We start from the raw sequence: 54864 nt of genomic DNA, 5'->3' as shown, positions 1-54864 counted from the left end.
TCTCGGCGTCAAGAGGCCCGATTGCCCATGTCCCGTAACGACCGTAAAGACCAGATCATCGGCGCGGCCCTGGAGTTGTTCCGCAGCAAGGGGTTCGCCGATGTCTCCACTCGCGACCTGGCCGAACATGCCGGGTTGTCCCGCAGTCATGTCTATCACTACTTCAGCGATTGGAAGGAGCTGCGCCGCGAGGCCTTCATACGTTTTGCCAATGAGCAACTGGAGGCGGTGGGCGAACCGCTGCAAGGCGTCGCGCCCTTGGAGGCGCTGCAGGGTTTTCTTCGCGATTGCCTGCCCGATTCCGCCGAGGACGGCTGGGCGCTATGGCTCGATGCCTGGGACGAGGCCATGTATGACCAGGAGCTGGCCGAGGCCTACCTGAAGATCAACGGTCAGTGGCAGCAGATGTTGGCGCAGATCGTCCACCGTGGGGTCCAGGCCGGAGTGTTCCGCTGCTCCAGCCCCGAACGCGTGGCACGACAGTTGTTCGCGCAAACCATGGGCTACGCCGATGACCTGCTGCTGCGGGCCTCGCCCGAGGCTGCCGCGGCTGCCTTGGCAGAAGTCCTGGAAGTGGCGGGCTTGCTGTTGGGGTTCGAGGACTGAGGGCCTCAGTGCAAATGATGGGATCTTGTGGTGGTTAGCGCGATTTATTGGCTTGCTGAAACGATTCTTCAGCGCTATAAAAATCGTACAACTCCAATAAAGGCGATCCCTCGATGAAGTCCCTCAAACTGCTTGTCTCCCTCGCTGCGCTGAGCGCCGCTTCCCATGCCATGGCCTGGGACTATGTATTGCTCGACAGCGACAAGGCCGCCGACAACCTGCACCTCACCAGCCAGCAACTGGGGGTAAAGACCGAGCGGCCCTTTTCCGTGACCTTGCGCACTTTGCATGGCGGTCGCCAGGAAGGGGTGAGCATCATCGACATCGACAATGGCGTGATGAAGCTCTCGGTGGTGCCGACCCGGGGCATGAATGTGTTGCAGGCCTCGGTGGGCGATGTGCGCCTGGGCTGGGATTCACCGGTCAAGGAAGTGGTCAATCCGGCGTTCATCGAACTCAATGGCCGTGGTGGCCTGGGCTGGCTGGAAGGCTTCAATGAGCTGGTGACGCGCTGCGGCTACGAGTGGGTCGGGCACCCTGGCCTGGACAATGGCGAGTTGCTGACCCTGCATGGCCGCGCGGCAAACATTCCCGCCAGCAAGGTCACCCTGCATATCGACGAGAAACCGCCTTACGCCATTCACTTGCGGGGCGAGCTCAAGGAGCAGGCGTTCAAGAAGGTCGATTTCAGTGTCGCCACCGAACTGGTTACCGAGCCCGGCAGCACCAGTTTCACCCTCAATGACCGGTTGACCAACAACGGTGATTATCCGAAGGAATACCAGGCGCTGTACCACAGCAACTTCAGCACACCGTTCCTTGAGCAGGGGGCCAAGTTTGCGGCACCGGTGAAACAGGTCTCGCCCTTCAACGACAAAGCCAAGGCCGATCTGGCGGACTGGCAGACCTATCGCGGACCGACCCGCGACTATGACGAGACCGTCTACAACGTCGTGCCTTATGCCGACGCCAAGGGCGAGACCCTGGCGGTGCTGCATAACAAGGCGGGCAGTCTCGGCGTATCGCTGGGCTTCAATACCCAGCAGTTGCCGGTGTTCTCGCTATGGAAGAACACCGACACCCAGGGCCAGGGTTATGTGACGGGACTGGAGCCGGGCACCAGTTTCTCTTACAACCGCCGCTATCAGCGTCCGCTGAATCTGGTGCCGACCATCGGCGCCAAGGAGCAACGGCAATTCCAGATCCGCTACAACCTGCTGGCGGACAAGGCCGCGGTGGATGATGCGCTGAGTCTTGTCGGCAAAATTCAGGATGGACGCCAGACCGAAGTGCGCCCCACGCCGCTGGTGGATCTGTCCAAGGAGTGACCCTTCAACCTGTGCTCGGCCGGTAATGCAGGGCTTCTGCCAGATGCTCGCGGTTGATCCGTGCCGCCTGCTCCAGGTCGGCCAGGGTCCGGGCCACTTTCATCAGGCGGTGGGCGGCTCGTAGCGACAGGTCCAGGCGTTCGCAGGCCGCCTCCAGCCAGCGTTCGTCTGCCGTGGATAGCCGGCAATGGCGCCTCAGACCGGGGAGGTCGAGATGGGCATTGGCGCAACCCTGGCGTTGCCGTTGCAGCTCGCGAGCTTGAGCCACCCGAGCGGCGGCACTGGCACTGTCGTCCCCCGGTTGCGGCTCGGGGTTCAGGGCGGTGGCTTCGCGGGCCACGGTCAGGTGCAGGTCGATGCGATCGAGCAAGGGGCCGGACAGCTTGTTGCGATAGCGCTGGATCTGTTCCGGTGTGCAGCGGCACCGTCCGTTGGGGTCGCCAAGGTAGCCACAGGGGCAGGGGTTCATGGCGGCTACCAGTTGGAAGCGCGCCGGAAACTGTAGCCGGTCGCGGGCGCGCGCGATGACGATCTGGCCCGACTCCATGGGCTCGCGCAGAACCTCCAGGACCTTGCGGTCGAACTCCGGCAGTTCATCGAGAAACAACACACCGTGATGGGCCAAGGTGATTTCTCCCGGACGAGGTTTCGAACCGCCACCCACCAGTGCAGGGCCTGATGCCGAATGATGGGGCTGGCGGAAGGGGCGCTGCGGCCAGTGGCGCAGCGGCTTGTGGCTGCTCACCGATTGAATGGCTGCGACTTCCAGGGCTTCGTCTTCCTGCAAGGGTGGCAGCAGGCCGGGCAAGCGACTGGCCAGCAAGGTCTTGCCGGTGCCGGGCGGGCCGCTGAACAGCAGGTTATGGGCACCGGCGGCAGCGACCAGCAGGGCACGCTTGGCAGCCAGTTGGCCCTGGACTTCCCGCAGGTCGGGGTAGGGCGTGTGATTCTCCTGCAAGCCGTCGCTGACGTAAGGCGGAAGGGGGGCGTGCCCATTGAAGTGGGCGACGGCCTCCAGCAGATGGTCTACGGCGATCACCTCCAGGCCCGAGGCCAGGCAGGCTTCCTCGGCATTGGCCCGGGGCACCAGCAGGGTGCGTCCGGCCTTGCGTGCCGCCAGCGCGGCCGGGAGCACACCGCGCACCGCTCGCACCTCGCCGGACAAGGCCAGCTCACCCAGGCATTCGATGTTGTCCAGCGCCAGGGCCGGCACCTGCACGCTGGCGGCGAGGATGCCCAGGGCGATGGCCAGGTCGAATCGTCCACCGTCCTTGGGCAAGTCCGCGGGTGCCAGGTTGAGGGTGATGCGTCGCGGCGGGAAGTTGAATCCGGCGTTGAGGATGGCGCTGCGCACCCGGTCCTTGCTTTCCTTGACTGCGGCTTCCGGCAGTCCGACCAGGGTCAGGCTCGGCAGGCCGTTGGCCAGGTGCACTTCAACGCTGACAGCCGGAGCCTGTACGCCCACTTGGGCACGGCTGTGGATGATTGCCAGGGACATGGGGAGATCTTCCTTGAGACAGCGGGAACCGCGTCCTGCGGTGCTGCAAGGATAGATGAGGGCTTTGGCGGGAGGAGCTTTGAATGCGCACAGGATATGTCGCCGGCGCTAGGGCTTTCGATGGCAAACCGACTCCAGGTTTGTAGGAGCCGGCTTGCCGGCGAATCGCGGGCTCAGCTCATTGCGCTGCCGGATTGAGCCGGGCTTCCAGCTCCGCCACTTTGGCCTCCAGGCTTTCCAGGCGTGCCCGGGTGCGGGCCAGGACCACCATCTGGCTGTCGAATTCTTCCCGGCTGACCAGGTCCAGCTTGCTGAAGCCGCTTTGCAGCAGGGCCTTGAACTGGCTTTCGATTTCATTGCGAGGCAGAGGTGTTTCACCGCTGAGCAAACGCGAGGCGTGGCCGCTCAGGGCATCGAGAAGGTCTTTGGGCGCGAGCATGGGAGTGTCCTGAATAGCAGATGGGCCGCAGTGTATCACGCACGGCTCAAGGGCTTGGTGGTGCCCGCTCTGCACGTTTTTCGCGCATCCGGGCGGGCGCTCGCGCACCGTTATTGTGCGTATCCGCGGTGCCGATTTGTGGCAAGCCCGGACGGCCGTGGGCAAGGGACTGAAATCACTGATTTTTCCCGAGCTGGCAAGCTTTCTGCTTAGACCTTGGTGACCCATGCACTGATGCAGTCGCTGTGACGAATGCAGTGCGGCAGGCGGAGCGGGGAGTGTTTCGTCAGAAGCGGTTAGCTGGCGTCGGTCTGGCTGAGGAAGGCCGACGATGCGTTACAAAGCCAGGCACTGCGCTTAGACTTGAGTCGGGTTTGTTTTCCTGGGGCAAGTCCACCAATTCGGGAGAGAGTTTCATGAAGCTAGTCACTGCCATCATCAAGCCGTTCAAGTTGGACGACGTGCGCGAGTCGCTGTCCGAGATCGGCGTGCAGGGCATTACCGTCACTGAGGTCAAAGGCTTCGGCCGGCAGAAGGGTCACACCGAGCTGTATCGCGGTGCGGAGTATGTGGTGGATTTCCTGCCCAAGGTGAAGATCGATGTCGCCATTGACGACAAGGATCTTGACCGGGTTATCGAGGCGATAACCAAGGCCGCCAACACCGGCAAGATCGGTGACGGCAAGATCTTCGTGGTCAATCTGGAACAGGCTATTCGCATCCGTACCGGCGAAACCGATACCGACGCAATCTAAGCCGCCAAACCCAACGCCCCAGGAGAAAACAATATGACTCTGCGTAAATTCGCAGGGCTAGGAGCCCTTTTGTCCCTCGTAATGCCTGGCCTGGCCATGGCGGCAGACGAAGTGGCAGCTCCAGTCCTCAACTCCGGCGACACCGCCTGGATGCTGACTTCCACAGCCTTGGTGCTGTTCATGACCATTCCTGGCCTGGCGCTGTTCTACGGCGGCATGGTGCGGTCGAAAAACATTCTTTCAGTGCTGATGCAGTGCTTTGCCATTACCGGCCTGATCAGCATTCTGTGGGTCATCTATGGCTACAGCATTGCGTTCGACACGACGGGCATGGAACAGGGCGTCGTCAACTTCAACTCCTTCTTCGGTGGCCTGGGCAAGGCTTTCCTGGCGGGCGTGACCCCAGCCAGCGTAACCGGCCCGGCGGCGCTGTTCCCTGAAGCGGTGTTCATCACCTTCCAGATGACTTTCGCCATCATCACTCCGGCGTTGATTGTCGGTGCCTTCGCCGAGCGGATGAAGTTCTCCGCCATGCTGATCTTCATGGGCGTCTGGTTCACCCTGGTGTATGCACCGATCGCGCACATGGTCTGGTCCGGCAATGGCGGCCTGATGTGGGACTGGGGCGTGCTGGATTTCGCCGGCGGCACCGTGGTCCACATCAATGCCGGTATCGCAGGCCTGGTGGCGTGCCTGGTACTGGGCAAGCGCAAAGGCTTCCCTACCACGCCGATGGCTCCCCACAACCTGGGCTATACCCTGATGGGCGCGGCCATGCTGTGGGTAGGTTGGTTTGGCTTTAACGCCGGTTCCGCTGCTGCGGCCAACGGTACTGCCGGCATGGCCATGCTGGTGACTCAGATCGCTACTGCCGCCGCGGCCCTGGGCTGGATGTTTGCCGAGTGGATCACCCACGGCAAGCCAAGCGCGCTGGGTATCGCTTCGGGCGTGGTCGCCGGCCTGGTAGCCATCACTCCGGCCGCGGGCACCGTTGGCCCGATGGGCGCCCTGATCATCGGCCTGGCCGCTGGCGTGGTGTGCTTCTTCTGTGCCACCAGCCTCAAGCGCAAGCTGGGTTATGACGACTCCCTGGATGCCTTCGGCGTTCACGGCATCGGCGGTATTCTTGGCGCGATCCTCACCGGTGTGTTCGCCGCTCCATCTCTGGGCGGCTTCGGCACCGTGACCGACATCGCCGCGCAAGTCTGGATTCAGTGCAAAGGTGTGGGCTTTACCGTGATCTACACCGCGATCGTGACCTTCATCATTCTCAAGGTCCTGGATGCCATCATCGGGCTTCGGGTTACCGAGGAAGAAGAAGCGGTCGGCCTCGATCTGGCACAACACAACGAGCGGGGTTACAACCTGTAATCGCGCCTGAAAAAACGCCCGGCTCCGGCCGGGCATTTTTTTGCCTGGCGTTTGTCATTGAGAAAGGCTGAATGGATTTACTGACAAGCATTGGCGTGTATGCCGTGGCGATTTCCAGCAGGACAAATGCTTACACTAAAGCAGGATTATTCGGCGCTTTGTTTTTTCCCTGAGCGCGCTAGAATGCGCGCCGAAGCGTGGAGATCGGTATGTGGCAACAGACCCTGATTACCCTGCGGGCCAGGCCCCGGGGCTTTCATCTGGTGACGGACGAGTTGCTCGCCGGCCTGCCTGAGTTGAGGGCATGTCGGGTTGGTCTGCTGCATTTATGGCTGCAACATACCTCGGCCTCGTTGACCATCAACGAGAACGCCGATCCGGCGGTACGGCGTGACTTCGAGCGTTTTTTCAACACCCTGGTGCCTCAAGGCATGGCCGGGTACGAACATGACGACGAGGGCGCGGACGACCTTCCGGCGCACTTCAAAGCCAGTTTGCTAGGCTGTCAGCTGACTTTGCCGGTAGCGGCGGGGCGCTTGGCGCTAGGCACCTGGCAAGGTGTTTATCTGGGCGAGCATCGCGATCATGGCGGTGCTCGCAAAGTCCTTGCCACCCTGCAGGGTGATCGGGCATAAGCCGCTGAGTATCAGTGGACGTTGATTTTTTTCCGGCAGCCTTCGACAGTCGGCGCAGCTGGGCTATAACTAATCTGCTTTTCGCAAGTCATGAGGTAGAACATGAGCGACGATGATCTGGAAAACGACGACCTCGAAGTAGGTGACGAAGACGAAACCGAAGAAGGTCTTGAAGCGGCCGCCGACGATGTGGCGGAAGACGACGGCAGTGATGTTCCTGCTCCGACCGCCAAAGGCAAGGCCAAGGCCGCCGTCTCGGTAGACGAGCTGCCGAGTGTCGAAGCCAAGAACAAGGAGCGTGATGCACTGGCGCGTGCCATGGAAGAGTTCCTGGCCCGTGGCGGCAAAGTGCAGGAAGTCGAGGCCAATGTGGTCGCCGATCCGCCCAAGAAGCCTGATAACAAGTACGGCAGCCGGCCTATCTGAGCCTTGTTACTTGCTTGCTGAAAAAGCCCGCCGTCGCTGCGGGCTTTTTCATGGGCGCGTGCCGGGTAAATGGCGCCGCGTGGCGGCGATCGCGAGCAAGCTCGCTCCTACAGAACGAGCCGCATCAGCTGCCGCTGTGCCAGCGACCCAGCAGTGCTGGCAGTTCTTTGAGGCTGCGAATCTCGGCATCAGGGGCGCGCTCGGCTTCCCAGGCCTTGCCCGCAGGATTGAACCAGATGGCCCGCAGGCCCGCCTGCTGGGCGCCGGCAATGTCGTCGCCCGGGTGATCGCCGATATGCACGGCGGTTTCGGCCGTTGCGCCACCGCGTTGCAGGGCTTCATGGAACAGCCGGGCATCCGGCTTGGCGACCCCGATGTCTTCGGCGCACAGGGCGAACTTGAAGTAGTCCGCCAGACCCAGGCGACGCACGTCGGCATTGCCGTTGGTGACGACCCCTAGGGCGAAATGATTGGCCAGGGCCTCCAGGGTCGGCTGAACCTCGGGGAAGATGTCCAGCTGATGCCTGGCATGCAGGAACACTTCGAAGCTCTGGTCGGCTAGCTGGCTGGCTTGGCTGTGCTCATACCCGGCCTCTTGCAGGGCATGGAACAGCACCCGGCGGCGCAGGGCGCTGATCCGGTACTTGAGCGTCGGCTCGTCCTGCAGCACCCGTTCGCGAATGGCCCACAGATGCTCCACCGGCACGCCGCCGAGATTCGGTGCGTGCTCGGTCAACCACTGGCGCAGGGTGGCTTCGGCGCTGACGATCACCGGCGCGGTATCCCACAGGGTGTCGTCGAGGTCGAAGGTGATCAGCTTGATGGTCATTACTCACCGCCTTTGTTGCGTTTGGCCCGTGGATGGGCGCTGTCGTAGACCGCTGCCAGGTGCTGGAAGTCCAGGTGGGTATAGATCTGTGTGGTCTTGATGTCCGAATGCCCCAGCAACTCTTGCACGGCTCGCAGGTCCTGGGAGGACTCCAGCAAATGGCTGGCAAAGGAATGGCGCAGCATGTGCGGGTGCAGGTTCTGTCCCAGTTCCCGCTCGCCGGCGGCCTTGACCCGCAACTGAATGGCTCGTGGCCCCAGGCGGCGCCCCTTCTGGCTGACGAACAGGGCGCCGTCCGGCGGGTTGCTCAGGGCTCGCAGCGGCAGCCACAGCGTCAGGGCTTCCCGGGCCTTCTTGCCCACCGGCAGCACACGGGTCTTGCTGCCTTTGCCCAGCACCTGCACCAGGCCGTCTGCCAGATCGAGCTGTTCGAGGTTCAGGCTGGTCAGCTCGGAGAGACGCAAGCCGCAGGAGTAGAACAGTTCCAGGATCGCCTGGTCGCGATGGGCCAGGAAGTCGTCTTCTACCGCGCCGTCGAGCAGTTGCAGGGCGCGATCGGTATCCAGGGTCTTGGGCAGGCGACGTTCGCCCTTGGGCGGTGCCAGGCCGTTGGCCGGGTCGTGATCGCACAGCCCTTCGCGGTTCAGGTAGTGATAGAGCCCGCGCACGGCGGACAGAAGGCGTGCCAGGCTGCGTGATGACTGACCTTGCTGGTGCAGGCGGGCAATCATGCTGCGCAAGCCCTGGATATCCAGGTCGGTCCAGCTGCGCACCTGCTGCTTTTCACAGAATCCCAACACCTTGTCGAGATCGCGCCGGTAGGCCAGCAGGGTATGGGGCGACACCTGGCGCTCACTGCGCAGGTGTGCGCAGTAGGCATCCAGTTGCTGCTGCATGGTCAGCGTACCGAGCGCAGCGAGTGGGTGAAGCGCGGCAGCACGCGGCCGGTGACTTCAGCAATGTAATTGAGGAACAGGGTGCCCACCGAGCTCTTGTAGTGCTGCGGGTCACGGCTGGCGATGGCCAGTACACCGTGCATGCCCTGGTGCGCCAGGGCGACTACCGCAGTGGAGCCGATCTGCTTGCGCTGTTCTTCGCCGAAGAGAAAGTCCAGTTCGTGCTCGCGCAGGCTGCCACTGACACTCTTGCCTTCTGAAAGCAGGCCGCCGATGGCGCCCTGGGCTTCGGCGGCGGAGACCCAGCGGCCTACCGGCATGGGGCTGTCGCTGAACAGAATCAGGCTGACGAAGGGCACCTGGAAATCCTGGCGCAGGCTGTCTTCGACACTCATCACCACCTCTTCCAGGCTGGTGGCGTCCATCAGGGCCAGGATCAGGCGTCGGGTCTTGTCGAACAGCCGGTCGTTGTCCCGGGCCACGTCCATCAATTGCGACAGGCGATGGCGCATCTCGATGTTGCGCTCGCGCAGGATCTTCATCTGCCGCTCCACCAGCGATACGGTGTCGCCGCGCTGGTGCGGAATGCGCAAGGCCGGGAGCAACTCGTCGTGCTCGACGAAGAAGTCCGGATGGGCCTCCAGGTACGCGGCGACGGCGGCTGCGTCCAGGTCGGCAGAAGGCGTTGGGTCGGGCTTTGCGGCGGGAGCCTGCGGCTGATCAGTCATGGATTTCGCTCACTTAAAGACGCACCTGTCCTTCGTATACGCGCACTGCCGGACCGGTCATCATCACCGGTTGGCCAGGGCCTGCCCATTCAATGGACAGGCGCCCGCCCGGCAGGTCGATCAATAGGGGCGAATCCATCCACCCCTGGCTGATCGCGGCCACTGCGGCTGCGCAGGCGCCGGTACCGCAGGCCTGGGTTTCCCCGGCGCCACGTTCCCAGACCCGCAATTGCGCGCGTTGACGGTCCAGCACCTGGAGAAAGCCGACATTGACCCGCGCCGGGAAGCGCGGGTGATGCTCGATCTTCGGCCCCAGTTCGTGTACCGGCGCGCTGTTGATGTCATCCACCTGCAACACGGCGTGAGGGTTGCCCATGGATACGGCGGCTAGCTCGACCTGCAGGCCATCGACGTCCAGCGTATAGCTGTCGGCCTGGGCCGGGGCCTGGAACGGAATGTCCGCCGGCACCAGGCGCGGAGCCCCCATGTTGACGCTGATCTGTCCGTCGTTGCGTACATCCAGTTCGATGACGCCGCTCTTGGTCTCGACGCGGATCTGACGCTTGGTGGTCAGGCGCTTGTCCAGTACGAAACGGGCGAAGCAGCGGGCGCCGTTGCCGCACTGTTCCACTTCGGAGCCGTCGGAGTTGAAGATCCGGTAGCGGAAGTCCACGTCCGGGTTGCTCGGGGCCTCGACGATCAGCAGTTGATCGAAGCCGATTCCGGTATGGCGATCACCCCATTGTTTGGCGTGCTTGGGCAAAATATGCGCGTGCTGGCTGACCAGGTCGAGAACCATGAAGTCATTGCCCAGGCCATGCATCTTGGTAAAACGCAGCAGCATGGTCTTACTCCGGCAGCAGGCTTTCGCCAGCGAATAACTCGGCTACCGTCTCGCGGCGACGCACTTCAACAGCCTGGTCACCATCGACCAGTACTTCAGCGGCACGGCCGCGGGTGTTGTAGTTCGAGCTCATGACGAAACCATAGGCACCAGCGGAATGCACCGCCAGCAGATCGCCCTCGGCCAGGGCCAGGTTGCGCTCCTTGGCGAGGAAGTCGCCGGTTTCGCAGATCGGTCCGACGATGTCGTAGGTGCGGGGTTCGGCATCCCGCGGCTGGACGGCACTGACATCCATCCAGGCCTGGTACAGCGCTGGGCGGATCAGGTCGTTCATGGCGCCGTCAACGATGGCGAAATCCTTGTGTTCGGTGTGCTTGAGGTACTCGACACGGGTCAGCAGTACACCGGCGTTGGCCACGATGAAGCGGCCCGGTTCGAACACCAGGGCCAGGTCGCGGCCATCCAGGCGTTCACGCACGGCCTTGATGTAGTCGGCGGCCAGTGGCGGCTCTTCGTCGCGATAACGCACGCCCAGACCGCCACCCAGATCGATGTGGCGCAGGTAGATGCCGCATTCTCCAAGACGATCCACCAGATCCAGCAGGCGGTCGAGGGCGTCGATGAAAGGGGCCAGGGTGGTCAGTTGCGAGCCGATGTGGCAGTCGACCCCGACGATATCCAGGTTCGGCAGCTGCGCGGCGCGGATGTACACGTCCTCGGCAGTCGCAATGTCGATGCCGAACTTGTTTTCCTTGAGCCCGGTGGAGATATACGGGTGAGTGCCGGCATCGACGTCGGGATTGACTCGCAGCGAGATTGGCGCGCGAACACCCAGTTCGGCGGCCACCAGCTGCAGGCGCTCAAGCTCTTCTGCGGACTCGACGTTGAAGCAATGGACGCCCACTTCCAGGGCTCGGCGCATGTCGTCACGGGTCTTGCCGACACCGGAAAAGACAATCTTGTCGGCTTGGCCGCCAGCCGCCAGGACGCGCTCCAGCTCGCCCCGGGAGACGATGTCGAAGCCTGCGCCCAAGCGCGCCAGGACATTCAGCACACCCAGGTTGGAGTTGGCTTTTACCGCGAAGCAGACCAGGTGCGGCATGCCGGCAAGCGCCTCGGCATAGGCCAGGTACTGGGCCTCGATGTGCGCTCGGGAGTAGACGTAGGTCGGCGTGCCGAAACGCTCGGCAATGGCGGACAGGGCTACGCCTTCCGCGAACAGCTCACCGTCGCGGTAGTTGAAAGCGTCCATGGTGAGCCCTTAGTAGGTGTCGTGCTTGTGCGACTTCGACTGCGATTTCGCCTGTTCTTCTGGGGATTTGCTGTCATCGGGCAGATACAGCGGGCCTTTCTGGCCGCAGGCGGTAACAAGGCAGGCAACCGCGACGAGCGCAGCAAGGGAAGAGATCAGGCGCTTCATGGCGAAATCCTTGAGAATGCGTAAATTGCGCCCGAGTATACCGGCCACCCGGCAGCTTGCCTATGCAGCGTAACTCCCGTCCAGCGGGCCTTTGCCAGGGGCTGCTCAGAGGCTTTGGTCGGCTTCCGACACAATGGGCGTCGCATTTATCCGCCTGTTCGGTATCCTTTGCATTCGCCGGGGAGCGTCCGTATCTTGCGGCGCTTGAGCGTGAGTAGACACTTTTTGAGGTTCCTGCAATGAGTTTGACCGAAGCCCGTTTTCACGACCTGGTGGACGCCACCCAGCAGACGCTGGAGGATATTTTCGATGAGAGCGACCTGGACATTGACCTGGAAAGCTCCGCCGGAGTGCTCACCGTCAAGTTCGACAACGGCAGCCAGGTGATCTTCAGCCGCCAGGAACCTTTGCGCCAGCTGTGGCTGGCCGCCCGCTCTGGTGGTTTCCACTTCGACTACGACGAGGAAAGCGAGCGCTGGATGTGCGACAAGAGTGAAGAGCAGCTGGGGGAGATGCTGGAACGCATTGTTCTCGAACAGGCGGATATCAAACTCGATTTCGAAGGGCTCTGAGGTCGTGACTCAGCCTGCCGTAGCCCGACCGCCCAAGCCGCTCTACAGTAATGTCAGCCCAGCGGTCAGTTCGCCGTGCATCAGTTTGTGCCGTCTCGATGAGGAGAAGGTCTGCCGCGGCTGTTTCCGCCATGTGGAGGATATTCGCGAGTGGCGTTCGGCCGATGACGAGCGGCGGCGAGTGATCTGCGCACAAGCGCTGCAGCGCAAACAGAGCGGTACAGCCGGGGGGCTTTAGGTTCGTACTGGTACGGTTTGTTTATTCAGTGTGCTGTGATAGTGTCCGACTTCGCCTCGCTACATCGAGGCCGGTGAGAACCCCGTCTTATTTGGCGGGGTTTTGCTTTTTTGTGCAGAAAAAATAGGAGTCAGCCAGGATCATGAGTACTGCACCATCCATCATCCTTACCCGCCTTGACGTGCAACGTCTGGAGCGTCTGATCGACAGCCTGGACGACTCGCTGCCAGGCGTCATTGCACTGCAAACCGAGTTGGATCGTGCCGAAACGCTGGTGGGTCACGATGAAGTACCGGCCGGTGTCGTAACCATGAACTCGCGTGTGCATTGCCGTGAGGAAAGCAGTGGCAAGGACTATCACCTGACCCTGGTTTATCCACAGGACGCCAACGCCGACGAAGGCAAGATTTCGATCCTTGCACCCGTGGGCAGCGCCTTGCTGGGCTTGCAGGTGGGTCAATACATCGACTGGCCGGCGCCGGGTGGCAAGACCCTGAAGCTGACTCTGCTGGAAGTGGAATACCAGCCGGAAGCCGCGGGCGACTACCACCTCTGATTTGCGGCTAGACCTGCTCGAGCGCGTCGTTCAGTGCGCGCTCCAGGCTGGCCTTGTAGCGCAGATACACAATGCTCGAACTTTGCATATCACCGAGCAGGCCGGACAGGTCCAGGTCGGTGATGTAGCAGCGATAGCGTTCCGGTTCACGGCGCTGTCCGACGATTTCCTGGGCCACCGCGCTGAATAGCTGGTTGCCATATTCCAGTTCGGAAAACTCCCGTTGATTGCAGTACAGCGAGACTTGCACCTGGCCAGGTGCAGCCTTGCCGATGATCGCCTGCACGTCATAAAAGGCCTTGTCTACGGGGGTCGCAGGTGCTGGTCGCGGCTCTACCCGGCGCGCCCGACCGGTGCCTGAGGGCAGTATCTGCAAGTAGAGTGTGTCCAAAGGTTTCTCGCCTTGGCTACTGTCCATCGACTGTAGCGCTTCACGGCGGTAGAGGATCGACTGCAGGAAGCGCTGCAGCGGCACCAGCAGGCTTTGTTCGTCGTGGTACGGCAGGGTCTGCTGCCACAGGGCGTTGTGCTCATCGAGGATATAGAGTTCGGCGTGCTGCTCGATGATCCGGTAGAACACCTGAATGCAGTCTGGCTGGCCCATGGGCAGGATCAGCGCCAGGTCGTGATCTTCCAGGGCCATGGGATCGAGGTGCAGGGGGCTATAGCGGGCTTGCTCCTGGCCCAGGTATTCAAGCAGTGCGGCGGGTGTCGCCATGGCCCGATGCCGAACCTGGCCGGGTACCAGTTCGAGGACGTGAAAGTGCTGCTGGACCTGGATCAGGTAGCGGTAGTTGAGCTGACTGAGCAGGAGGTGGTGCGCGGTTTCGAACAGCTCCTCCACCCGCCGAGCGATGAACTGTGCGCGGTTGTGGCAGAAGCAGCGGACCCGCAACCGTGGTTGTGAGTCGGACGGCAGGTTATTGAGGTAGTCCCGCAGGCATTCGAGCAAGGCATGTTCAGCGTCATAGCGCCCGACCATGACCTCGTTCCAGCTATTGAGGGTGACCTGATCCAGGGTCAGCACCAGGTTTTCCCGCACCCCGGCGTAGCTCAGGGAGTCGGTGCGCTCGGTGGTCATGAGAATGTTCAGGTCGCGGTGATGCTTGAGCGGGTCGACTCCGACGTTCACCAGGATCAGCACTTCGCCGGGTACGCTGGCATGCAGCAGCTGGTCTTCGTCGACGGTGGCCAATGGCAGGGCCACCGTCTGTTGCAGGCTGCCGAGCAAGTTGAACAGCTCGAACTCGCTCAGGTCGCTGCTGCCAGGGTGCAGCGCCAGGCGCGTGCTGCTATCGATCACCCCATTGCGATGGCACCAGGTCAGCAGCTCAAGCAATTCACGGCTGCGCTTGATAGGCGCGAAGTGCTCCCACTCCAGGGCGGTCAGATTGCCGTTGTACAGGCCCCAATAAGTCTGCCCTGGTTTTTTCTTGTTCGGCGATTGCACCAGGGTCAGGGTGTCTTCCGCGAGGTCCGGGGCGATACCGGGATTGATGAACTCGATTTTTCCCGCCTTGCGTTCGAATGCTGCGTACAGGCGTCGGCCCAGCACGTTCAAGTCGCGCTTATTGATCAGGCTGGCGGCCTGTTCGGTGCGGGCGAACTGGGTCAGGAAGCGGTAGCTGTAGTTGAGCTCGTTGACCAGCGCCCGGCGCTCGCTGCTGACCTGGCGCACTTTCCATTGGCTGCGACTGTCCAGCAGGGCCAGCTGGCGCTGATCCCAGCCCCATTCGCTGGCCAGGCGCTCAAGCAGTGCCCGCTGCCAGCTCGGACTGCGAGCGCCATTGCCGCTGGAAAGCTTGCGGTTGACCTTGAGGTACAGGCTGCGCCGTACCAGTTCCAGACGCTCGGGCTCGCCACGGGCCTTGAGGTATTCCTCGATGCGTCGGTAAACCACGATATAGGGGTCGAGCTCGTCCAGGTCCAGGCGGTTGGCGAACACCGCCTGCTTGAAGCGCAGGCTCAGGCACTGGACCCTGGGATGCTCACTGGCGTAGACCTCGATCAGCAGCAGCTTGAGTACTGATTTGTAGGGGGACTCGATGCCCTTGAACAGCTGCCAGAGTCCGGCTCCGATGAACTCGCCGGGCGGAATGCGTGCCATGTGGCCCAGGTCCAGGTTCTCTTCGGCGGGTACGAAGCGCTTGGAGAGCAGGGTGTGGATGTAGCGCTCGTAGCGGGACTCCTCGTACACCGGCACCAGCCACCACAACGGCGTGCGTCCGGCCAACCAGATGGCGGTGCGGTAGAACTCGTCGAGCAGCAGGTAGTGCTGGGTGGTGCCGCAATCATCCGAACTCAACTGTGTATCCCGCTCGCCGCGGACAAAACGGCTGGGGTCGATCAGGAAAAAGTGCGCCTCGGCGCCCTGGCCCGCGGCCCAGGCTTCCAGCAACTGGCATTTCTTCTGCAGTTCGGCCAGCTCGGTTTCGCTCAGGTCCGGCGCATGGCACACCCAGACATCCATGTCGCTCTGGTCCGCCTGGGCCAGGGTGCCCAGGCTGCCCATGAGAAACAGGCCGTGGATAGGTCGAGGTGGATTGCCATGACGAGGCTTGTAGGAAAAGGAGCGGGTCAGGCGCTGGGCTTCAGCCAGGGCTTGCGGGTCGGGCTCGTAGTTGGACAGTCCCGCCGGGGTAGCGCCGGAAACGTAGCCGGGCAGCAGTGGATGATTGACGTGAAAGAACAGTGGCAGCAGGTTGAGGACCAGCTGCTGGCGTGCCGACAACCCTTCCATTGCCCGAGCCATGCGTCCGGCATTGAGGGTGAGAAAACGCGCGCGCAGTTGACTGAGAACCTTGCGATCGATTCCTTCATCCAGATCGGGACGGATTTCATGGGTATGGGGCATTTCAAGCTGAGCTCGAACGTGGCGGTTTGAGGACGGCAGCAGTTTATCGTCAGACAAGACCGAGCCTTAAGCTGATTTTGTTTTTTGACGCCAGATTTCTAGCGTATTGGCGGGAGGGTGCCTACGGAATCCGACAGACGGGAACCCCGCAGGCCGAGGAACGGTGTTCAGGCGGTTTCTTTGACGCTCAGGATGGTCAGCAGGCCTTGGGCATGTTCAGCAGCATCCCGGCCAAGGCTGGTCAGGTAGCCCCCATCGGGCTGGGTAATCAGTTCTTTGTCAAACAGGCGTTGGGCGGCGGCGATGGCAGAAGGGGCGGCGGTCTGATGGATTTTCAGGCCTTCCTGGGAGTTGTCCAGGTTGAAGAGTGCAAGGATTTCCAGTTCGGCAACCAACTCAGGGGTATACGACATAAGGACTCCAGACTTTCTAGGAATGAGAGGTCAGCGTTCTTAAGGTGACCGCAGAACGGCGGCGTGTCCAGCATTCGCTGAGGACTTTTGTACCTGGGGGCAGCGGTCTTTGGCCGCAGGGTGCCTGCAGTGTAGTCAGGTCGGGAGTGGCGTGCCGGAGCGTTGCTGCGGGCAGCGCTCCGGTGGTAGCGGCTTACTGCTTCTCTGGAGGCAATTCCGGCAGGGCGCGCAGCGCGGCTTCGTACCATTGGGTATCGAAGGCGCGGTCTTCCTCGAGGATCGCATCGATCTCGACAGCCAGGACGTGGGCCATCAGGTTGAGGATTTCTTCCCGCTCGTAACCCACCAGAGTCAGCTTATTGAAGGTGGCCTTGGCTGCTGGCGGATTGTCGCTTTCGATCTGGTTCTCGATCGCTTCGATCAGGGTGTTTTCGGCGAACTCTTCTTCGTCGTTGTCGATATCGGTTGGCTCGCTCATGGCAGGCTCCTCAAGGAAAGGTCGCCAGTTTACTCGTATTCAGAGGCTGGATGCTGCTGGTCAGAAGTGGATTAACCTTCTATAAAAAGTCCTGCCGACCCCCTGCACGGCCTGGAGGCTATGGGATGTTCAAGCTTTATGGCTTCGCCATCAGCAACTACTACAACATGGTCAAACTGGCCCTGCTGGAAAAGGGCCTGCCCTTCGAGGAGGTGTTGTTCTACGCCGGCCAGAGCCCCGAGGCGCTGGCCATCAGTCCCCGGGGCAAGGTTCCGGTGCTGGAAGTGGAGCAGGGCTTTATCAGTGAAACCAGCGTGATTCTCGATTACCTGGAGCAGGTCCATCCCGAGCCGGCGCTGCTCCCGGGAGATGCCTTCGAGAGGGCACAGGTGCTGGCACTGGCCAAGGAGATCGAACTCTATATCGAGCTGCCGGCCCGAGCCTGTTTCCCCGAAGTGTTCTTCGGTGCAACGCTGCCCGAGGCGATCAAGGAAAAGGCTGGAGTCGAATTGCTGCAGGGGTTTGCCGCATTGCGCCGGCATGCCCGGTTCGCGCCGTATGTGGCGGGTACCAGCCTGAGCGTGGCGGACCTGTATTTTCAGTACAGCGTGAACCTGGCCCTGGTCGTTGGGGACAAGCTGTTCGGGATCGATTTTCTGGCCGATATGCCAGAGGCCAGGGCCCTGTTGGAGCGTCTGGAGCAGACGCCCAACGCCAGGCGGATTGCCGCTGACAAGGCTGCGCTCATTACCGCCAGGCGATCGGGGCGCTAGCGCAGCCAGCTTGCAAGGACCGGCAGAGGGTTGCCGGCCCCTGCGGGCAGGGTGCTTAGCGGCTGGCCAGCAACGCCTGGCCGCGAGCCACAGCAGCCCGGACCTGAGCTGGAGCGGTGCCGCCGATGTGGTTACGGGCATTTACCGAACCTTCCAGGGTCAGCACGGCAAACACATCCTGCTCGATCTGGTCGCTGAATTTGCGCAGTTCTTCCAGGCTCATTTCTGCCAGGTCCTTGCCAGTCTCCACACCGTACTTCACGGCATGGCCGACGATTTCGTGGCAGTCACGGAACGGCAGGCCACGGCGCACCAGGTAGTCCGCCAGGTCGGTGGCGGTGGAGAAGCCGCGCAGGGCCGCTTCACGCATGATGGCGTGCTTGGGCTTGATGGCCGGGATCATGTCGGCGAAGGCCCGCAGTGAGTCGCGCAGAGTGTCGGCAGCGTCGAACAGCGGTTCCTTGTCTTCCTGGTTGTCTTTGTTGTACGCCAGGGGCTGGCCCTTCATCAGGGTCAGCAGGCCCATCAGTGCGCCGAACACTCGGCCGCTCTTGCCCCGTACCAGCTCCGGCACGTCGGGGTTTTTCTTTTGCGGCATGATCGAGCTGCCGGTGCAGAAGCGGTCCGGCAGATCGATGAACTGGAACTGCGCGCTGGTCCACAGCACCAGCTCTTCGGAGAAGCGCGACAGGTGCATCATTGCCACGCTGGCGGCGGCGCAGAATTCGATGGCGAAGTCACGGTCGGAGACGCTGTCCAGGGAGTTGCCGCCCACGGCTTCGAAGCCCAGCAGCTGGCAGGTCAGCTCGCGGTCGATGGGGTAGGTGGTGCCGGCCAGCGCAGCGCTGCCCAGGGGCATGCGGTTGGTGCGCTTGCGGCAGTCCACCAGGCGCTCGTAGTCGCGGCTGAGCATTTCGAACCAGGCCAGCATGTGGTGCCCGAAGGTCACGGGCTGGGCGGTCTGCAGGTGAGTGAAGCCCGGCATGATGCTTTCGGCTTCGCGCTCGGCCAGTTCCAGCAGGCCTTTTTGCAGGCGGGTGATCTCGGCCAGGATCAGGTCGATTTCGTCCCGCAGCCACAGGCGGATGTCGGTGGCCACCTGATCATTGCGGCTGCGTCCGGTGTGCAGCTTCTTGCCGGTGATGCCGATGCGGTCGGTCAGGCGCGCTTCGATGTTCATGTGCACGTCTTCAAGGTCCACGCGCCAGTCGAAGCTGCCGGCCTCGATCTCGCCCTGGATGGTCTTCAGGCCGTCGATGATGCTGTCACGCTCGGCGTCAGTGAGCACGCCAACCTTGGCCAGCATGGTGGCATGAGCGATGGAGCCCATGATGTCGTGGCGATACAGGCGCTGGTCGAAAGTGACAGAGGCGGTGAAGCGGGCGACGAAGGCGTCGACGGGTTCACTGAAGCGGCCGCCCCAGGACTGATTGGTCTTGTCAGTGCTCATGAATTCGCTCGTGATCTGCTGAAGGAAGATGGCGTAAAAAACAGGCGCCGATAATAACAGGGTTGCCTGGGCTGTCGCTGGCACTGGTCGGCAGCTTTTTTCTCCGGGCCTGTGCTGCGTGGCTTGTCGCCGGTCCCGAGGGCGCAGAGACTGAGGTCGGCACAATCCGGAGTGGATCCGGACAGGGGGGGCTTGAGTGCGGAAGGTGATATCGATCAAACGATATTTATCGATTGAGCAATATCGTCTTGGCAACCGTCTACAGTTGGACAGGAGGACCGGCACAATTGCGTAACACCCCTCGCGTGTTCGCAGTGAGTCTGTCCATCGAGTTCACTCCGCGCAGGTCCATGCAACTCGCCCACGAAACGAGGCGGGTGCGGCCAGGGTGGACACCGACCACAGTAACGAGGGGGGCTTTGTGTTGAATACCAGCATTCCCTGCAACGCCGTCGCGCATCCACCGACCTTGGGCGGTATCGGGCAGGTCCGGGTAAATATTGGTGCCCGACTTGCGGCACTTTTTGGCCTTCGCACTAGTCTTATCGTGGATCGCCGTGACGGACGTCACTCCACCTGTCTACGCTATCCTTGTGCGAGACTCACGCAGGAATCCAGCGCAATATGAATGTCCTGATCGTTGATGACGAACCCCTAGCCCGCGAGCGCCTGAGCCGGATGGTCAGTGAGCTTGAGGGATACAGTGTCCTGGAGCCCAGCGCCACCAATGGCGAAGAGGCACTGAGCCTGATCGACAGCCTGAAGCCGGATATCGTCTTGCTCGATGTCCGCATGCCGGGTCTGGACGGTCTGCAGGTCGCCGGAAAATTGTGCGAACGCGAGACGCCTCCGGCGCTGGTGTTTTGCGCGGCCCCGGACGAATTCGCCTTAGAGGCCTTCGATGCCAGCGGGGTCGGGCATCTGGTCAAGCCCGTGCGCCCAGAACTGTTGCTGGAGGCGCTGAAAAAGGCCGAGAAGCCCAATCGTGTGCAGTTGGCGGCCCTGACCCGGCCGGCGGCGGAAAGCGGCAATGGCCCGCGTAGTCACATCAGCGCCCGCACCCGTAAGGGTATCGAGCTGATTCCTCTGGCTCAGGTGGTGTATTTCATTGCTGACCACAAGTATGTGACCTTGCGCCACGAAAGCGGCGAGGTGCTTCTGGATGAGCCATTGAAGGCATTGGAAGACGAATTTGGTGAGCGCTTTGTGCGTATTCACCGCAATGCGCTGGTGGCCCGAGAGCGGATCGAACGACTGCAGCGTACGCCCCTGGGACATTTCCAGCTGTACCTCAAGGGGCTCAATGGTGATGCCCTGATCGTTAGCCGACGCCATGTGGCGGGTGTGCGCAAGATGATGCAGCAGCTCTAGACCGCGACTCAAGGCCCACAAAAAGGCAAACCTGGCGTCGGGAGGGCGCTGCGTTTCTGATACAAGTCAAAGCTGCTTTGGCTGAGCTGTTATTATCTGCCGTATCTATTCAGTACGGATTGATCCATGTCCTCTCGCGAAATCCGCATCGCTACCCGCAAAAGTGCACTGGCCTTGTGGCAGGCCGAATACGTCAAAGCCCGTCTGCAAGAGGCCCATCCGGGCCTCGTCGTGACCCTGGTGCCCATGGTCAGTCGCGGTGACAAACTGCTGGACTCGCCCCTGTCGAAAATCGGCGGCAAGGGCCTGTTCGTCAAAGAGCTGGAAACCGCACTGCTGGAAAACCAGGCCGACATCGCCGTGCATTCGATGAAAGATGTGCCCATGGACTTTCCCGAAGGCCTGGGGTTGTTCTGCATCTGCGAGCGTGAAGATCCACGTGACGCCTTTGTTTCCAATACCTACGCCAGCCTTGAGCAATTGCCGGAAGGCAGCGTGGTGGGTACCTCCAGCCTGCGCCGCCAGGCTCAACTGCTGACCCGTCGGCCTGATCTGCAGATTCGTTTTCTGCGGGGCAACGTCAATACTCGGCTGGCCAAGTTGGATGCCGGTGAGTACGACGCCATTATCCTGGCCGCCGCCGGCCTGATCCGTCTGGGCTTCGAAGACCGCATCAGTTCGTCCATCAGCGTCGATGAGAGTCTGCCCGCCGGTGGCCAAGGCGCAGTCGGCATCGAGTGCCGTAGTGCCGATACTGAAATTCACGCGTTGCTGGCGCCTCTGCATCATGCCGACACAGCCAGCCGGGTGACTGCCGAGCGAGCGCTGAACAAGCATTTGAACGGTGGCTGCCAGGTTCCGATTGCCTGCTACGCGGTGCTCGAAGGCGATCAGATCTGGCTGCGTGGCCTGGTCGGCGAGCCTAGCGGTGGCCTGTTGTTGAGCGCGCAAGCGCGTGGCCCGCGAGCGTCGGCCGCTGAACTGGGGGTGAAGGTGGCAGACGACCTGCTGGCCCAGGGCGCCGATGACATCCTGCGCGCGGTCTACGGCGAGGCGGGCGAAGAGTGATCGGGTGGCGCCTGCTGCTGACCCGGCCGAGCGAGGATAGTGCTGCATTGGCAGCGACCCTGGCCGAGGTCGGTGTCTTCAGCAGCAGCCTGCCGCTACTGGAGATTCAAGCCTTGCCTGTCAGCGATTCGCAGCGGGCGATCCTGCTGGAACTGGATCGTTACTGTGCGCTGATCGTGGTCAGCAAGCCTGCCGCGCACCTTGGCCTTGGCTTGCTGCGAGCCTATTGGCCTCAGCCTCCCGCTCAAAGCTGGTTCAGTGTCGGTGCCGGTACCGGGCAGATCCTTGCGGATGCCGGTCTGCAAGTTTTCTACCCTCAAACAGGTGATGACAGCGAAGCCTTGCTTGAACTTCCCCAATTGCGCGAGGCTATCCGGCGGCCTGAGCCACGGGTGCTGATCGTCCGTGGAGAGGGCGGTCGCGAGCTGCTCTCTGAGCGCTTGCGTGACCTAGGTGCTAGTGTCGATTATCTGGAACTCTACCGCCGGTGCCTGCCGCATTACGCCAAGGATGCGCTGCTTGAGCGGATTCAGGGGGAACGCTTGAACGGCCTGGTGGTCAGCAGTGGACAGGGTTTCAGCCACTTGCAGCAGTTGGCCGGCCCAGCCTGGTCGCAGTTGGCGAAGATGCCGTTGTTTGTTCCAAGCCCCCGGGTCGCCGAAATGGCACGTGCCGCCGGGGCGGAAAAAGTTGTGGATTGTCGCGGCGCCAGTGCCGCGGCTTTGCTAACGGCGTTACGGGAGCAACCCGTGCCCGTTCTCTAAACGCAAAGGATGGATACGTGAGCGAAACAGCCTTGCCTAAAGATGAAGTGCGGCCGGTGCCTGAAGCACCTGCCGAGCCCACGACCCCAACCGTTGAGCGTCGTGGCAACGGGTTGGCGATACTGGCCCTGCTGCTGGGGGCGGCGGGTGTCGCCGCTGGCGGCTGGGGGATCTGGCAGGTGCGCAGCCTGCAAGCCAACAACCAGCAGCAACTGAGCCAGCTGCAGGCCTTGGGGGATCAGGCGCAGAGTTTCAAACTCAGTGAACAGCGCCTGAGTGCACGCCTGGAACAACTGCCGGCAGCCGATGAGCTGGAGGACCGGCGGCGGCTGGTGGCCCAGTTGCAAGGTGATCAGCAGCGCTTGAGTCAGCGCTTGGAAACCGTGCTCGGCGCCAGCCGCAAGGACTGGCGCCTGGCCGAGGCCGAGCATCTGCTGCGTCTGGCCAGTCTGCGTCTGTCTGCACTGCAAGACATCAGCAGTGCTCAGGCACTGGTCCAGGGCGCAGACGATATCCTGCGGGAGCAGAACGACCCGGGCTCTTTCGCTGCACGCGAGCAATTGGCCAAGAGCCTGGCGGCTCTGCGCAGTACCGAGCAACCAGATCGCACCGGCCTGTTCCTGCAACTGGGAGCCCTGCGTGATCAGGTCCTTGAGCTCAGCGCCGTGGCTCCGGAGTACAAGGACCGCGGCGAGTCACTGCTGGGGCTGACCGCCGACGGTGACGGCGCGAGCCGCTGGGCGCAGTGGTGGGATCAGATCTCCCGCTATTTCCGCATCGATTTCAATGCCGACAAGAACATCCGTCCGTTGCTGGCCGGCCAGGGGCTGACTCAGGTACGCCTGGCCCTGAGCCTGACGTTGGAGCAGGCACAGTGGGCTGCCTTGAATGGTCAGGCGGCGGTCTATACCCAGGCACTGACCGAGGCACGTGATGTACTGACCAGCAACTTCAATCAGGACAATCCGCAAAGCAAGATCATGCTTGAGCGCTTGTCCGAACTGAGCAAGCAGCCCGTGACCGTTGTCACCCCGGATCTGGCCAAGACCCTGAGCACGGTCCAGGCCTATCTCGAGCGGCGCAATCTGAACGCTGAAGATTCAGTCAAGCCTCTGGCCAAACCTGCGGCGAACACCGCCCAGGAGACGAGCCCATGAAGCGCGTCTATGTGATCGTTCTACTGCTCATCGCAGCCATCGGCCTGTTGGGGTTGGCCATTGCCGAGCATCCCGGGTACGTGCTGATCGCCTACAGCAACTTCCGCTACGAATCGAGTCTGTGGGCAACCCTGGCCCTGGTGGCGCTGATCTGGTTGGTGATCTGGGGCATCAAGCTGCTGATCGAATTGGTGATGGTCTCTGGTGGTGTGGTCAATCCCTGGTCGCGGCGCAATCGGAGTCGCCGGGTACAAATCGCCATCGAGCAGGGCCAGATGGACCTTGCCGAAGGTCGTTGGGCCAGCGCGCAAAAACACCTGCACCGTGCTGCAGAGGCCGAACGTCAACCACTGTTGTATTACCTCGGTGCGGCCCGCGCCGCCAACGAGCAAGGCCACTATGAGGAGTGCGACCAGTTGTTGGAGCGGGCGCTGACTCGCCAGCCCCAGGCCGAGTTGGCGGTGGCCTTGAGTCATGCCCAGTTGCAGACCGACCGCGGTGATACCGAAGGTGCCCTGAGTACCCTGCAAGCGATGCATGAGCGCCATCCCCATAGCGTTCAGGTCCTGCGCCAGTTGCAGCGCCTGCATCAACAGCGTGGTGACTGGTCGGCGCTGATCCGTTTGCTGCCCGAGTTGCGCAAGGACAAGGCCCTGCCGGCCAGCGAGTTGCAGGAGCTGGAGCGTCGCGCCTGGGGTGAGAACCTGACCTTGGCGGCGCGGCGCGAAGAGGATCAGGTGGCAGCCCTGCAGTCTCTCAATCGAGCCTGGCAGCAACTGACTTCGGCCCAACGCCAGGAGCCACAGCTGGTGCTGGCCTACGCCGAACAACTGCGTCAGCTGGGGGCGGGAGCCGAGGCTGAAGAGGCCCTGCGCACAGCCCTCAAGCGCAAATATGAAAGCCACCTGGCACGGCTTTACGGATTGGTGCGCGGCAGCGATCCATCACGCCAGTTGCAGACTGCCGAGCATTGGTTGAAGGAGCATGCGGACGACCCGAGTTTGCTGCTGACCCTGGGCCGTCTGTGTCTGCAGAACAGCCTGTGGGGCAAGGCCCGGGACTACCTGGAAAGCAGCCTGCGACTGCAGCGCAATCCTGAAGCCTGTGCCGAGCTGGCTCGTTTGCTGGCGCAGTTGGGCGATACCGAGCGCAGCAACCAGCTGTTCCAGGAAGGCCTGGGAATGCTCGACGAGCGCCTGCTGGCGTCACCGTTGCCGGTTCCGGTACGGATCTGAAGCGTCTTCAGGGCCGGTTGCCGGTTGCAGGCAACCGGCCTGTTTTTGTTTGGGGTTGATGGCTCATTCACGGTTGATTGTCGATCCGCTGCGGCATAGCGCTTCTTGAAAGGAGCGAGCGCTTTCTCTACCGTGGCTGCCTGTTTCTCTCCGTTACGGATATCTCATGTCGCTGGCCGGCTCTCGCTTGCTGTTCTCCCTGGTGTTCCTGGTGGGGGCTTTTGCCTCGTGGGCGGCGTTCAACCTGCAATCCGGTGGTAGCCTGGAATCCTGCACCTTGTGGGGCGTGCAACGCTTGCTGCTGATGATGTTCGCTGGCGTCAATCTACTGGCTGTGGTGCAGGGGCCGGGGCGCATGGGACGAGCTGTCTACTGGGCGCTCAACCTGATACTGGGCCTGTTCGGGGTGATCACTGCCGGGCGTCATGTGTTGTTGCAGAACATTCCTTCCGAGCAACTCCTGGCCTGCCTGCCGGACATGCCGTTCATGTTGCGCAACCTGTCCTGGTGGCAGGCACTGCAATTGACCTTCGTGGGGACATCGGACTGCGCGGAGGTCACCTGGACCCTGCTCGACATGAGTCTGCCGGAGTGGAGCCTGCTGTTTTTCGTGATCATGCTGATCTTCAGCGGCTACCGTCTGCTGCGCCTGTTTCGAGCCACTCGCAAGGCTGCAGCGTTGCCCTGAGTCATGGTTTGGTGGGAGGGCGCGGATTAAACGCTTGTATGAACTTTATCTCCTGCGTACCTTGATGCTGTTGTCGAGCGGGCATAATCTGGCCCGCACGCGTCACTGGAATTATGTTGCTCGATGCTGTTGCGCCTGACCGGATCCAGAGTCTCCAGAAGGGGGGCGGCGGGCAAGCGGCATGACCCATAAGGGAAGAGAGATCACCATGCTCGAAAGTTGTCAGAATGCTCAGGAACGCTGGGGTGGAGTGCATCTGCTGATCGACCGCTGGTTGCAGGAGCGTCACGAACTGGTTCGAGCCTATGATGCGTTGGGTGCCGAGCCCGAAGCCCTGAGCGAGAGCAAGAAATCGCTGCAGGAATTCTGCGGGATTCTGGTGGACTACGTTTCCGCCGGTCATTTTGAAATCTACGAGCAGCTCACCAGCGAGGCCAAGGCCTTTGGCGACAAGCGCGGGCTTGAGCTGGCCGATACCCTCTATCCGCGTATTGATGTGATCACTGAAAAGCTCCTGGCGTTCAACGACCTGTGTGATGCGGGTCAGTGTGTGGCGCAGAAGTTCAAGGAACTGGGCGGCCTGTTGCACGAACGCTTCGAACTGGAAGATTGCCTGATCGAAGTGCTGCATAACGCCCACAAGCAGGACGTGGTGGCTCAGGCCTGAAAACAGGGCGGAGCAATACGAGAACGGCACGCCTTGGCGTGCCGTTTTTCGTTCCTGTGCCTTAGTCAGCAACGCCCAGCAGTTCGATCTCGAATACCAGGGGGGTGTAAGGCGCGATCAGGTCGCCTGCGCCTTCGGTGCCGTAGGCCTGATTCGAAGGAATCACCAGTCGCCATTTGGCGCCGGTGGGCATCTGCGACAAGGCGCTGCGCCAGCCTTCGATCACGCTGTCCAGGCGAAACCACTGCGGTTGCTGGGTCTGGTCGAACACGGTGCCATCGGGCAGGCGTCCGGTGTAGCGCACCTGGACTGAACCGTTGGGGCTGGCCTTGTTGCCACTGCCAGGTGCCAGCTCGGTCAGGAGAATGCCATCGGCCAGTTGGCGCACGCCGGGCTTGGCCTTTTCCTGGTCGAGAAAACGTCGTTCGTTTTCCAGGGCCGCTTCAGTTTTCGACTTGCTCGACTGGTCGCTGATCCGTGCATCGTGCTGAGCCAGGATCTGTTCGATGCGTTCGGTTTTTAGGGCCAGTGGCTTGCCTTGATAAGCGGCTTTCAAACCCTCGACCAATGCCTGGATCTGCAGATCGGGCACTTCGTCACGCAGTCGTTCACCGAGGCTTGCGCCCAGGCTGTAGGCAAGGTCGTGAGCGTCATTGGGCGGCGCTTCGGCAGCAGCCTGAGCCAGTGGCAAGAACAGGCTCAGGGATAAAAACAGGTAACGCGACATGGGCACTCTCCGGCCTGAGTAGCGGTGGATTATGCCAGCGACAAAGCACGGGTTGGTGAGCAACTTCGATGACGGCGAAGAACATTTTCAATCCGCTGCAACGCCGGGCTTTCGATACTGTCAACATGCCCTAGCGGCGGTAGCAGCAGAGGTCTAGTATGAGCCGCAACTCACGTCAGCCAGGAGGTAAACCATGTCGGCCAATAAGAAGCCTGTAAATACTCCGTTGCATTTGCTCCAACAGCTGTCGGGCAGCCTGCTCGAACATTTGGAAAACGCTTGTTCCCAAGCCTTGGCTGATGCTGAAAAACTGCTCGCCAAGCTGGAAAAACAACGGGGTAAAGCGCAGGAAAAACTGCACAAATCGCGCACCAAATTGCAGGACGCTGCGGCGGCCGGCAAGGCCAAGGCACAAGCCAAGGCCAAGACCGCGGTGAAAGAACTCGAAGACTTGCTGGACGCATTGAAAGAGCGCCAGGCACAAACCCGCAGCTACATTCTGCAACTCAAGCGCGATGCCCAGGAAAGCCTGAAACTGGCTCAAGGCGTTGGTCGTGTGAAGGAAGCAGTAGCCAAGGCATTGAGCACTCGTGATGCCAAGCCGGTAGCTGTCGCGGCGAAGAAACCAGCGGCCAAGCCTGCAGCTAAAGCACCTGCCAAATCTGCCGCCAAACCAGTGGCGAAAAAAGCGGCTGCCAGCGCAGCTAAACCCGCGGCGAGCAAACCCGCAGCGGCTAAACCTGCCGCCAAGCCTGCGCCTGCAAAACCTGTTGCCGCCAAGACCGCTGCCGCCAAGCCAGCAGCCAAAGCCGCCGCAGCCAAGCCTGCCGCCGCCAAGCCAGTGGCCAAACCTGCCGCCAAATCTGTAGCAGCCAAACCTGCCGCTAAACCAGCAGCCAAGCCTGCGGCCAAACCCGCAGCGGCTAAAACAGCTGCCGCTAAACCTGTCGCAGCCAAACCCGCAGCCAAACCTGCCGCCGCAAAAGCGCCGGCCAAACCTGCTGCCAAACCCGCCAGCAAACCTGCAGTAGCTGCCAAGCCAGCAGCATCGTCGGCTGCTAAACCAGCAGCCAAGCCTGCGGCCAAACCGGCTGCGAAAAAGCCGGCGGCCAAGCCTGCAGCAGCCAAACCTGCTGTGGTCAAACCCGCCACCCCGGCCGCCAAGCCAGCTGCTCCAGCACCGGCTGCGGCCAAGCCAGCTGCACCCGCGCCAGCAGCCTCGCCAGCAGCGGCTGCGAGCACAGCTCCTGCCGCTCCCGCTCCGGTAACTGCCGGTACTCCTTCCAGCGCTTCTTAAGCGCCGGTCGCCGCGACGCGCAGCACCTGCAGCGCGTCGCGGTTGCGTTCGGCGGCTTCGGCCGCCAATCCTTCAAGCCAGTCTTCCAGGCTCTTCGCTTGAACCTCCGGCCATTCCCTTACCCGCTCCTGCAAACGCAACAGCAATTGCCGTTCGGCTTCCAGTTCCAGGGTCTTGACCTGTTCGCGCAAGGCACTCAACTCAAGGTCTTCGCGGGCCGCATCGCGCCAGCCAATGCGCAAGTCGCGCAAAGGTTGAACCACGTCCCGGTGCCAAGGCGCCGCGAGCTCTTTCAACTGCTCCAGGCGCTGGCTATCGCAGCGGACGCCTCGCTGGCCAAGCCAGGCTCCACAGAGCAGCAGGCAGACATTGGCACCTTCGTCCTGTAGTTGCAGGCAGGCTTCCTGCACGCCGGGAAGGGCATAAATGGTCAGGGAAAAATTCCACAGGTCAGAGGACATAGTGCTACTCGCGCCAGTTGCGAGCGAAGCTGGTAGACTCCGCCGCCATTATGATTCGACTTCAGAACCTGACTTTACAGCGTGGCCCGCAACGTCTGCTAGAAGACGCCGAGCTGACCCTGCACGCCGGCCAGAAAGCCGGCCTGATCGGTGCCAACGGCGCCGGCAAATCCAGCCTGTTCGCCTTGCTGCGCGGCGAGCTGCATCCGGATTCGGGTGACTGCTTCCTGCCCGCCGATTGGCGCATTGCCCACATGCGTCAGGAGGTCGACACCCTCGAGCGCCTGGCCGTGGACTATGTGCTCGACGGCGACCTGCGTCTGCGCCAGGTGCAGCGTGAACTGGCCGCCGCCGAAGCGGCCCATGACGGTGGCGCGCAAGCGCGCCTGCACGCCGAGCTGGACAGCGCCGACGGCTACACCGCTGACGCGAGGGCGCGCAAGCTGCTGGCCGGACTGGGCTTCACCAACGAACAGATGGACCGCCAGGTCGGCGACTTCTCCGGGGGCTGGCGGATGCGCCTGAACCTGGCCCAGGCGCTGATGTGCCCGTCGGACCTCTTGTTGCTCGACGAACCCACCAACCACTTGGACCTCGATGCCATCATCTGGCTCGAAGACTGGCTCAAGGGTTATCCCGGCACCTTGCTGTTGATCTCCCACGATCGGGATTTCCTCGATGCCGTGGTGGATCACGTGGCTCACGTCGACCAGCGCAAGATCACCCTCTATCGCGGTGGCTACAGCGCCTTTGAGCGGGCCCGTGCCGAGCGGCTGGCCCAGCAACAGCAGGCCTACGAGAAGCAGCAGGCGCAACGGGCGCACATGGAAAGCTACATTGCCCGCTTCAAGGCCCAGGCCACCAAGGCTCGCCAGGCCCAGAGCCGGATCAAGGCCCTGGAACGGATGGAAGAGCTGTCGGCGGCCCATGTGGACTCGCCGTTCGACTTCACCTTCCGCGAGTCGACGAAGATCTCCAGCCCGCTGATCGACCTCTCTGATGCCCGTCTGGGGTATGGCGAGCGCACGATCCTGGAGAAGGTCAAGCTGCAACTGACGCCGGGCGCACGGATCGGTCTGCTGGGCCCTAACGGCGCCGGCAAGTCGACCCTGATCAAGAACCTCTCCGGTGAGCTGCAGCCGTTGTCCGGCCGTCTGACCCGGGGCGAGAACACTGTGGTGGGCTACTTTGCCCAGCATCAGCTTGACTCCCTGGATTCCAAGGCCAGCCCCTTGTTGCACCTGCAGCGGCTGGCGCCCACCGAGCGCGAGCAGACCCTGCGCGACTTCCTCGGCGGTTTCGACTTCCGCGGCGCGCGGATCGACGAGCCGGTGCTGAATTTCTCCGGCGGTGAAAAGGCTCGCCTGGCCCTGGCCCTGATCGCCTGGGAGCGGCCGAACCTGTTGCTGCTCGACGAACCCACCAACCACCTGGACCTGGAGATGCGCCTGGCCCTGACCATGGCCCTGCAAGAGTTCAGCGGCGCGGTATTGGTGGTCTCCCACGATCGCCATCTGCTCAAGAGTACCACGGACAACTTCTTCCTGGTGGCCGACGGCAAGGTCGAGGAGTTCGACGGCGACCTGGATGACTACACCCGTTGGCTGGTGGACTACCGCCAGCGCAATGCCCCGGTCAGCAACACGCCGGTCAACCCGGACAAGACCGACAAGAAAGCCCAGCGCCAGGCCGCGGCTGCTTTGCGTCAGCAGTTGGCACCGCACAAGCGCGAGGCCGACAAGTTGGAAGCCGAACTGGGCAAGGTCCATGAGCGCCTGGCCAAGATCGAGACCAGCCTGGGCGACAGCGGTCTTTACGAAGCGGCGCGCAAGGACGAGCTGCGGGACCTGTTGGCTGAGCAAGCCAAGCTCAAGACCCGCGAGTCCGAACTGGAAGAGGCCTGGATGGAAGCCCTGGAGTTGCTGGAAAGCATGCAGGCAGAACTCGAGGCACTGTCCTGATGGAAGCGTTGCAACTGCCATTGCCGGCGCAGTGGGTCGCTCCGTTGTGGGTGGGCGTGCAGATCCTGCTGATTCTCCTGGCGGGCTATCTGGCCCAGCGTTTTGTCGCCCGTTGCCTGACCCGTCTGGGCGAGCGTTACCCGTTCCCGCCGCAGTTGCTGATGCCCCTGCGCGGCGGTCTGCGCTGGCTGATCATGGGCAGCGCGGTGATCTTCGTCCTGGAGCGCCTGGGGGTTTCCGCCACGGTGTTGTGGACCGCCCTGTCCGGCTTTGTCGCCGTGGCGGCGGTGGCCTTCTTCGCCATGTGGAGTGTGCTCTCCAACCTGCTGTGCGCGATCCTGATCTTCACCGTTGGCCCCTTCCGCCTGGGTGACGTGGTGGAGTTGGTGGACACCGTCGACAAGCCTGGCGTCAAGGGCCGGGTCGTGGCGATCAACCTGCTGTACACCACCCTGATCGAGTCCGAAGAAGCCGGCACCGGCAGCGCCATGGTCCAGGTGCCCAACAGCCTGTTCTTCCAGCGCTCGGTGCGTCGCTGGCGCGGCAGCGATGTGCTGCCGGTAGGAACTGGCGAAAAGTAATCCCTTCCTCTGTAGCCGCTGCCGCAGGCTGCGAACGGCTGCGCAGCTATTGCCCCTGGTCCTGCGGACCTATCGCAGCCTGCGGCAGCGGCTACAGGGCCGTGCATCACCTTTGGGCGAAAAAAATATAGTCAGCCGCCGGTCGGAGGATTAGCTTAGGCAGTCACGACCAATCCGATCCGAGGTGTGCGATGGTGCTTGAAACATGGCTGGCGTTCTTTGCCGCCAGTTGGGTAATCAGTCTTTCTCCGGGAGCCGGCGCCATTGCGTCGATGTCCTGTGGCTTGCAATACGGTTTCTGGCGCGGTTACTGGAACGCCCTGGGCCTGCAACTGGGCCTGGCCCTGCAGATTGCCATTGTCGCCGCCGGTGTTGGCGCCATCCTTGCCGCATCTGCCACCGCCTTCTATGCAATCAAGTGGTTTGGTGTGGCCTACCTGGTGTACCTGGCGGTCAAGCAATGGCGCGCGCTGCCCAGCGATCTCAGCGATGACGCGGCCATCCGTCCCCTTGGCAAGCCTCTGGCCCTGGTGTTTCGCGGCTTCCTGGTGAACATCAGCAACCCCAAGGCCTTGGTGTTCATGCTGGCAGTACTGCCGCAGTTCATCGACCCCCATGCGCCGCTGGTCCAGCAGTACCTGATTCTCGGCGCCACCATGATCGTGGTCGACCTGATCGTCATGGCCGGCTACACCGGGCTGGCGTCCAGGGTCCTGCGCTTGCTGCGTACCCCGGTCCAGCAGCGGCGGATGAACCGTACCTTCGCCGGTTTGTTCCTCGGCGCCGCGGGCTTCCTGGCGACCATTCGCAAAGCCGCGGCCTAAGTTATCCAGAGACAAAAAAAGGCGACCCCACGGGTCGCCTTTTTCGTTTGCGTACGGCTTAGCGCAGGATTACCGGCGCTGTGTCCGGCGGCAGGTTGTTGCGCATCGGCGCTTGCCCCGGTTGCTCGTAGCCACCGCGACCCAACTGCTCGGCCATCTGCCGGGTAACGTCTTCGCCCAGGGCCTTGGAGACTTCGCGTACCACCCGTGGCCGGTTCAGCGAGACACGGATGTCGCGGCTGTTCACCAGCTTGGTGTCCTGGCCTTCGCCCATGGCGGTGAACGCCGAGGTGATCTCGAAGGTGCGGGTGTTGATCAGGCTGAAGTCCGCCACCAGGGTCAGGCCCAGTACCGCCGAGTAGCTGTTGGTATTGGCCAGCTCGTTGATGTCCTGGGTGAAGTCGATGTCCGACACCGTGCCGAACAGCACGTAGTCGGCACCCTTGAAGTTGCCCGCCTTGATGCGCTTGATGATGTCGTAGACGTTGGTCTTGGACGCGTCGGTGTGGGGCGAACCCTGCACCAGCTGGAACATCCCGGACTTGAGAATGCCGCCCTTGATATCACCGGTGAACTTGCGCAGTTCGCCTTCTTCGATGTAGCTGGTGCTGGCTTCCAGTTCGTTGTAGCTGGCCGAACCGCTGGAGCTGTAGTAGCCCTCGCGGTAGTTCTGCTGGGCCGAAACCACGTGAATGTATTCCTGCACACGTTCCTGGTAGGCCAGGTCCATGACTGCAACTTTCGGGGCCGCCTGGGCGCTGAACGCACAGGCCAGGGCCAGGATGCCAATCCATGCACGCATTGTTTAGCGCTCCGTGGTCTTGCGGATCTCTTTCTCGTCCATCCACTCGGCCAGACCGCTCTCGACGTCGATCAGTTGCAGGCTGAATTTGTAGAAGACGTCCTTGTAGTCGCTGCTGCGCTTGACGATGGAGCTGATGGAGCCTTCAAGACGGTATTTGGCGGCGACCATGTTGCCAGTCTTGGCCACGGTGGATTTCTTGTACAGGCCGCTCTGGTTCTGCAGCTTGAGCTGGTCGACCTGGCTCTGCATGGCGGTGTTGTCGCTGGCGAAGCGGGCGGTGCCGGACTTCATCAGCTGGGTCTTGATCGAGGTGGTGATCTCGCGGGTGTCGATGTACTCGCTGGTCTTGTTCTTCACATCGTAGACCTGCACCACCGGGCGACCCTGGAGGATGCCGGACTGGGCCAGGGAGCGGGTCATGGATTCGGCGATCATCTGCAGGTCGGTGGAACCGAACTCGTTGGTCACCAGTTCCACGGCCTTGCTGTCGCCGTAGCTGATGTTCTTGCCGCCCAGGACCGGGGAGTTATTGGCGCAGCCGCTGGCCAGCAGGGCGACCACGGCGAGGAAGGAAAAGCGTGCAAACATGGAAGTGCTCTCTTGATCGGGTTCAGGAACGGCTTATTGGGTTTTGACTTCCAGGCGGAAGTCAGTGGCCTTGGGCACCGGCGCGATGGCCGGCAAGAAGGTGGCCTGGGCCGCGTACAGGTTGAAGACTTTCCAGCTTTCTTCATCGGCAACCGGGAAACCGTCGTCACCCAGCCAGACAAAGCGGTAGTACATGGTCATGTTGGTGTGGCTGGTGTTGTTCAGTGCCACCTTGACCGTCAGGAAGCCGTTTTCACGGGCGACCCGCATCGCGCCGATGGCGATGTTGTTGAACTTGTTCATCACCACCACCTTGCTCGCGGCGCTGCCGGGAGCAGGAGGTGGCGGGGTGGCGCAACCGGCCAGAAGGGCCAGTGCGGCAACAGCGAGGAGTTTCAGGCGCATGGAGGGCTCCGCTTAAGGACGTTGGTTGCTGGCCATGTTCTGGCCGGCGTTGTTCGGGATGACATGGGCGGCCAGGCCGCTGCTGAACACCTGGTTGCCCACCACGCGCAGGGCGATCACCTGATAGCGCTGATCAACCTTGACCTGCACTTGAGTGCCGCCCTGGGCGTTAGGCAGGCTGAGGCTGTGCTCGCCCTGCTTGAGACGCAGGCGGGCGACCTGGGTGTTGTCCGGCAGGGTGCGCCAGGTGCGGGTATCGGCCCCTTCGGTCACCGCCGAAGCCAGGCCCACGGCCAAGCCGGCCAGGGGATTGACCTCGTTGAGGTTCTTTTGCGCCACGCCACGGGTCACTGCACGCACGGTGGTGCGCAGGATGATCCCCGGCATGTCGTCACGCAGGGCGCGGCGGGACATGGCGGTGGTGCTGTTGAGCAGGGTCAGGTTCTGCTGCTGACCATCGATGCCGATCTGGGTGAAGGTCTGGGTCGAGGTATCGGCCTTGATCACCGGGAACGACAGTGGGGTGATGACCAGGTTGCCGTTGATCGGCAGCGGTAGGGGAATGCGCACCGAGTCCCGTGCTGGGGCCAGGCCGCTTTGCACCACGATCAGCACGTCGCTCTCATCGGCCGCCAGGGCCGCTACCACCGGAGCCTTGACCGGAGCCTTGGCTGCCGTCTTGCGTTTGGACTTGGCCGAGGATTTGCCCGGGGCTTCGACTTTCACCGGTTCCACGGGGGCGTCCAGGTTCAGCAGGGCCTGTTCCAGCAAGGGCGTGTTGGGACGCAGTTCCGCAGCCTTGCGGTAGCCGGGAGCCGCCAGGTCCTTTTCGCCCAGGGCTTCATAGACGAAGCCGGCCAGGTAGTGGCTGAACGCACTCTGGTAGCTGTTCTTCAGGTTGACCACATCGGGAGCATCAAGGGCTTCCACGGGATAGCCCTTGAGGTCCTTATACTCGGTTTTAACCCCTTGCTTCTCGGCTTCGTCCTCGCGCTTGAGGTATTCCTTGTCCCGCAGTTCGGCGATCACCGCTTCGCGTTCGTGGGTCTTCTTGATCGCCATGCGGGCGCCGTCGAAGTCGTTGCTGGCCAGCAGGTTCATGGCCATCTGGGTCGTCAGCATGACCTTTTCGTAGTCATAGCCTTCGTAGCGACGGACTTTGTCGTTGACCAGGAAACTGCCGAACTGGGCCAGGTACTTGTCGGTGTCGAGCTTGACCGAGTCTTCCCAGTTGCCCACGACCTGATCGGCATGGCCCCAGGCGGCCTGGCTGCCATTGAGGTCGCCCTTGGCCCGCAGCAACTCGCCCTTTTCGAAGTAATAGAGCAGGTCCTTGTCTTCACCCTTGTTGTTTTTTTCCAGCAGGGTCAGGGCGGCATCTAAGTTGCCGGCACGCAGTTGCTGGTTGGTTTCCTGAAGCTCGTTGTCGTAGCTGCGAAAGGCCGAACAGCCTGCGAGCAGGGTGACTGCGCCGAGCGCAATCGAGGTGAGGACGCGGGATGCCATGGGTACTTCTTCTTCCCTGAATGAGACAGCCTGGCGTGCGGGTCGGGCTGGACGAACCCATTGGCAGGAACTGCGGCTACGCTGCCAATTCCTCATAAAAAGAGGAGCTTAAATGCCGTCTTGCTATAAAGAGGGCGCGGCATTATAAACGTGGATTCTGGCGCTGTAATGGCTTTTTAACTTCAATTTGATTGGTGTTTGCCACTATGTGAGCGGCTGCTCATTGGTGGTCGAACCAGGCCGCCAGCGGGTTCTTTTCCAGGGTCGCGGGGGCGATGACGAACAGCTGATCGCCCACGCGCCGCAGGCTGATGACTTGGTAGCGCTGGTCCAGCTTGAAGCGCAGTTCGCCGGTCTTGCCCAGGGTCAGTCGGTGTTGGCCTTTTTTCAGGCGCAGGCGAGTCACCTGGGTGGTGTCGGACAGGCGCTGGTCGGCGCAAGTGTTGCAACAGGCGGATAAGCCTTGAGTGAAACTCATTGGGAGTGAACAATATGTTACTTCGTATTTCCATTTGAGATTCGTTCATGACTGGCCCTTCCCGTTTACTGGCATTGCTGGTGCTGCCGCTGCTCGCGCTCTGCAGCTTCAACCTGCTGGCCGATACCGTCGATGGCGCGCCCAAGGCCCTGCATCTGCTGGATTACATTGGCGCCGATTACCCGCCCACGGTTGAAGCCGGCAAGGTCATCGATGAGTCCGAATACCGCGAGCAGGTGGAGTTTCTCGGGGTCCTGCAGGGGCTGATCGCCGACCTGCCGGCCAAGCCGGAGAAAGCCGAGCTGGAGCAGGGCATCGTCAGCTTGCGCAAGGCGGTGGACGATCGCGTCGAGGGCAGCCAAGTGGCACGCCTGGCGCGGCAGATGGGGGCCAAGCTGGCGGTGGCCTATGAGGTCAGCCAGGCGCCGGTCATCACCCCGGACCCTGCTCGCGGTGCGCCGCTGTATGCCCAGCATTGCTCGGTCTGCCATGGGGAGAAAGGCGCAGGCGATGGTCCGGCAGGTGTGGGCATGACCCCGCCGCCGGCCAATCTGCGGGATGCCGAGCGCCTTGATCGCCTGAGCCTGTACGCGGTCTACAACACCCTGGGGCTGGGGGTCGAAGGCACCGACATGCCGGCCTTCGCCGATCAGTTGGATGACCGGCAGCGCTGGGACCTGGCCACCTACATCGCCGGGTTCAGCGCCGATCCTGCGGCGGCCAAGGGCGAGCAGAGCTTCAATCTGGCCGACCTGGCCCGGCAGACGCCTGCTGAAGTGCTGGCTGCTCAGGGGCCGCAGGCAGCGGCCACTTTCCGTGCCCAGCGGGCCCAGCCGCCTCAGGTCAAGCGTGGCCCGGCGCAGTTGCTGGACTACACCGCTTCGACCCTGGACAAGAGTCTCGCGGCCTATCGCAACGGCGAGCATGAGCAAGCCTACGATCTTTCGGTAGCGGCTTACCTGGAAGGTTTCGAACTGGTGGAAAGCTCCCTGGACAACGTCGATGCCACGGTGCGCAAGGACACGGAGAAGGCCCTGATGGCCTACCGGCAGTCGTTGCAGGACGGATTGCCGGTGGCCCAGGCCGAACAGCGCCTGGACGCCGCCAAGGCCAAGCTCAAGGCGTCCGCCGAGTTGTTGGGTGGCGACAGCCTGAGCTGGTCCCTGAGTTTTATCTCCGGTTTGCTGATCCTCCTGCGCGAAGGCCTGGAAGCCATTCTGGTGCTGGCGGCGATCCTTGCGTTCCTGCGTAATACCGGCCAGCAATCGGCGGTGCGCAGTGTCAACGTCGGCTGGGGCCTGGCGCTGTTGGCCGGCCTGGCCACCTGGGCCCTGGCGGCTTATGTGATCGACGTCAGCGGTTCCCAGCGGGAGCTGCTGGAGGGTGCCACGGCGTTGTTCGCCAGTGTCATGGTGCTGTGGCTCGGGGTATGGATGCACGATCGTCGGCATGCGGCGGCCTGGCAGGATTACATCAAGAGCAGCCTGGTGGGCGGCGGCGGGCGTTTCGGTTTTGCCGTGCTGGCGTTCTTCTCGGTGTACCGCGAGCTGTTCGAGGTGATCCTGTTCTACGAGACCCTGTGGCTGCAGGCAGGCCCAGCCGGGCATAACGCGGTCATGGCTGGTGGTGCCACCGCTCTGGTGTTGCTGGTGGGCCTGGCGTGGGTGATCCTGCGGGGCTCGGCCAAGCTGCCTCTGGCGCTGTTCTTCGGCATCAACGCGGCGCTGCTGTGTGCCTTGTCGGTGGTATTTGCCGGGCACGGGGTCAAGGCCTTGCAGGAAGCGGGCATCTTCGGCACCCGGCCAGTAGCCTTCTTCGATTTCGACTGGCTGGGCATTCATGCCGATGCCTACTCGCTGGGGGCTCAGGCTGTGGCGATCCTGGCGATCGTGGTGCTGTACAGTCGCAGCCGCATGAGTGAGAAGCAGCGACTGCGCGCGTCTTGAGTCGACAGCGTCGCTGATCGCGGGCGAGCCCGCTCCTGCGGGGGCTGGCTTGCCCGTTTTGCATTTTGTGAGGAGAACATCAATGCGTGTCTGGATCGATGCCGACGCTTGCCCCAAGGCGGCCAAGGATCAGGTGGTGCGCTTTGCCTTGAAGCGCCAGTTCGAGGTGGTGCTGGTGGCCGGGCAAGCGCAGATCAAGCCGGCTTTCGCCTGCGTCAAACTGATTGTGGTGCCCAGTGGCCCGGATGCTGCCGACGATTATCTGGTGGAGCATGCCGTGCCCGGTGAGCTGGTGATCTGCAGTGATGTGCCCTTGGCCGACCGCTTGGTGAAAAAGGGTGTGTCGGCCCTGGACCCGCGTGGCAAGGAGTTCGATGCGCAGAACATGGGGGAGCGCCTGGCGGTGCGTAATCTGTTCACCGATCTGCGGGAGCAGGGGCAGGTCAGTGGCGGACAGGCGCCTTATGGCGAGCGGGAGAAGCAGGCCTTCGCCAATGCTCTGGACCGGATTCTGACCCGGCTGGCGCGTCAGGCCTGAAGGAGGAACCAGCGGCTCCTCCTGAAGCGGGGTGTCAGGGAGTCACTACTCGCCTTCGTGGGTCAGTTCCAGCACCCGGTCTACCAGCTTGTTGATCCCGGAGGCGGCTTCGCTGATGGATTGCGCCAGCATATAGGCCGGGGTGCTCACCAGTTTGCGCGCTTTGTCTTCGACGATGTCGCCTACTGCGCATTCGGTGTGGCTGGCGCCCATTTTGCCCAGGGCCGCTGCGGTATCGGCATCGTTGCCGATGGTGCAGGTCACGCCAGGACCATAGATCTTCGCCGCCAGGGCCGGAGCGATGCACATCAGGCCCACCGGTTTGCCCGCTTCGGCAAAGGCTTCGGCCAGAGCCAGGACGTCCGCCTGGACTGTGCAGGCCGCGCCTTCGGTGGCAAAGCTGGAGAGGTTCTTGGCTGCCCCGAAACCGCCGGGCACGATCAGCGCGTCGAAGTCTTCGACATTGGCCTCGCGCAGGTCCTTGACCTGGCCACGAGCAATGCGCGCCGATTCCACCAGCACGTTGCGGGTCTCGGGCATGGCTTCGCCGGTCAGATGGTTGAGCACATGCATCTGCGGGATGTTCGGGGCAAAGCACTGCACCTGGGCGCCGCGCTGGTCGAGGCGCAGCAGGGTCATCACGCTTTCGTGGATCTCGGCACCGTCGAACACGCCGCAACCGGAAAGGATCACTGCAACTTTTTTGCTCATGGTTTTTCTCCTGGTTCAGGGTGCTGACAGCATGCCAATGACCGGCGAGTTACTCCACTGGTGTCGTCGAAGCCTTGGCCTTGGCCTGTTCGGCGTCATAGATCTGCTTGGCCAGACGGGCGTTCTTGAAGCGTCGGCGCAGCCACAGGCCGAAACCCAGTACCAGCAACGCGCCCAGCACCCACAGTTCGTACTTCTTGATGCTGCCGAGCATGCCTTCCATGACCGCGCCGAAATGGTAGGCGGCCTGGGCCAGGGCCACGGCCCAGACGGCCGCGCCGATGCCATTGAGCAGCAGGTAGCGGCCCGGCGGATAGCCTGACAGACCAATGGCCACTGGCATCACGGTGCGCAGGCCATAGACGAAGCGGAAGCTCAGCACCCAGATATCCGGATGCTTGCGGATATGCTCCAGCGCCCGATCGCCCATCATTTGCCAGCGCGGTTTGCGCGCCAGCAACTTGCGGCCATGCTTGCGCCCCAGGAAGTACCACAGCTGGTCACCGGCGTAGCTGCCGAAGAAGGCAACCACCATCACCAGGTTGATATCCATGTATCCGCGGAACGCTAGAAACCCGGCTAGAACCAGAATGGTTTCGCCTTCGAAAAACGTACCGAGAAAGAGGGCGAAATAGCCGAAATCCTGAAGAAATTGTTGGAGCATTGTCTGGATGCTGGCGAAATGAACGCGCAGCCTACCCCTTCGACGACGTTGGGGAAAGTATCGAAATGTGTCTCGACGTGAACAATTGGGCCAATGACAATGAGTGTTGCTGTCGGTCAACAGCTTGAGCACAACTGTCATCTGTTCGTCATAATGCCCGCTTATAACTGTCACGCTCGCCCGCCAGCGCGGGCCCTGGAGTCCGCCGTGAGCTTTACCCCTGCCAGCCGCCTGTTCCCTGCCACTCGTCTGCGGCGTAACCGCCGTGATGATTTCTCGCGCCGTCTGGTGCGCGAAAACCGGCTGAGCGTGGACGACCTGATCCTGCCGGTGTTTGTGCTCGACGGTGAGAATCGCCGTGAGGCGGTGGCTTCGATGCCGGGCGTGGAGCGCTTGACCATCGACCTGTTGCTGGAAGAGGCGGCGCATTGGGTCGAGCTGGGGATTCCGGCCCTGGCGCTGTTCCCGGTGACGCCGGCCGGGCTCAAGTCCCTGGATGCGGCCGAGGCCTGGAACCCTGAAGGGATTGCCCAGCGTGCCACCCGCGCCTTGCGCGAGCGCTTCCCGGCGCTGGGCGTCATCACCGATGTGGCCCTGGACCCGTTCACCACCCATGGCCAGGACGGCATCCTCGACGAACAGGGTTATGTACAGAACGACATCACCGTCGATGCCCTGGTGCGTCAGGCCCTGTCCCACGCCGAGGCCGGCGCCCAGGTGGTGGCGCCGTCGGACATGATGGACGGGCGGGTCCAGGCGATCCGCGAAGCCCTGGAGCTGGCGGGGCACGTCAACGTGCGGATCATGGCCTACTCGGCCAAGTACGCCAGCGCCTATTACGGCCCCTTCCGCGATGCGGTGGGTTCGGCGCTGAACCTGGGCAAGGCCGACAAGGCCTCGTACCAGATGGACCCGGCCAATGGTGACGAAGCCCTGCATGAAGTGGCGGCGGACCTGGCGGAAGGGGCGGACATGGTCATGGTCAAGCCGGGCATGCCGTACCTGGATATCCTTTTTCGGGTCAAGGATGAATTCAAGGTGCCGACCTTTGTCTATCAGGTCAGCGGCGAATACGCCATGCACATGGCGGCGATCCAGAATGGCTGGTTGGGTGAAGGGGTTATTCTTGAATCCCTGACCGCTTTTAAACGTGCAGGTGCTGATGGCATCCTGACTTACTTTGCCGTTCGTGCTGCTCAATTGTTACGAGAGCAAAAATAGCCCTCCCAGGAACACGCGATGAATACTGAAGGACTCTCAGAAGTTGCCGTAAAAGACGCTCAGCCGGTGGTCGAGCCAGTGGTTGAAACCTCGCCGGAGCTCGAGCCCGTGCCCGTAGTGGCCGAGGCGCAACCGACGCCGGCCATTGTCATCCCCAACCTGGATGACAGCAGCCTGTACATTCACCGCGAACTCTCGCAACTGCAGTTCAATATCCGCGTGCTGGAACAGGCGCTGGACGAATCCTACCCGCTGCTGGAACGCCTGAAGTTCCTGCTGATCTTCTCCAGCAACCTGGACGAGTTCTTCGAGATCCGTGTCGCGGGCCTGAAGAAGCAGATCACCTTTGCCCGGGAACAGGCCGGTGCCGACGGCCTGCAACCGCACCAGGCCCTGGCCCGCATCAGCGAGCTGGTGCATGGTCATGTCGATCGCCAGTACGCGATCCTCAACGACATTCTGCTGCCGGAACTGGAGAAGCATCAGATTCGCTTCATCCGTCGTCGTCACTGGACCACCAAGCTCAAGACCTGGGTCCGGCGCTTCTTCCGCGACGAGATCGCGCCAATCATCACCCCCATCGGCCTCGACCCGACGCACCCGTTCCCGCTGCTGGTGAACAAGAGCCTGAACTTCATCGTCGAGCTGGAAGGCATCGATGCCTTCGGTCGCGATTCGGGCCTTGCGATCATCCCGGCGCCGCGTCTGTTGCCGCGCATCATCAAGGTTCCGGAAGAAGTCGGCGGCCCTGGCGACAACTATGTGTTCCTTTCGTCGATGATCCACGCCCACGCCGATGACCTGTTCCAGGGCATGAAGGTCAAAGGCTGCTATCAATTCCGCCTGACCCGTAACGCCGACCTGGCGGTGGACACCGAGGACGTCGAAGACCTGGCCCGCGCTCTGCGCGGCGAGTTGTTCTCCCGTCGCTACGGTGACGCGGTGCGTCTGGAAGTGGCCGACACCTGTCCGAAACATCTGTCGGACTACCTGCTCAAGCAGTTCAACCTGCACGAGACCGAGCTCTATCAGGTCAACGGTCCGGTGAACCTGACGCGGCTGTTCAGCATCACCGGCCTGGACAGTCATCCGGAGCTGCAATACACCCCGTTCACCCCGCAGATCCCCAAGCTGCTGCAGAACAGCGAGAACATCTTCAGCGTCATCAGCAAGCAGGACATCCTGCTGCTGCACCCGTTTGAGTCCTTCACCCCGGTGGTCGACCTGCTGCGCCAGGCCGCCAAGGACCCGCATGTGCTGGCGGTGCGCCAGACCCTGTACCGCAGTGGCGCCAACTCGGAGATCGTCGACGCCCTGGTGGACGCGGCGCGCAACGGCAAGGAAGTCACCGCGGTGATCGAACTTCGCGCGCGGTTTGACGAAGAGTCCAACCTGCAGATGGCCAGCCGCCTGCAAGCGGCCGGCGCGGTGGTGATCTACGGCGTGGTGGGCTTCAAGACCCACGCCAAGATGATGCTGATCCTGCGTCGCGAGGCCGGCGAGATCGTGCGTTATGCGCACCTGGGCACTGGTAACTACCACGCGGCCAACGCCCGCCTGTACACCGACTACAGCCTGCTGACCTCCGACGACGCCTTGTGCGAAGACGTCGGCAAGCTGTTCAGTCAGCTGATCGGCATGGGCAAGACCCTGCGTATGAAGAAACTGCTGCATGCGCCGTTCACCCTGAAAAAGGGCATGCTCGACATGATCGCCCGGGAGACCCAGTTCGCCCTGGACGGCAAGCCGGCGCACATCATCGCCAAGTTCAACTCGCTGACCGATCCGAAAATCATCCGCGCGCTGTACAAGGCCAGCCAGTCCGGTGTGCGCATCGATCTGGTGGTGCGCGGCATGTGCTGCCTGCGTCCGGGGATTGCCGGGGTGTCGCACAACATCCATGTGCGCTCCATCATCGGCCGCTTCCTGGAGCACACTCGGGTGTTCTACTTCCTCAACGGCGGCGAGGAGCAGATGTTCCTTTCCAGTGCCGACTGGATGGAGCGCAACCTCGACAAGCGGGTCGAGACTTGCTTCCCGGTGGAAGGCAAGAAGCTGATCCTGCGGGTCAAGAAAGAGCTGGAGAGTTATCTCACCGACAACACCCACAGCTGGAGCCTGCAGTCCGACGGTCGTTACATCCGCAATACGCCGACCGGCAACCAGAACCCGCGCAGTGCCCAGGCGACTTTGCTGGAGCGTCTCGGCAGCCCGGTGTTGCCAGTGCGCTAAGCGCCACAGGCGCCGTAGACAAAAAGGCCAGCCCGTTTACCGGGCTGGCCTTTTTTATTGGCTTGCGTTGGGTGTTTGGTAGGAGCTGGCTTGCCAGCGAAAGCCCCGGCAAGAGCGATTCAGGGCTTGGGGCCTGTTCAGGTCTCAGCGGACGTTGAGCACGATGCCGACCCGGGTCAGCCATTCGGCTTCGAGGGCGAAGTCGGCCTGGGTCAGCTGGTTTTCATCCAGCCAGTTTTCCGGGAACTCCACATCCAGATGGTCGCCTTCGGCGCTCAGGCTCACCTGAGGCATCTGCTGGGTGCCACGGATGTGGTGGAACAGGATGGCAAAGCGCAGCAGTACGCACAGGCGGATCAGCTTGATGCCGTCATCGCCGAACTCGGCGAATTTCTCCTTGGGAATGTTGCGGCGGTGGCCGCGCACCAGCAGCGCCAGCATCTGCTGGTCTTCTCGGGAGAAGCCGGCCAGGTCCGAGTGCTCGATCAGGTAGGCGCCATGCTTGTGGTAGTGGTAGTGAGCGATATCCAGCCCCACTTCGTGGACCTTGGCGGCCCAGCCCAGCAGCTCGCGCCAGACACCGTCCTCCAGGTCCCAGTCCGCCGCCACCTGGTCGAAGGCGCGCAGGGCCTTGCCTTCGACTCGCGAGGCTTGTTCCAGATCCACGTGGTAGCGCTCCATCAGCGAGCTGAGGGTACGTTCACGGACGTCTTCGTGATGATGGCGGCCCAGCAGGTCGTAGAGCACGCCTTCACGCAGGGCGCCTTCGCAGTGGTCCATGCGCTGCAGTTCCAGGGCGTCGAAGATGGCTTCGAGAATCGCCAGGCCCGCCGGGAAGATCGCCCGCCGATCGGGCTTGATGCCTTCGAAGTCGATTTTCTCGGCATCCCCCAGCTTGAACAGCTTGCGCTTGAGCCAGGCCAGGCCTTCGGCGTTGACCTCGCCACTGCCCTGGCCGCCGGCCTTGAGGGCCAGACCGATGGCGCGGATGGTTCCGGAAGAGCCGATGGCTTCGTCCCAGGTCAGGCGATGCAGGGCATGTTCGATGCTCATGATCTCCAGCCGCGCGGCGGTGTAGGCCTGGGCGTAGCGGGCCGGGGTGATCTTGCCATCGCGGAAATAGCGCTGGGTGAAGCTGACACAGCCCATCTGCAGGCTTTCCCGCAGCAGGGGCTCGAAGCGCTGACCGATGATGAACTCGGTACTGCCGCCACCGATGTCGGCCACCAGGCGCTTGCCCGGGGTGTCGGCGAGGGTGTGGGACACCCCGAGGTAGATCAGTCGGGCCTCTTCACGGCCGGAGATGACCTCCACCGGGTGGCCGAGGATCTCCTCGGCGCGGCGAATGAACTCGCCACGGTTGCGGGCTTCACGCAGGGCGTTGGTGCCGACGATGCGTACGGTGCCCGGCGGCATGCCGTTGATCAGTTGGGCGAAGCGCTTGAGGCAGTCGAGCCCGCGCTGCATGGATTCTTCGTTGAGCTGGCGTTCTTCGTTGATTCCGGCGGCCAGTTGAACCTTTTCACCGAGCCGCTCGAGAATGCGGATTTCACCGTTCCGGGCCTTGGCCACGACCATGTGAAAGCTGTTGGAGCCCAGATCGATCGCGGCGATCAGGGACAGATTCTTGGCTTGGGATTGGGGCATGGTTGGGGGTCTCGGTCGATAACCTCGCCATCCTGCCACGATCAACGGCTCGCGCCAACGCGCAGTGTCCAATGCGTTGATTCAACGCATAAAACCCTCGGCAGGCTGTGCTGTCGCTGTGCGCCGGCCAGCCGGCTCCTACGACACTGGAGCCTCAAGCCTGCTCGGTGCTGCCAATGAAGTTCGCCAGCTCGGCGGTCTGCGGATGAGCGAACAGCTGCTTGGGATCTCCCACTTCATGCACCTTGCCCTGGTGCATGAACACCAGCTTGTCGCCCACTTCCCGGGCAAAGCGCATCTCATGGGTGACCATGATCAGGGTCATGCCGTCCCGGGCCAGCTGGCGCACCACGCTGAGTACTTCATTGACCAGTTCCGGGTCCAGGGCCGAGGTGATCTCATCGCACAACAGCACCTTGGGCGACATCGCCAGGGCTCGGGCAATGGCGACCCGTTGCTGCTGGCCGCCGGACAGTCGATCCGGAAACGCATCGAACTTCTCCGCCAGGCCAACCCGGGCCAGCATCTGCCGCGCCAGTTCGGCAGCCCGGGCCTTGGGCACCTTCTGCACCACTTGCGGGGCCAGCATCACGTTCTCGCCCACGGTCAGGTGAGGGAACAGGTTGAACTGCTGGAACACCATGCCGACCTTCTGTCGCAGGCTGCGCAGATCGGCGCGGGCAGCGTCCAGGTACTCGCCGTCGACCTCGATCACCCCGTCGTTGATCGACTCCAGGCCGTTGAGGGTGCGCAGCAGGGTGCTCTTGCCCGAGCCACTGCGACCGATGATTGCCACTACCTGGCCCTCCTCGATGCTCAGGTCGATGCCTTTGAGCACATGGTGCTCGCCGTAATATTTATGCAGGGCGGAGATTCTAAGCAGAGGCATGCAGTTTCCTTTCCAGGTAGCGCGCGCTGAGGGACAGGGGGTAGCAGAGCAGGAAGTAACCGAGGGCCACCAGGCCGTAGACCATGAAGGGCTCGAAGGTGGCATTGGCCAACATGCCGCCGGTCTTGGTCAGCTCGGTGAAACCGATGATCGAGGTCACCGCGGTGCCTTTGACCACTTGCACCGAAAAACCCACGGTGGGCGCCACGGCGATACGCAGCGCTTGCGGCAGGATCACGTAGCGCAGCTGTTCATAGGGATTGAGCGCCAGGCTCGACGAGGCTTCCCACTGCCCGTGGGGGATCGACTCGACGCAACCGCGCCAGATCTCCGCCAGGTAGGCGCTGGTGAACAGGGTCAGGGCGATAGCGGCCGCCAGCCAGGGCGAGATATCCACACCCAGCAAGGCAATACCGAAGAACACCAGGAACAACTGCATCAACAGCGGTGTGCCCTGGAACAGTTCTATATAGGTGCGGGCGAAGGCGCGGGCAAAGGTCTTGTCGGAGATCCTCAGGGTCATGACCAGCAGGCCGATCAGGCCGCCGCCAACAAAGGCCACCAGGGACAGCAACAGGGTCCACTGCAGGCCGCTGAGCAGGTTGCGCAGGATGTCCCAGAAGGTGAAGTCGCTCATCGGCCGTTCCTCAGGATGTAGCGTTGGCCGAACCAGTTCAGTAGTTGGCGGATCAGCAGGGCCATGCACAGGTAGATCAGCGTGGTCAGGGCGTAGGTTTCAAAAGCGCGGAAGTTGCGCGACTGGATGAAGTTGGCGGCGAAGCTCAGCTCCTCGGTGGCGATCTGCGAGCACACCGCCGAGCCCAGCATGACGATGATGATCTGGCTGCACAGGGCCGGCCAGACCTTGCCCAGGGCCGGCAGCAGCACCACGTGCCGAAAGGCTTCGAAGCGGCTCATGGCCAGGGCTGCGGCGGCTTCCAGCTGGCCCTTGGGAATGGCCTGGATACCGGCGCGGATGATTTCCGTGGAGTAGGCGCCGAGGTTGATCACCATCGCCAGCACCGCCGCCTGCCACTCGGAGATCTGCAGGCCCAGGGATGGCAGGCCGAAGAAGATGAAAAACAACTGCACCAGGAACGGCGTGTTGCGGATCAGCTCGACGTAGACGCCGAAGATCGCCGCCAGGGGCTGGATCTTCCAGGCCCGTACCAGGGCTCCGGCTATCCCCAGGCTGACCCCCAGCAGGGTGCCTATGGCGGTCAACTCCAGGGTGAACAGGGCGCCGCGTAGCAGCAGGCCGGTATTTTCCAGCACCGGCAGGAAGTCGAACTGATAAGCCATGCTCAAGCTCCGGGGCGCCGATCAGAGGTCAGCCGGCAGTGGCTCTTTGAGCCACAACTGGGAGTTCTTCTCCAGGGCGCCGTCAGCCTTGGCGGCACTGAGGATCTGGTTGACCTTGTCCAGCAACTCCGGCTGGTTTTTGTTGACGCCGACGTAGACTGGGGAGTCCTTGAGCTTGATCTTCATCGCCGGGATGCGTTTCGGGTTGCGCTGGCTGATGGCGACCATCACCACGTTGCCGCTGGCGATCAGGTCGACCTGGCCGGCGAGGTAGGCGGCGATGGTGGAGTTGTTGTCCTCGAAACGCTTGATGGTCGCGCCTTGTGGGGCCACGGCGCTCAGCTCGATGTCTTCGATGGCGCCTCGGGTGACGCTGATGGTCTTGCCCTTGAGGTCGTCAAGGCCGGCGATGGCCGCCTCGGGCGGGCCGAAGACTGCGAGGTAGAAGGGTGCGTAGGCCTTGGAGAAGTCGATGACCTTTTCCCGTTCCGGGTTCTTGCCGAGGCTGGAGATCACCAGATCCACCTTGCCGGTGGTGAGGAACGGAATGCGGTTGGTGCTGTTGACCGGGGTCAGCTCCAGCTTGACCTTGAGCTGCTCGGCCAGCAGGCGCGCGGTGTCGATGTCCAGGCCCCGGGGCTGCATGTCCGGGCCTACCGAGCCGAAGGGCGGGAAGTCCTGAGGCACCGCGACCTTGAGGGTGCCGCGGGCCACCACGTCGTCCAGGGCATTGGCCTGGGCTGGGGCCTGGGCCAACAGCAGGCTGGCAAACAGGGCAGAGAGCAGGGCGCTGCAGCGTTTGGTCATGGCGAATCTCCGCAAATCGTGGGAAGTGGTTTCTGTGTGGCGATAGAGCACAGGCCATGCCAACACGCGGAAAAGGCCCTGGAAATAGGGGTTTTACTGGCTTTGGTCGGTCTTACTGGTCTGAACAGTTGTGTGTTTTTTCGCACTCGGATCGGGCATGGGGTCGTACCCTCGAACCCCCTTGGGGCACGACTTGCCGGGCTCGGCGAATAGCTTTACAAGGGAGCTTTTCCTGCACCGGCCAGCCTCAAGCCCATGAATTCGATTACCCGTGCCGTACCCGAAGTGGCGCTGCAAGCCATTCGCCAGTTGATCAGCGAGCAGGGCTTCGGCCCCGGTGATGCGCTGCCTTCGCAGCGGGATCTGGCGCTGCAGTTGGGGGTCAGTCGGGCGTCGCTGCGTGAGGCGCTGTCATCCTTGAGCGCGCTTGGGGTGATCAGTGTGCAGCCGGGCAAGGGGGTGTTCGTCCAGGCTCCCGAGGCAGCGGCAGCCGGTGCCGGCTTGAGTTGGCCGTTCGCCGCTCAGGCTTCGCCTGTGGATATCTTTCAGTTGCGCTATGCCCTGGAGGGGTTTGCCGCGGGGTTGGCGGCGGTGACCCTGACCGCCGATGAGCTGGATGCTCTGGAAGACAATGTCGAGGCCATGCGTCGCCAATTGCGGGTTGGGGATTTCGAGGCAGCGGCGCGGCAGGATTTCGAGTTCCACCAGAAGATCCTCCTGGCCAGTGGCAACCAGGCGATGTTGAGCATCCTCAGCACCAGCGCCGAGATCTTCCTGGAAAGTCAGAAACTACCGTTCATCCGACCCGAGCGGGCCATGGAGACGTGGCAGGAGCACCGCAAGATCCTCCGCGCCCTGGCCCGGCACGCTTCGGGGGCGGCACAAAAGGCCATGCAGGAGCATGTGCGCAATGCCGCTCTGCGCACTGGAATCGCCTTTGTCACCCCCACATCTTCGTGAGCTGAGCTATACCCAAACTCATGGGGCACCATAGTTAGAGTTAATCATCTCCGGCTTCCTGAACGCGGGAAGGGCGGATATGATGGGCCACGTTTTTTTGCTTACAACCTGGAGAATTCCATGAGCAGCGATCTTATCAAACACGTCAGCGATGCCAGCTTCGAGGCCGACGTACTCAGAGCCGAAGGCGCTGTACTGGTCGACTACTGGGCTGAGTGGTGCGGCCCATGCAAAATGATCGCTCCGGTTCTGGACGAAATTGCTGAAACCTACAAAGGCAAACTGACCGTTGCCAAGCTGAACATCGACGAAAACTCGGAAACCCCGGCCAAGCATGGCGTGCGTGGTATCCCGACCCTGATGCTGTTCAAGAACGGCAACGTCGAAGCCACCAAGGTCGGCGCACTGTCCAAGTCGCAGTTGGCAGCGTTCCTCGACGCCAACATCTAAGCGTCGATTTTCAGTGTCCTGGAAAGGCCCCGCAAAACGCGGGGCTTTTTCGTAATTGAGGGCTAGACGCTCCGAAACTCAGGTGTTACATTCGGCCCCGCATTGGTTTCTCCAGTGCCCCCTGCAAGCCGTCGCCGACGCTCTCCTTTTCGAATAAGTACGCGATCCTGTCGCCTTCTCTGCGGCGCGGCCTCATTAAGCCAAAAGCTTAATTTCCCCCCTCTATAAATGATTACGTCATTCCTATATGAATCTGACTGAACTCAAGCAAAAGCCGATTACCGAACTGCTCGAATTGGCCGAACAGATGGGCATAGAAAATATGGCCCGTTCGCGCAAGCAGGACGTGATTTTCTCCCTGCTGAAAAAGCACGCGAAAAGCGGTGAGGAAATCTCCGGTGATGGCGTGCTGGAGATCCTCCAGGACGGCTTCGGCTTCCTCCGCTCCTCCGACGCCTCCTACCTGGCCGGCCCGGACGATATCTACGTCTCGCCAAGCCAGATCCGTCGCTTCAACTTGCGCACCGGTGACACCATCGTTGGCAAGATCCGCCCTCCGAAGGAAGGCGAGCGGTACTTCGCGCTGCTCAAGGTCGATACCATCAACTACGACCGTCCCGAGAACGCCAAGAACAAGATTCTGTTCGAGAACCTGACGCCGCTGTTCCCGACCGTGCGCATGAAGATGGAAGCCGGCAACGGTTCCACCGAAGACCTGACCGGTCGTGTCATCGACCTGTGCGCTCCGATCGGTAAAGGCCAGCGTGGTCTGATCGTTGCTCCGCCAAAGGCGGGCAAGACCATCATGCTGCAGAACATTGCTGCGAACATCACCCGCAACAACCCTGAAGTTCATCTGATCGTGTTGCTGATCGACGAGCGTCCGGAAGAAGTGACCGAGATGCAGCGCACTGTGCGCGGCGAAGTGGTTGCCTCCACCTTCGACGAGCCGCCAACCCGTCACGTGCAAGTGGCCGAGATGGTGATCGAGAAGGCCAAGCGCCTGGTCGAACACAAGAAGGACGTGGTGATCCTGCTGGACTCCATCACCCGTCTGGCCCGTGCCTACAACACCGTGATCCCGAGCTCCGGCAAGGTCCTGACTGGTGGTGTGGATGCCCACGCCCTGGAGAAACCGAAGCGTTTCTTCGGCGCCGCGCGGAACATCGAAGAAGGCGGCTCGTTGACCATCATCGCCACCGCGCTGGTTGAAACCGGCTCGAAGATGGACGAAGTGATCTACGAAGAGTTCAAGGGTACCGGCAACATGGAACTGCCCCTGGATCGCAAGATCGCTGAAAAGCGCGTCTTCCCGGCCATCAACATCAACCGTTCCGGCACCCGCCGCGAAGAGTTGCTGACGGCTGACGACGAACTGCAGCGCATGTGGATCCTGCGTAAGCTCCTGCATCCCATGGATGAAGTCGCTGCCATCGAGTTCCTGGTCGACAAGCTGAAACAGACCAAGACCAACGATGAGTTCTTCCTGTCGATGAAACGCAAGTAAATCGATCAGGCCAGCAAGAGCCGGGGAAACCCGGCTTTTTGCTATCTGACATTCTCTATTCTGAACCTGTGGGTTCGGCGCTAAACTGCCTGCCCCGAATGCCACGGCGAAAACGAGGCTCACGCATGCAGTATCGCGACTTGCGCGACTTTATCAGCGGCCTGGAACAGCGCTCCGAACTCAAGCGCATCCAGGTTCCGGTGTCCCCAGTGCTGGAAATGACCGAGGTCTGCGATCGCACCTTGCGTGCCAAAGGCCCGGCCCTGTTGTTTGAAAACCCCACCGGTTATGACATCCCCGTGCTCGGCAACCTGTTCGGCACGCCCGAGCGCGTGGCCCTGGGCATGGGTGCCGAAGCCGTCAGCGAGCTGCGCGAGATCGGCAAGCTGCTGGCGTTCCTCAAGGAGCCGGAGCCGCCCAAGGGCTTGAAGGATGCCTGGTCCAAGCTGCCGATCTTCCGCAAGATCATTTCCATGGCGCCCAAGGTGGTCAAGGATGCGGTCTGCCAGGAAGTGGTGATCGAAGGCGACGACGTCGACCTCGGCATGCTGCCGGTGCAGACCTGCTGGCCAGGCGACGTCGGTCCGCTGATCACTTGGGGCCTGACGGTGACCAAGGGGCCGAACAAGGACCGGCAGAACCTGGGCATCTATCGTCAGCAGGTAATCGGCCGCAACAAGGTGATCATGCGCTGGTTGAGCCATCGTGGTGGCGCCCTGGATTACCGCGAGTGGTGCGAGAAGCACCCGGGCCAGCCGTTCCCCGTGTCCGTGGCCCTGGGCGCGGACCCGGCAACTATCTTGGGCGCCGTGACCCCGGTGCCGGACAGCCTCTCCGAATACGCTTTCGCCGGCCTGCTGCGGGGCAACCGCACTGAGCTGGTGAAGTGCCGTGGCAACGACCTGCAAGTCCCGGCCACCGCCGAAATCATCCTTGAAGGGGTGATCCATCCCGGCGAGATGGCCGACGAAGGCCCGTACGGCGACCACACTGGCTACTACAACGAAGTCGACAGCTTCCCGGTGTTCACCGTGGAGCGCATCACCCATCGCATCAAGCCGATCTATCACAGCACCTACACCGGCCGGCCGCCGGATGAGCCAGCGATTCTCGGCGTGGCGCTGAACGAAGTCTTCGTGCCGATCCTGCAGAAGCAGTTCCCGGAAATCACCGACTTCTACCTGCCGCCAGAAGGCTGCTCGTACCGCATGGCGGTGGTGACCATGAAGAAGCAGTACCCGGGCCACGCCAAGCGGGTAATGCTGGGTGTCTGGTCGTTTTTGCGACAGTTCATGTACACCAAGTTCGTTATCGTCACCGACGACGATATCAATGCCCGGGACTGGAACGACGTGATCTGGGCCATCACCACGCGCATGGACCCCAAGCGCGACACGGTGATGATCGACAACACCCCGATCGACTACCTCGACTTCGCCTCGCCGGTGTCCGGCCTGGGCTCGAAGATGGGGCTCGATGCCACCCACAAGTGGCCCGGAGAAACCACCCGAGAGTGGGGCCGGGTCATCGTCAAGGATGAGGCGGTCACCCGCCGGATCGATGCCATCTGGAATCAGTTAGGAATAGATTGATGCGTGTAACCTTGCAGCCCTCCGGAGCGGTGCTTGAGACGCTGCCCGGCGAGCGGATTCTCGATGCGGCGCGGCGCCTGGGCTATGAATGCCCGCAGAGCTGCCGCAATGGCAACTGTCACGTGTGCGCGGCCCTGCTGGTGGAGGGCAGTGTGCAGCAAGCCGGCGATGTGCGTGATCATGGTGAGTTCTACACTTGCATTGCAGAGCCGCTGGAAGACTGCATTGTGCTGTGGGATGGCGTCCTTGCGCTGGGAGAGTTGCCGGTGCGCAGCTTGTCGTGTCAGCTCACTGAGTGCCTTGAGGTCGGCGGCGATGTCTGGCGGGTCAGGCTGCGGGCGCCGGCCGGCAAGCCACCCCGCTATCATGCGGGCCAGTACCTGATGCTGGAGCGGGATAACGGTGAGAAGTCGGCCTTCTCCCTGGCTTCAGCGCCCCATTGCGGGCGTGATCTGGAGCTGCATGTGCTGGTGCGCGAAAACAGTGCGCAGAGCTTGATGGAGCAGTTGCAGCGCAACCGCATGGCTCGGGTCGAATTGCCTTTCGGCGACACTCACCTGGCCGAGTTGCCGCAGGGCCCGCTGGTGCTGATCGCTGCCGGTACCGGTATGGCGCAGATGCACAGCCTGATCGAGCACTGCCGGGCCAAAGGCTTCAAGTATCCGGTGCACCTGTATTGGGGCGTACGCCGGCCGGAAGATTTCTATCAGTTGGAACACTGGGATGAGTGGCAGCAACTGCCCAATCTCTATCTGCACAAGGTGGTCAGCGACCTGTGCGGTTGGGAGGGGCGCTGCGGCATGCTGCATGAGGCGGTTTGCGAGGACATCACCGACCTGTCGTCGGTGCATGTCTACGCCAGCGGCTCGCCAGCCATGATCTACGCCACCCTGGACGCTCTGGTGAATGCCGGGATGGATGCCCATCAGATGCGTGCGGACGTGTTCGCCTACGCCCCGCGGCCCTGACTGCATCGGGTCCGTGCCCTTCGTTATAACTCTGTATATAGCCCATCGGTATTTATCTAATTAAGTAAATGCCGGTAGGTTATATATAAGCCTTCAACTTGAGTGCTGCTCTAGTGGCACTTAACTTGCCTTGAAACTTATGTGTCTTGTAGTTACTGCCAAGCGTTCTATTAAGTAACTTCTTTTACGCGGGGAGCCGAACGCTATTCGCCATGACAGCCCTTGAATCCAGTTATCTGAATCTGGCTTACCCTCCGCGGCTCGATCTGGGGCCGCAGCTGACCCACGAACAACTTCTCAGCTCCATGCAGTCCACCATGGCCCGGCACAAGGGCGGCCCGGTCTGGCTGTTCGCCTACGGTTCATTGATCTGGCGCCCGGAGTGTTCGGCGGTCGAGCGCATGCGTGGCCGGGTGCATGGTTATCATCGCGGTCTGTACCTGTGGTCTCACGAGCATCGCGGCACGCCTGAACTGCCGGGGCTGGTGTTTGGACTGGATCGTGGCGGTTCCTGCAGCGGCTTCGCCTACCGGCTGCCGGAGGAGCATCTGGATGCCTCGTTGTATGCCCTGTGGCAGCGTGAAATGCCTTATCCCTCTTACCGTCCGCACTGGCTCAACTGCCGTCTCGAGGATGGCAGTCAGGTCCAGGCCTTGGGTTTTGTGCTGGAGCGGCACCTGCCCAGCTATGCCGGCAATCTGCCGGATCATGTACTGAGCCAGGTGTTCGAAAGCGCTTGCGGGCGTTATGGCACCACCCGCGATTATGTTGAACAGACCATTCAAGCCCTGCGCAGCCACGCCATGCCGGATCGCAACCTGGAGGCACGGCTCAAGCGCTGCAAGGGTGTTGTGGCCTATTGACGGAAGCCGGCCTCAGCGGACCTGCACCACGACTTTGCCCACCGCTTTGCGCTGACCCAGATCATCGATGGCCCGGGCGGCTGCCGTCAGAGGATAAACCTGGGACACCAGCGGCTTGAGCTTGCCCGCGGCGAACCATTCGAACAACTGCTGGAAATTGGCCGCGTTGTCCTGAGGCTGGCGCTGAGCGAAGGAACCCCAGAACACCCCCACCACCGCCGCGCCCTTGAGCAGCGCCAGGTTCACCGGCAATTCGGGAATGCGTCCGCTGGCAAAGCCCACCACCAGCAAGCGGCCGTTCCAGGCGATGGAGCGCACCGCCTGATCGAACAGATCACCGCCCACCGGGTCGTAGATCACGTCGGCGCCGTTGCCATCGGTCAGGCGCTTGGTCTCGTCCTTCAGGTTGCTTTCGCTGTAGTTGATCAGCTCATCGGCACCGGCGGCCTTGGCCACGGCGAGCTTTTCTGCGCTGCTGGCGGCGGCGATCACCCGGGCGCCCATGGCCTTGCCGATTTCCACCGCCGCCAGCCCGACCCCGCCCGAGGCACCGAGCACCAGCAGGGTCTCACCAGGCTGCAGGTTGCCCCGTTGCTTGAGGGCGTGCATCGAGGTGCCGTAGGTCATGCTGAAGGCGGCAGCGGTGTTGAAGTCCATGGCGGCGGGAATCGGCAATACGTTGTAGCCCGGCACCGCCACCTGTTCGGCAAAACTGCCCCAGCCGGTCAGGGCCATGACCCGATCGCCGACCTTGAGATGGCTGACTTTCTCACCCACTGCGCTGATGACACCGGCCGCTTCGCCGCCCGGGGAGAAGGGGAAGGGTGGCTTGAACTGGTATTTGCCCTCGATGATCAGGGTGTCCGGAAAATTCA

General features: G+C 62.1%; 58 protein-coding genes (1 of these 58 running past the window's edge). 31 read left to right on the top strand and 27 right to left on the bottom strand.

The window, feature by feature from the left end:
• Window positions 1–27: 27 nt before the first annotated feature.
• Window positions 28–606: a TetR/AcrR family transcriptional regulator gene (locus tag WIN67_RS29920; RefSeq protein ID WP_102881272.1), complete on the top strand. Its 579-nt coding sequence runs from the start codon at window positions 28–30 to the stop codon at window positions 604–606.
• 113 nt (window positions 607–719) lie between these two features.
• Window positions 720–1934: an aldose 1-epimerase family protein gene (locus tag WIN67_RS29915; protein WP_102862238.1), complete on the top strand. Its 1215-nt coding sequence runs from the start codon at window positions 720–722 to the stop codon at window positions 1932–1934.
• A 4-nt stretch (window positions 1935–1938) separates the two neighbouring features.
• Here the strand turns inward: WIN67_RS29915 and WIN67_RS29910 are convergent, their stop codons facing one another.
• Together WIN67_RS29910 and WIN67_RS29905 are read right to left on the bottom strand one after the other, a co-directional pair.
• A complete protein-coding gene (locus WIN67_RS29910; protein WP_339070407.1) occupies window positions 1939–3432 on the bottom strand; it encodes a YifB family Mg chelatase-like AAA ATPase in 1494 nt (497 codons plus the stop codon).
• Between the two features lie 178 nt (window positions 3433–3610).
• A complete protein-coding gene (locus WIN67_RS29905) occupies window positions 3611–3871 on the bottom strand; it encodes an accessory factor UbiK family protein (protein WP_072451854.1) in 261 nt (86 codons plus the stop codon).
• A gap of 416 nt (window positions 3872–4287) precedes the next feature.
• Here WIN67_RS29905 and glnK point away from each other — a divergent pair, with 416 nt between their 5' ends.
• From glnK to sutA, 4 genes are all read left to right on the top strand, one after another.
• Window positions 4288–4626, top strand: coding sequence for a P-II family nitrogen regulator (glnK, locus tag WIN67_RS29900; RefSeq protein WP_002555808.1), 339 nt, complete (start codon window positions 4288–4290; stop codon window positions 4624–4626).
• Window positions 4627–4659: 33 nt separating this feature from the next.
• The gene (locus WIN67_RS29895; protein WP_102881269.1) at window positions 4660–5997 is read left to right on the top strand and encodes an ammonium transporter; all 1338 of its coding nucleotides are present in this window, start codon (window positions 4660–4662) and stop codon (window positions 5995–5997) included.
• Between the two features lie 209 nt (window positions 5998–6206).
• Window positions 6207–6632, top strand: coding sequence for a secondary thiamine-phosphate synthase enzyme YjbQ (locus WIN67_RS29890; RefSeq protein WP_102862235.1), 426 nt, complete (start codon window positions 6207–6209; stop codon window positions 6630–6632).
• 102 nt (window positions 6633–6734) lie between these two features.
• Window positions 6735–7058, top strand: coding sequence for a transcriptional regulator SutA (gene sutA / locus WIN67_RS29885; protein ID WP_007926654.1), 324 nt, complete (start codon window positions 6735–6737; stop codon window positions 7056–7058).
• Window positions 7059–7182: 124 nt separating this feature from the next.
• Here the strand turns inward: sutA and WIN67_RS29880 are convergent, their stop codons facing one another.
• From WIN67_RS29880 to lptM, 6 genes are read right to left on the bottom strand one after another with little or no spacing between them, the layout of a single operon-like run.
• Window positions 7183–7887, bottom strand: a complete 705-nt coding sequence (locus WIN67_RS29880; RefSeq protein ID WP_268561852.1) for an HAD family hydrolase — start codon at window positions 7885–7887, stop codon at window positions 7183–7185.
• Window positions 7887–8783 carry a tyrosine recombinase XerC gene (gene xerC / locus WIN67_RS29875; RefSeq protein WP_110594241.1) on the bottom strand — a complete coding sequence of 299 codons (897 nt, stop codon included), beginning with the start codon at window positions 8781–8783 and terminating at the stop codon, window positions 7887–7889. The genes WIN67_RS29880 and xerC overlap by 1 nt, the downstream gene beginning before the upstream one ends.
• A gap of 2 nt (window positions 8784–8785) precedes the next feature.
• Window positions 8786–9511, bottom strand: a complete 726-nt coding sequence (locus WIN67_RS29870; protein WP_102881265.1) for a DUF484 family protein — start codon at window positions 9509–9511, stop codon at window positions 8786–8788.
• Window positions 9512–9524: 13 nt separating this feature from the next.
• Entirely contained in the window at window positions 9525–10355 is an 831-nt protein-coding gene (gene dapF / locus WIN67_RS29865; RefSeq protein ID WP_253084082.1) for a diaminopimelate epimerase, read from the bottom strand.
• A gap of 4 nt (window positions 10356–10359) precedes the next feature.
• Window positions 10360–11607 carry a diaminopimelate decarboxylase gene (lysA, locus tag WIN67_RS29860; RefSeq protein WP_102862230.1) on the bottom strand — a complete coding sequence of 416 codons (1248 nt, stop codon included), beginning with the start codon at window positions 11605–11607 and terminating at the stop codon, window positions 10360–10362.
• Between the two features lie 9 nt (window positions 11608–11616).
• The gene (gene lptM, locus WIN67_RS29855; protein ID WP_082729310.1) at window positions 11617–11775 is read right to left on the bottom strand and encodes an LPS translocon maturation chaperone LptM; all 159 of its coding nucleotides are present in this window, start codon (window positions 11773–11775) and stop codon (window positions 11617–11619) included.
• A 239-nt stretch (window positions 11776–12014) separates the two neighbouring features.
• Here lptM and cyaY point away from each other — a divergent pair, with 239 nt between their 5' ends.
• The 3 genes from cyaY to rnk all read left to right on the top strand — a co-directional run bounded on the left by cyaY (window position 12015) and on the right by rnk (window position 13141).
• Window positions 12015–12347 (top strand): iron donor protein CyaY, encoded by a 333-nt coding sequence (cyaY, locus tag WIN67_RS29850; RefSeq protein WP_102862229.1) that lies wholly within the window; start codon window positions 12015–12017, stop codon window positions 12345–12347.
• Window positions 12348–12351: 4 nt separating this feature from the next.
• Window positions 12352–12585, top strand: coding sequence for a DUF1289 domain-containing protein (locus WIN67_RS29845; RefSeq protein WP_339070406.1), 234 nt, complete (start codon window positions 12352–12354; stop codon window positions 12583–12585).
• 142 nt (window positions 12586–12727) lie between these two features.
• Entirely contained in the window at window positions 12728–13141 is a 414-nt protein-coding gene (rnk, locus tag WIN67_RS29840) for a nucleoside diphosphate kinase regulator (protein WP_011064182.1), read from the top strand.
• 7 nt (window positions 13142–13148) lie between these two features.
• Here the strand turns inward: rnk and WIN67_RS29835 are convergent, their stop codons facing one another.
• The 3 genes from WIN67_RS29835 to WIN67_RS29825 all read right to left on the bottom strand — a co-directional run bounded on the left by WIN67_RS29835 (window position 13149) and on the right by WIN67_RS29825 (window position 16886).
• Complete coding sequence (locus WIN67_RS29835; protein WP_339070405.1) at window positions 13149–15995, bottom strand: class I adenylate cyclase; 2847 nt, start codon at window positions 15993–15995, stop codon at window positions 13149–13151.
• Window positions 15996–16162: 167 nt separating this feature from the next.
• Complete coding sequence (locus WIN67_RS29830) at window positions 16163–16408, bottom strand: TIGR02647 family protein (protein WP_025130885.1); 246 nt, start codon at window positions 16406–16408, stop codon at window positions 16163–16165.
• Between the two features lie 193 nt (window positions 16409–16601).
• On the bottom strand, window positions 16602–16886 hold the full coding sequence (locus WIN67_RS29825; protein WP_102862226.1) for a hypothetical protein: 285 nt from the start codon (window positions 16884–16886) through the stop codon (window positions 16602–16604).
• Window positions 16887–17011: 125 nt separating this feature from the next.
• Between WIN67_RS29825 and WIN67_RS29820 the strand changes: the two genes are divergently transcribed.
• A complete protein-coding gene (locus WIN67_RS29820; RefSeq protein ID WP_102862225.1) occupies window positions 17012–17659 on the top strand; it encodes a glutathione S-transferase in 648 nt (215 codons plus the stop codon).
• Window positions 17660–17714: 55 nt separating this feature from the next.
• On the opposite strand, the gene argH is transcribed toward WIN67_RS29820, so the two are convergent.
• Window positions 17715–19109, bottom strand: coding sequence for an argininosuccinate lyase (gene argH / locus WIN67_RS29815; RefSeq protein WP_102862224.1), 1395 nt, complete (start codon window positions 19107–19109; stop codon window positions 17715–17717).
• A 624-nt stretch (window positions 19110–19733) separates the two neighbouring features.
• On the opposite strand from argH, the gene WIN67_RS29810 reads away from it, so the two are divergent.
• The 7 genes from WIN67_RS29810 (at window position 19734) to rsd (ending at window position 26059) form a co-directional block, all read left to right on the top strand.
• Window positions 19734–20480: a LytR/AlgR family response regulator transcription factor gene (locus tag WIN67_RS29810; RefSeq protein ID WP_102862223.1), complete on the top strand. Its 747-nt coding sequence runs from the start codon at window positions 19734–19736 to the stop codon at window positions 20478–20480.
• Between the two features lie 126 nt (window positions 20481–20606).
• Window positions 20607–21548 carry a hydroxymethylbilane synthase gene (gene hemC, locus WIN67_RS29805; protein ID WP_102881262.1) on the top strand — a complete coding sequence of 314 codons (942 nt, stop codon included), beginning with the start codon at window positions 20607–20609 and terminating at the stop codon, window positions 21546–21548.
• On the top strand, window positions 21545–22312 hold the full coding sequence (locus WIN67_RS29800; RefSeq protein WP_207166745.1) for a uroporphyrinogen-III synthase: 768 nt from the start codon (window positions 21545–21547) through the stop codon (window positions 22310–22312). Before hemC ends, WIN67_RS29800 begins: the two co-directional genes overlap by 4 nt.
• A gap of 17 nt (window positions 22313–22329) precedes the next feature.
• Window positions 22330–23469, top strand: coding sequence for a uroporphyrinogen-III C-methyltransferase (locus WIN67_RS29795; protein WP_170002945.1), 1140 nt, complete (start codon window positions 22330–22332; stop codon window positions 23467–23469).
• A complete protein-coding gene (locus tag WIN67_RS29790; RefSeq protein WP_110652920.1) occupies window positions 23466–24704 on the top strand; it encodes a heme biosynthesis protein HemY in 1239 nt (412 codons plus the stop codon). Before WIN67_RS29795 ends, WIN67_RS29790 begins: the two co-directional genes overlap by 4 nt.
• A 166-nt stretch (window positions 24705–24870) precedes the next feature.
• On the top strand, window positions 24871–25392 hold the full coding sequence (locus WIN67_RS29785) for a disulfide bond formation protein B (protein ID WP_170002947.1): 522 nt from the start codon (window positions 24871–24873) through the stop codon (window positions 25390–25392).
• 208 nt (window positions 25393–25600) lie between these two features.
• A complete protein-coding gene (gene rsd, locus WIN67_RS29780) occupies window positions 25601–26059 on the top strand; it encodes a sigma D regulator (RefSeq protein WP_273907604.1) in 459 nt (152 codons plus the stop codon).
• 61 nt (window positions 26060–26120) lie between these two features.
• Here the strand turns inward: rsd and WIN67_RS29775 are convergent, their stop codons facing one another.
• Window positions 26121–26786: an FKBP-type peptidyl-prolyl cis-trans isomerase gene (locus WIN67_RS29775; RefSeq protein WP_102881257.1), complete on the bottom strand. Its 666-nt coding sequence runs from the start codon at window positions 26784–26786 to the stop codon at window positions 26121–26123.
• 193 nt (window positions 26787–26979) lie between these two features.
• Here WIN67_RS29775 and WIN67_RS29770 point away from each other — a divergent pair, with 193 nt between their 5' ends.
• On the top strand, window positions 26980–28083 hold the full coding sequence (locus WIN67_RS29770; protein ID WP_339070404.1) for an AlgP family protein: 1104 nt from the start codon (window positions 26980–26982) through the stop codon (window positions 28081–28083).
• Here WIN67_RS29770 and WIN67_RS29765 read toward each other — a convergent pair.
• Entirely contained in the window at window positions 28080–28544 is a 465-nt protein-coding gene (locus tag WIN67_RS29765) for a TIGR02444 family protein (RefSeq protein WP_339070403.1), read from the bottom strand. The two genes, WIN67_RS29770 and WIN67_RS29765, sit on opposite strands and share 4 nt — an antisense overlap.
• 50 nt (window positions 28545–28594) lie before the next feature.
• On the opposite strand from WIN67_RS29765, the gene WIN67_RS29760 reads away from it, so the two are divergent.
• The 3 genes from WIN67_RS29760 to WIN67_RS29750 all read left to right on the top strand — a co-directional run bounded on the left by WIN67_RS29760 (window position 28595) and on the right by WIN67_RS29750 (window position 31910).
• Window positions 28595–30505, top strand: coding sequence for an ATP-binding cassette domain-containing protein (locus tag WIN67_RS29760; RefSeq protein WP_110594248.1), 1911 nt, complete (start codon window positions 28595–28597; stop codon window positions 30503–30505).
• Window positions 30505–31086, top strand: a complete 582-nt coding sequence (locus WIN67_RS29755) for a mechanosensitive ion channel family protein (RefSeq protein WP_102881254.1) — start codon at window positions 30505–30507, stop codon at window positions 31084–31086. The genes WIN67_RS29760 and WIN67_RS29755 overlap by 1 nt, the downstream gene beginning before the upstream one ends.
• A 191-nt stretch (window positions 31087–31277) precedes the next feature.
• On the top strand, window positions 31278–31910 hold the full coding sequence (locus WIN67_RS29750) for a LysE family transporter (RefSeq protein ID WP_102881253.1): 633 nt from the start codon (window positions 31278–31280) through the stop codon (window positions 31908–31910).
• Window positions 31911–31968: 58 nt separating this feature from the next.
• Here the strand turns inward: WIN67_RS29750 and WIN67_RS29745 are convergent, their stop codons facing one another.
• The 5 genes from WIN67_RS29745 to WIN67_RS29725 form a co-directional block, all read right to left on the bottom strand.
• Complete coding sequence (locus tag WIN67_RS29745) at window positions 31969–32712, bottom strand: penicillin-binding protein activator LpoB (protein ID WP_102881252.1); 744 nt, start codon at window positions 32710–32712, stop codon at window positions 31969–31971.
• A gap of 3 nt (window positions 32713–32715) precedes the next feature.
• A complete protein-coding gene (gene lpoB, locus WIN67_RS29740) occupies window positions 32716–33303 on the bottom strand; it encodes a penicillin-binding protein activator LpoB (RefSeq protein ID WP_060841666.1) in 588 nt (195 codons plus the stop codon).
• A 33-nt stretch (window positions 33304–33336) separates the two neighbouring features.
• Window positions 33337–33708 carry a YcfL family protein gene (locus tag WIN67_RS29735; protein ID WP_060841665.1) on the bottom strand — a complete coding sequence of 124 codons (372 nt, stop codon included), beginning with the start codon at window positions 33706–33708 and terminating at the stop codon, window positions 33337–33339.
• Between the two features lie 12 nt (window positions 33709–33720).
• Window positions 33721–35214 (bottom strand): COG3014 family protein, encoded by a 1494-nt coding sequence (locus tag WIN67_RS29730; protein ID WP_110594250.1) that lies wholly within the window; start codon window positions 35212–35214, stop codon window positions 33721–33723.
• 220 nt (window positions 35215–35434) lie between these two features.
• Window positions 35435–35692, bottom strand: coding sequence for a hypothetical protein (locus WIN67_RS29725; protein ID WP_170002960.1), 258 nt, complete (start codon window positions 35690–35692; stop codon window positions 35435–35437).
• Between the two features lie 47 nt (window positions 35693–35739).
• Between WIN67_RS29725 and WIN67_RS29720 the strand changes: the two genes are divergently transcribed.
• Window positions 35740–37638, top strand: a complete 1899-nt coding sequence (locus WIN67_RS29720) for a cytochrome c/FTR1 family iron permease (protein WP_110652925.1) — start codon at window positions 35740–35742, stop codon at window positions 37636–37638.
• An 82-nt stretch (window positions 37639–37720) separates the two neighbouring features.
• Entirely contained in the window at window positions 37721–38176 is a 456-nt protein-coding gene (locus WIN67_RS29715; RefSeq protein ID WP_102881247.1) for a YaiI/YqxD family protein, read from the top strand.
• Between the two features lie 45 nt (window positions 38177–38221).
• On the opposite strand, the gene elbB is transcribed toward WIN67_RS29715, so the two are convergent.
• Complete coding sequence (gene elbB, locus WIN67_RS29710; RefSeq protein ID WP_339070402.1) at window positions 38222–38887, bottom strand: isoprenoid biosynthesis glyoxalase ElbB; 666 nt, start codon at window positions 38885–38887, stop codon at window positions 38222–38224.
• 49 nt (window positions 38888–38936) lie between these two features.
• The gene (locus WIN67_RS29705; RefSeq protein WP_339070401.1) at window positions 38937–39551 is read right to left on the bottom strand and encodes a DedA family protein; all 615 of its coding nucleotides are present in this window, start codon (window positions 39549–39551) and stop codon (window positions 38937–38939) included.
• A 207-nt stretch (window positions 39552–39758) separates the two neighbouring features.
• Here WIN67_RS29705 and hemB point away from each other — a divergent pair, with 207 nt between their 5' ends.
• Together hemB and ppk1 are read left to right on the top strand one after the other, a co-directional pair.
• Window positions 39759–40772: a porphobilinogen synthase gene (gene hemB / locus WIN67_RS29700; RefSeq protein WP_060841658.1), complete on the top strand. Its 1014-nt coding sequence runs from the start codon at window positions 39759–39761 to the stop codon at window positions 40770–40772.
• Between the two features lie 18 nt (window positions 40773–40790).
• Entirely contained in the window at window positions 40791–43004 is a 2214-nt protein-coding gene (ppk1, locus tag WIN67_RS29695; protein WP_102881246.1) for a polyphosphate kinase 1, read from the top strand.
• A 144-nt stretch (window positions 43005–43148) separates the two neighbouring features.
• On the opposite strand, the gene ppx is transcribed toward ppk1, so the two are convergent.
• The 5 genes from ppx to WIN67_RS29670 all read right to left on the bottom strand — a co-directional run bounded on the left by ppx (window position 43149) and on the right by WIN67_RS29670 (window position 47649).
• Window positions 43149–44651: an exopolyphosphatase gene (ppx, locus tag WIN67_RS29690; protein ID WP_102881245.1), complete on the bottom strand. Its 1503-nt coding sequence runs from the start codon at window positions 44649–44651 to the stop codon at window positions 43149–43151.
• Window positions 44652–44805: 154 nt separating this feature from the next.
• Window positions 44806–45540 carry an amino acid ABC transporter ATP-binding protein gene (locus tag WIN67_RS29685; RefSeq protein ID WP_102862201.1) on the bottom strand — a complete coding sequence of 245 codons (735 nt, stop codon included), beginning with the start codon at window positions 45538–45540 and terminating at the stop codon, window positions 44806–44808.
• A complete protein-coding gene (locus WIN67_RS29680; RefSeq protein ID WP_102881244.1) occupies window positions 45527–46177 on the bottom strand; it encodes an amino acid ABC transporter permease in 651 nt (216 codons plus the stop codon). The genes WIN67_RS29685 and WIN67_RS29680 overlap by 14 nt, the downstream gene beginning before the upstream one ends.
• A complete protein-coding gene (locus tag WIN67_RS29675) occupies window positions 46174–46842 on the bottom strand; it encodes an amino acid ABC transporter permease (protein WP_213665230.1) in 669 nt (222 codons plus the stop codon). The genes WIN67_RS29680 and WIN67_RS29675 overlap by 4 nt, the downstream gene beginning before the upstream one ends.
• A gap of 21 nt (window positions 46843–46863) precedes the next feature.
• Complete coding sequence (locus tag WIN67_RS29670; protein WP_102862198.1) at window positions 46864–47649, bottom strand: transporter substrate-binding domain-containing protein; 786 nt, start codon at window positions 47647–47649, stop codon at window positions 46864–46866.
• A gap of 255 nt (window positions 47650–47904) precedes the next feature.
• Between WIN67_RS29670 and WIN67_RS29665 the strand changes: the two genes are divergently transcribed.
• From WIN67_RS29665 to WIN67_RS29640, 6 genes are all read left to right on the top strand, one after another.
• On the top strand, window positions 47905–48609 hold the full coding sequence (locus WIN67_RS29665) for a FadR/GntR family transcriptional regulator (RefSeq protein ID WP_339070400.1): 705 nt from the start codon (window positions 47905–47907) through the stop codon (window positions 48607–48609).
• A gap of 120 nt (window positions 48610–48729) precedes the next feature.
• The gene (gene trxA / locus WIN67_RS29660; RefSeq protein ID WP_102881241.1) at window positions 48730–49059 is read left to right on the top strand and encodes a thioredoxin TrxA; all 330 of its coding nucleotides are present in this window, start codon (window positions 48730–48732) and stop codon (window positions 49057–49059) included.
• Between the two features lie 247 nt (window positions 49060–49306).
• Window positions 49307–50566: a transcription termination factor Rho gene (rho, locus tag WIN67_RS29655; RefSeq protein ID WP_017125454.1), complete on the top strand. Its 1260-nt coding sequence runs from the start codon at window positions 49307–49309 to the stop codon at window positions 50564–50566.
• 125 nt (window positions 50567–50691) lie between these two features.
• Complete coding sequence (ubiD, locus tag WIN67_RS29650; protein ID WP_011064155.1) at window positions 50692–52158, top strand: 4-hydroxy-3-polyprenylbenzoate decarboxylase; 1467 nt, start codon at window positions 50692–50694, stop codon at window positions 52156–52158.
• Window positions 52158–53126: a CDP-6-deoxy-delta-3,4-glucoseen reductase gene (locus WIN67_RS29645; protein WP_102862196.1), complete on the top strand. Its 969-nt coding sequence runs from the start codon at window positions 52158–52160 to the stop codon at window positions 53124–53126. Before ubiD ends, WIN67_RS29645 begins: the two co-directional genes overlap by 1 nt.
• A gap of 212 nt (window positions 53127–53338) precedes the next feature.
• Entirely contained in the window at window positions 53339–53989 is a 651-nt protein-coding gene (locus tag WIN67_RS29640; RefSeq protein ID WP_102881240.1) for a gamma-glutamylcyclotransferase, read from the top strand.
• Between the two features lie 12 nt (window positions 53990–54001).
• Here the strand turns inward: WIN67_RS29640 and WIN67_RS29635 are convergent, their stop codons facing one another.
• A protein-coding gene (locus WIN67_RS29635) for an NADPH:quinone oxidoreductase family protein (RefSeq protein WP_339070399.1) crosses the window boundary here: on the bottom strand, window positions 54002–54864 show its 3' portion. It continues 115 nt past the right edge of the window; the window shows 863 of its 978 coding nt (coding positions 116–978); the start codon falls outside the window, past its right edge; it ends in the stop codon at window positions 54002–54004.

It is taken from the genome of Pseudomonas idahonensis (genome assembly GCF_037903935.1).
Lineage (GTDB): Bacteria > Pseudomonadota > Gammaproteobacteria > Pseudomonadales > Pseudomonadaceae > Aquipseudomonas > Aquipseudomonas danubii.
The sequence above is the reverse complement of the archived record's forward strand: the minus strand, read 5'-3'. Positions and strand labels throughout refer to the sequence as shown.

Coding starts and splice junctions, on each gene's coding strand:
- WIN67_RS29920 (WP_102881272.1), top strand. CDS start 28: ATGTCCCGTAACGACCGTAAAGACCAGATCATCGGCGCGGCCCTGGAG.
- WIN67_RS29915 (WP_102862238.1), top strand. CDS start 720: ATGAAGTCCCTCAAACTGCTTGTCTCCCTCGCTGCGCTGAGCGCCGCT.
- WIN67_RS29910 (WP_339070407.1), bottom strand. CDS start 3,432: ATGTCCCTGGCAATCATCCACAGCCGTGCCCAAGTGGGCGTACAGGCT.
- WIN67_RS29905 (WP_072451854.1), bottom strand. CDS start 3,871: ATGCTCGCGCCCAAAGACCTTCTCGATGCCCTGAGCGGCCACGCCTCG.
- glnK (WP_002555808.1), top strand. CDS start 4,288: ATGAAGCTAGTCACTGCCATCATCAAGCCGTTCAAGTTGGACGACGTG.
- WIN67_RS29895 (WP_102881269.1), top strand. CDS start 4,660: ATGACTCTGCGTAAATTCGCAGGGCTAGGAGCCCTTTTGTCCCTCGTA.
- WIN67_RS29890 (WP_102862235.1), top strand. CDS start 6,207: ATGTGGCAACAGACCCTGATTACCCTGCGGGCCAGGCCCCGGGGCTTT.
- sutA (WP_007926654.1), top strand. CDS start 6,735: ATGAGCGACGATGATCTGGAAAACGACGACCTCGAAGTAGGTGACGAA.
- WIN67_RS29880 (WP_268561852.1), bottom strand. CDS start 7,887: ATGACCATCAAGCTGATCACCTTCGACCTCGACGACACCCTGTGGGAT.
- xerC (WP_110594241.1), bottom strand. CDS start 8,783: ATGCAGCAGCAACTGGATGCCTACTGCGCACACCTGCGCAGTGAGCGC.
- WIN67_RS29870 (WP_102881265.1), bottom strand. CDS start 9,511: ATGACTGATCAGCCGCAGGCTCCCGCCGCAAAGCCCGACCCAACGCCT.
- dapF (WP_253084082.1), bottom strand. CDS start 10,355: ATGCTGCTGCGTTTTACCAAGATGCATGGCCTGGGCAATGACTTCATG.
- lysA (WP_102862230.1), bottom strand. CDS start 11,607: ATGGACGCTTTCAACTACCGCGACGGTGAGCTGTTCGCGGAAGGCGTA.
- lptM (WP_082729310.1), bottom strand. CDS start 11,775: ATGAAGCGCCTGATCTCTTCCCTTGCTGCGCTCGTCGCGGTTGCCTGC.
- cyaY (WP_102862229.1), top strand. CDS start 12,015: ATGAGTTTGACCGAAGCCCGTTTTCACGACCTGGTGGACGCCACCCAG.
- rnk (WP_011064182.1), top strand. CDS start 12,728: ATGAGTACTGCACCATCCATCATCCTTACCCGCCTTGACGTGCAACGT.
- WIN67_RS29835 (WP_339070405.1), bottom strand. CDS start 15,995: ATGCCCCATACCCATGAAATCCGTCCCGATCTGGATGAAGGAATCGAT.
- WIN67_RS29830 (WP_025130885.1), bottom strand. CDS start 16,408: ATGTCGTATACCCCTGAGTTGGTTGCCGAACTGGAAATCCTTGCACTC.
- WIN67_RS29825 (WP_102862226.1), bottom strand. CDS start 16,886: ATGAGCGAGCCAACCGATATCGACAACGACGAAGAAGAGTTCGCCGAA.
- WIN67_RS29820 (WP_102862225.1), top strand. CDS start 17,012: ATGTTCAAGCTTTATGGCTTCGCCATCAGCAACTACTACAACATGGTC.
- argH (WP_102862224.1), bottom strand. CDS start 19,109: ATGAGCACTGACAAGACCAATCAGTCCTGGGGCGGCCGCTTCAGTGAA.
- WIN67_RS29810 (WP_102862223.1), top strand. CDS start 19,734: ATGAATGTCCTGATCGTTGATGACGAACCCCTAGCCCGCGAGCGCCTG.
- hemC (WP_102881262.1), top strand. CDS start 20,607: ATGTCCTCTCGCGAAATCCGCATCGCTACCCGCAAAAGTGCACTGGCC.
- WIN67_RS29790 (WP_110652920.1), top strand. CDS start 23,466: ATGAAGCGCGTCTATGTGATCGTTCTACTGCTCATCGCAGCCATCGGC.
- WIN67_RS29785 (WP_170002947.1), top strand. CDS start 24,871: ATGTCGCTGGCCGGCTCTCGCTTGCTGTTCTCCCTGGTGTTCCTGGTG.
- rsd (WP_273907604.1), top strand. CDS start 25,601: ATGCTCGAAAGTTGTCAGAATGCTCAGGAACGCTGGGGTGGAGTGCAT.
- WIN67_RS29775 (WP_102881257.1), bottom strand. CDS start 26,786: ATGTCGCGTTACCTGTTTTTATCCCTGAGCCTGTTCTTGCCACTGGCT.
- WIN67_RS29770 (WP_339070404.1), top strand. CDS start 26,980: ATGTCGGCCAATAAGAAGCCTGTAAATACTCCGTTGCATTTGCTCCAA.
- WIN67_RS29765 (WP_339070403.1), bottom strand. CDS start 28,544: ATGTCCTCTGACCTGTGGAATTTTTCCCTGACCATTTATGCCCTTCCC.
- WIN67_RS29760 (WP_110594248.1), top strand. CDS start 28,595: ATGATTCGACTTCAGAACCTGACTTTACAGCGTGGCCCGCAACGTCTG.
- WIN67_RS29755 (WP_102881254.1), top strand. CDS start 30,505: ATGGAAGCGTTGCAACTGCCATTGCCGGCGCAGTGGGTCGCTCCGTTG.
- WIN67_RS29750 (WP_102881253.1), top strand. CDS start 31,278: ATGGTGCTTGAAACATGGCTGGCGTTCTTTGCCGCCAGTTGGGTAATC.
- WIN67_RS29745 (WP_102881252.1), bottom strand. CDS start 32,712: ATGCGTGCATGGATTGGCATCCTGGCCCTGGCCTGTGCGTTCAGCGCC.
- lpoB (WP_060841666.1), bottom strand. CDS start 33,303: ATGTTTGCACGCTTTTCCTTCCTCGCCGTGGTCGCCCTGCTGGCCAGC.
- WIN67_RS29735 (WP_060841665.1), bottom strand. CDS start 33,708: ATGCGCCTGAAACTCCTCGCTGTTGCCGCACTGGCCCTTCTGGCCGGT.
- WIN67_RS29730 (WP_110594250.1), bottom strand. CDS start 35,214: ATGGCATCCCGCGTCCTCACCTCGATTGCGCTCGGCGCAGTCACCCTG.
- WIN67_RS29725 (WP_170002960.1), bottom strand. CDS start 35,692: ATGAGTTTCACTCAAGGCTTATCCGCCTGTTGCAACACTTGCGCCGAC.
- WIN67_RS29720 (WP_110652925.1), top strand. CDS start 35,740: ATGACTGGCCCTTCCCGTTTACTGGCATTGCTGGTGCTGCCGCTGCTC.
- WIN67_RS29715 (WP_102881247.1), top strand. CDS start 37,721: ATGCGTGTCTGGATCGATGCCGACGCTTGCCCCAAGGCGGCCAAGGAT.
- elbB (WP_339070402.1), bottom strand. CDS start 38,887: ATGAGCAAAAAAGTTGCAGTGATCCTTTCCGGTTGCGGCGTGTTCGAC.
- WIN67_RS29705 (WP_339070401.1), bottom strand. CDS start 39,551: ATGCTCCAACAATTTCTTCAGGATTTCGGCTATTTCGCCCTCTTTCTC.
- ppk1 (WP_102881246.1), top strand. CDS start 40,791: ATGAATACTGAAGGACTCTCAGAAGTTGCCGTAAAAGACGCTCAGCCG.
- ppx (WP_102881245.1), bottom strand. CDS start 44,651: ATGCCCCAATCCCAAGCCAAGAATCTGTCCCTGATCGCCGCGATCGAT.
- WIN67_RS29685 (WP_102862201.1), bottom strand. CDS start 45,540: ATGCCTCTGCTTAGAATCTCCGCCCTGCATAAATATTACGGCGAGCAC.
- WIN67_RS29680 (WP_102881244.1), bottom strand. CDS start 46,177: ATGAGCGACTTCACCTTCTGGGACATCCTGCGCAACCTGCTCAGCGGC.
- WIN67_RS29675 (WP_213665230.1), bottom strand. CDS start 46,842: ATGGCTTATCAGTTCGACTTCCTGCCGGTGCTGGAAAATACCGGCCTG.
- WIN67_RS29670 (WP_102862198.1), bottom strand. CDS start 47,649: ATGACCAAACGCTGCAGCGCCCTGCTCTCTGCCCTGTTTGCCAGCCTG.
- WIN67_RS29665 (WP_339070400.1), top strand. CDS start 47,905: ATGAATTCGATTACCCGTGCCGTACCCGAAGTGGCGCTGCAAGCCATT.
- trxA (WP_102881241.1), top strand. CDS start 48,730: ATGAGCAGCGATCTTATCAAACACGTCAGCGATGCCAGCTTCGAGGCC.
- rho (WP_017125454.1), top strand. CDS start 49,307: ATGAATCTGACTGAACTCAAGCAAAAGCCGATTACCGAACTGCTCGAA.
- ubiD (WP_011064155.1), top strand. CDS start 50,692: ATGCAGTATCGCGACTTGCGCGACTTTATCAGCGGCCTGGAACAGCGC.
- WIN67_RS29645 (WP_102862196.1), top strand. CDS start 52,158: ATGCGTGTAACCTTGCAGCCCTCCGGAGCGGTGCTTGAGACGCTGCCC.
- WIN67_RS29640 (WP_102881240.1), top strand. CDS start 53,339: ATGACAGCCCTTGAATCCAGTTATCTGAATCTGGCTTACCCTCCGCGG.